Here is a 57,671-nt window from a genome sequence, read left to right as displayed (position 1 = left end):
ATAGATCTCATCAATAAAACCATTGGATGTGCGCGTTTCGTGTTTAACTTCTTCCTTGCGAAGCAAAAACAGAAAGATGCCTACTGGTACATCGTGGAAGAAATGAAACAATCCGGTCAACTTCCTACAAATGCTTGGAAAGGTAAATTCTTTAAAAAATACGACTCGGTAAAAGGGGTTCGTTTGTTAAAGAAACAGTACCCATTTCTAAAAGAAGTTGATAGTATATCTCTCCAAAAATCCGTAGAAAACTTAAATAATGCGTATACTCGCTACTACAAAAAACAAGCCAACGCTCCTCGGTTTAAGTCAAAGAAGAACAAGGTTCAGTCGTACACCACAAAACAGACCAATGGGAACATCATGGTTTTGGATCGTTACATCAAGTTACCAAAACTCGGACTCGTTCGTTTTGCGAAAAGTCGTGAAGTGAACGGTCGAATTATAAATGCGACGATTCGGCGCAGTCCAAGTTGTAAATACTTCATTAGTATTTTAGTAGAAACAAAGGTCGAAAAGCTGCCTGAAACCTATTCATCTGTCGGTATCGATGTCGGTCTTAAAGCTTTTGCGACTCTTTCGGATGGTACTATCTATCAAAATCCGAGGTGGTTTCATTCGCTTGAACAAAAGTTAGTAAAGGCTCAACAAATCCTTTCCAGACGAAGCATCGGTTCATCGAACTGGTACAAACAACGAAAAAAGGTCGCTCTAATTCATGAAAAGATTACGAACGCTCGTACAGACTTCCTACACAAACTTTCAACCAATCTTGTCAAAAACCACGACATCATTGGGATGGAAGATCTTTCGGTTCAAAACATGGCAAAGAATAAAAACCTTGCCAAGGCCATTAGTGAAGCTTCATGGTATCAATTTCGTCAAATGCTTGAATACAAAGCAAGGTGGTATGGCAAACAAGTAGTAGTAGTCGCTAAAAACTTCCCAAGTAGTCAGCTGTGTTCGTGTTGTGGCTACAAGAATAAAGAGGTGAAACATCTGGCGTTGCGTGAATGGGAATGTCCATCATGTAAGAGCTATCACCAAAGAGATGTAAACGCAGGAATGAATCTTCGTAATGAAGCATTACGATTAACTGTCGGGACGACAGGGATCGCCTAATCAACTAGATACCATTAGGTGTCTTTACTTAGGAAGCCCCCACTTCAAATTTTCGTTAGAAAATTAAGTGGCGGGTAGTTCAACTCCCGAACCATCATCACCAATTGCAATAAGGTCTTTGGCCATATCTTCTTCCCTGACTTCAGTGTTTTGTCTAACAATATCATTCCAAGTTTCCTTTAGATTTCTATGGTCCTTGATGGGATAAAGGATCCACTCTCCTATTTCTGCGTTATTTACTAATTTGAAAAGTTCTTTAAATTCTTCTGGAAAAACCGCACCTAGCTTATCTTCAGCTTCTTTTATACCGACTTCATCAACCCCTATTTTCCTTATAGAGATTAGGTCTCTTATATCTTTCATTTAAACGTCACCCGCCCTTACCTTCCAAATAATTCCACAAAAAGCGCGTTAATCCTTCTTGATTAACGCGCTTTATTGAATAATTTCCTTTATATCAATGTTATTTCCTTTGAGTCAAAGGTTGAAAGGTATCTCCGTTAACTAAATAGTGGGCGATTAAATAAATGACAAAATAAAAAGGAAAGGAAGCCCAAAAATGCCATACAGGATATTCAAAAAATCCTAACCATTTAAAAAAGGGTTCTGCAAGAAATGCAGTCATTGCTGCAAACATAAGTCCCTTAATGATTGGATTTTTATCTGGTTTTATCTGTATATAGAACATAATTGTTACAGGCATCAGAGCGAAATCCCATGCTATAAAATCAGGAATGGCTGGAATTGTTTTAACATTGTATCTCCAAAGTCCCATTGTAATACCCAGGTAATTGAGAATGTTGCGATAAACATTACCCAAAATCCTCCAGTTAGTAACCGTTTAGAGCTGTCCTTTTTTCTGAAATAGAACCAAATAACCCAAGGTAAAATACATAAAGCAACAGATACCCACCAACCTGTTGAGAACACCATATGGTCGAGCCATATTTCAGCAACTTTACTGTTGGCCTCATCTACTGCGTGATACTGTTGATTTAGCATTTCATTTATTTTATTTGGAGGTTTAAACATCTAATATTACTCCCAACCATGTAAATTTTTGTAGTTAGTATTTACAACCTCCAACTCCATAATTCCATGAAATGTAAATATATTTATAAGTAAAATGCTTCCCATTCACCTTCCTCTAAATAATATTTGCCCCCTGCTAAAAGTGATTTTGACGAATCAAATAATTCATTATAGTAATAACTAGGAAGGATTGTTAATTTGGAAGGCGTATATTTAATTGGAAGATTATTGTTTATGGCATTAATTTTAGTATTTGTGCTAAATATGCTGCCTGGGGCAATTAGTGTCAACGATAAAGTGAGGAACAATGTATTAGTCATTCAGATGTCAAATTCAAATAAGAACCGTCCCCATGCCTCCTAGCACATACAAATTGAAACTATAATAGTAAAACGAGATTACTCCTTACCTTCCACATAAGGTTAGAGCCGCTTTATTTTTCTAATAATTTTTTATATAGCTTTATTGTACTTACGTGAACACCCTCGTGGAATAAGTTAAAGTTAAGAAATTCTGCAACCGTTACAAGTTTCAATCCACTTTTAGTTACTATTGGATTTTTTGAATTCTCATGTAGGTGGTTTTCTAAAGTTGCCTTAATACGTCCTTGTTGATCCTGAAGAAGAAGTGTTAATTCATTAATCGTTGGTAAGGTGGTATCCTCCCAATCAGCTGTTGAAGTACCAGGAGCGAAAAGCTTAGAAAAATCTTCTGGCATTTTAGTAGGCAATTCATTTTTCTCAAAAGCAAATACCTCAAGAACGAAGTATATATGTCCTAGATTCCAACGAATGGTATTATTAAATCCTTCAGGTGTTATATCTGCCATCTCTTCGGTTACACCTGCCATCACTTTCAGGGTATGATCCCTTACAAATTGTAGTTGTTTAAATAACATCTCTTCCATAATCACATCTCCTTAGATTATAGAAGCGTGGGGACGGTTCTGGCGCTTCCTAAATTACAAAGCTTGTAACCAGATGAAGCAGGAGAACCGTCCCCACGCTTCCTTTGTTGATGATTAACCCATTCCCATATGGTTGTTTTCTTTACAAGATAGCTCCCAGGTTCGAATTTCATAAGATTCTGCTTGGCTAATGATAAATGGATCTGATTCTGCAATTTCTTGAGCCTCTTTATAAGATTTTGCCTTGATAATTATCATTCCACCATTGTAATCCGAAAAAGGACCGCATAGCACTAACTTATTTTTACTTTCTAATTTTTTTAAAAAATCTACATGTTCTTTAATTAGTTTTTCTGTTAATTTATTACCAGAATTTAAGGTTAATAGTATCACATAACGTGTATATAATCCTGTTTGATTGCCCATATATAAATCCTCCTAATGAAGCACGGGGACGGTTCTGGTGCTTCCCCAATGACAAAGCTAGTAACCTGATGAAGCAGGAGAACCGTCCCCGTGCTTCCACCAGTACAACCGTCACCACTAGTTCCACTATTGCACTCTTACTTTATTACTATGTAGTTACGCATTATTTGGTAGGTGTTCCTTGATGGAATATCATTTGCCATTTCCCATCAATATTCTTCCAAATAGAACTGCGTAATACTAGTTTACTATCGTTATGTCTTAATGAGCGATACGTTGCTAATACAACATCTGAAGCTAATAGTTTGATATTAAAATCAGTTACTGTATATCGTATTGAATTAGTTACGGCTTTATCATCTCTAACCGCATCAAGCTGTGCTTTTTTATCAAAAATGTTTCCAGAACTCCCAAACTCAAAAAAGTCATCTGCGAGATACTCGTTTAATTCATCATAACTATAAGTCATTAATTGTTTTTCAAGATACAGTATTTGTTCTTCAAATGATTGATGTTCCATCAAACTCACTCCTCTTTTTGAAGCACGGGGACGCTTCTGGTGCTTACTCAGCTAGAAAACTGATGAAGCAATAGACCCCCACGCTTTCGTTATTTTTTTAATCTTTGAAATAAACCGATGATTAAAATTGAAAATGCGATCAAGTTAAGCGTTTTAGGAATAAGATTTAAGAATGCCACAAACTCACTTGTACTCGAACCAAATGGTGGTTCACTAATATTTTCAATTATTGGCTTGATAGAATAAGGAGCAACAAATGAATAAAGTTTAAGAAATATTAAGATTAAAAAGCTATAAACCCCTGCAAAAAAAGAATATCTCTTGGATTGTAATAAACCAAATATTAATAAACCTACGAAAGTCAAATCCATTAATAGATAAAGAGTTTTAATCATTATTTCCCTCCCTTGAAGTAAGCTCGTTAGCTGAATTGTTAGTCCTTATAATTTTTCGGGATATCATAGACCAAATATTTGAAATTCCATATGCTGCTCGGTGTAACTATCATTTCTTCTTCGTTTCTTTTATAGATAGCAGCAGAGTATCCCTTTTGGCGATGCAATTGCCACCCATAACTATTTATATAGTATTCAATTTCATTACTATCCTTTGAAATAAAGTAATGTGAATCCTCATCCTCTGAGAATTTCACCAAATCGTCTTTCAATGTCTCTATTTTAATTATGGAAGTCATTAATGAAAAAGGGTTTCCATAGGAAAATAACTGTATGTGATTCAAATAGCTAAACAACAATCCAAATGAAATGAGAAGTATAAGGCAAAATAATATCACTTTTTTGATAAATTTTGATTTGCCAACTGATGAATTAACCAAAGTACCACACCCCTTTTTCAAAGATAATTATAGAAGAGAACACCCAGAAACAGGAGCAAACCATACTATATATGACTGCTCCTGTTGTTTAAGTAACATCTGTTAGTACAAGAATAATTAAGTGTCGCCATAGTATTCCGCTAGATAAAAAAATCCAATTTTCCTTACAAGAAAGTTACTAAGTTCACCTTGCGTCGCTTTTTCAATAGGTGGTTTTGTTAAGGTGTATGCTTTGGCATTCATCTCAGCAAACTTTTCCTTATCTACTTTGTTGTGATACACATCATCAACAATCCCAGATGTTAGAGCTGCTTTTGGATAACCCATAATAAATACTTGTGTTCTTAATGCCATACTTGGAGTTGAATGCAAAACAAGAAGAATAGTCGCTAATGCTATAAAAATAATTATTTCTTTCTTCACAAACAATTTTTTAATAGTGTTCATATCAAAAAATCCCCCCTTTCTGCTTCGTTAATTGAGTATATCAATGCTATTTTATATTTTGTTGACGTTCTTATTTTGCTTGTTTTCTATAATATATGCTTAAAATAATTGCAACTAAAAACCCTACAGAGTAAACGATGTCTTTTATAAGACTATCGAAAGAAAACACGATTGATAGGATAGTAAACACAAATAATATTCCCAAGAGAATTAAGTATACTGTGGTTCTTTTTTCGCTTGATTTCAATTTTCCACCTCCATATGCTCGACGAACCCTTGTTGCTTGATTCGACAAAAGCGTTACAGCAGCTGTTCTAGTAATTCCTTCATTAGTTAAAGAACAAGGATACAATTAAATAGGCAACTATGATTACAATAATTAAGATCCCTGTTTTTTCATCCTAAACCTACCAACTAAATCAACAAGACTACCACTTTGAGCACGATTAAAACCACCACCAATTTTGCTTGCAAGATTTCTTTTGATTTCTTCTTGTCTTAGTCTTTCTCGTCTATCCTCTGGTCTTTCTTTATTGTCATTCATAATTTTCTCCCATTGATGAATTCCTTCTTAGGAAGCACGGGGACGGTTCTGGTGCTTCCAATTACTTTAATTCTAATTTCTTAATTTCCTTCACTAATGCTCTGCCTGGTTTGTTATCACTTATTCTTTCTTCTATAGTTGCTAGAATTTTATCACCAGGATTAAATTCTTCTGTGTTAACTCCTATTAAGATGGCAAAGTCATAAATATAGTTATTGAAATCGATATGCTTTATTTCATCTTTCATCCATTCGTAATCTAGCATAGTAAAATCTTCGCCAACTAACAGTTCGTTTTCCTTTTTTTCTAACACATAGCCTTGAACGGTGATAGGTTGTACGTGTTGTTTCTTCTCAGATTGTTCTATAATGTAGTTTGCAAGCTTAGTAAATTTCACGCCATCCATGCTCTGATCACAAGCACTCCATTGAAATTCACGCTCGCCACCATTTATGTGTACCTTCAGGAAATAATTGATTGTATCCTTAGTATCGCATGTTGTAATTAAGTCTTTTTCTGCTAAGTAATTCGCAAAAACTAATCTTTTATACACCTCTTGTTTTACATCCTTTATTATCTGTGTGCTGCTTTCTTTTTTCAATGTGTGCGAATTTATTTCGTTCTCCTGGTTTAATCCATATTTCAATACAAACTCAAAAAGATCCTGTTGACTCATGTTGTAGTTAATTTTCAAGATTTCTTGCATCCCACGAAGACCACCGGTACAATCAACCGCTATATATGAGGTATTGGTAGGATTAACTTCCTCAATCAAATTCTTACAATTTTTGCTAGTAATTGCCCCACTTCCATAAGTGTCACGAGTGGTATCATCCTTCACTTCAAGAAATTCTCCATTATAACTTACATCTGTTACGATAGGAGCACCTTCAATCGTGTAGTGCACAATTCGCAAATCAGAGGGAACTCCATTTTTTACGTTTTCATAGAAACTACTCATTCTTTCCAGTCCTTCAATACTTCCATGACTATTAAGAACATCGACGTTTTCCAAGCCCTTCACGTAAATTTCAGAAGTTCCTTCTGTTGATTGAGGTTCTCCATTACCGCTTTGCCTATTACAAGCAGATAGCAATACAAGTAAGACCAAAATAAAAATAATGTATGGTGCTTTCTTCATAAAATTCAAACCTCCGTTCTAGAAAAAGCATGGGGACGGTTCTGGTGCTTCCGGAGGAAGCAGCAGAACCGTCCCCATGCTTCCTTATTCACTAAATAGAATAAGCTTATCTTTCAGCTGTTTTACATTCTCTTCGTATTCACTTTCATCCCAATCAAAAACGCTTCGTTCTTTAAACTTGCCTGGTGTTTCTCCCCATTTTGAAAATGTATTGTAAATAAGTGCTAAATCACCAATCATAGTAACAAATTCGTCTTCCGTCGGTTCATAATCTTCTACGATCCAATTCATGAGTATGTCGCGGTAAAAAGATAGAACATCATCATCACTCCGTATTCCTATTTGCGATTTGAAAACCCTAAATGCATTTGATGCACTATGTAAATTAGCATAGGCTTTTAAAAGATGTTCTTTACCTAAATTATTCATTGCATTAGTAAGATGCACATTGGAACTTAACATTACTTCGTAAGCCGTCTGAAGAGCGTATAATCGTTGTTCCGATTCTGAGCTTTTTTGATAATACATATAAAATAAAGCCACATTACATACTAGGGACAAACCAAGAATTATTACGATATTTTTATAGTTCATTGCCCTCTACTCTCCATCTCCTTCTTTTCCTCTAACAATTGAATAATCCGTCTATTATCTTCTTTAATCTGTTTAGTTAGATTCGAAATAAAAACTGTTGGTAATATTCCAGCGGAAGATATAACGAAAATTAACATAATCTCACCTCATTTTTTTCGTTTGGGAACTTAATAAGAAATAAATCACTCTTAACCATCATTTTCAGTTTCTGGTACAGGTTCAGTACAAGCACAATCATCACCAAAAGAACAACCTGATAGAAGGATAAAAGATACTGATATGAATGCGATAATAAACTTTTTCAACTATTTTCACCTCCCTATTCTATAACTCTCCCTTTTTTATTTTAGTAGAAAGCATGGGGATGGTTCTGGCGCTTCCGGAGGAAGCAGCAGAACCGTCCCCATGCTTCCTCATTGAAGAAAAAGTATAAATTGCAATAGCTGACCAAATGAAGATAAGTGCAATTAAATGTGCTTGTGATAACGTTTCGTTATAAAGAAAAACACCTGTTACCAGTACTATTGTTGGAGAAATATACTGAAGAATTCCAAGCAAAGATAGTGTTACCTTTTTCGCACTCATAGTAAAAAATAATAGTGGTAGAACGGTTACTGCACCACTACCTATTAAAAGTAAACTTGTTGAAACAGAATCGAAAAATTGGATTTGAGATTGAAACATCCAGTATGCCAAAAATACTAACGCAATGGGGGTAATCACCATCGTTTCAAGAGCTAATCCAATGGTTGAATCGGCTTTAATCATTTTCTTTGCTAAACCATAAAATCCAAAAGTAAGAGCTAGACTAAGCGAAATCCAAGGGATTACACCATAATGAAGTGTTAATGTTACTACCCCCATTCCTGCTAAAACAAATGCAACAACTTGAGAAATACTTAACCTTTCTTTTAATACGATTACACCGATTAACATACTTGTTAAAGGATTTATGTATTGACCAAGACTGGCTTCTACTATTTTCCCTTCAATTACAGCCCACATAAAGATACCCCAGTTTGAACTAATCAAAACAGAAGCAAGAAAAAGTGACCAAAATAACCTTGGCTTCTTAATGATTTCTTTTACGAATTCAACATATAAATTCCATTTCCTTAAAAAGAGTAAAAGCACAATCATAAAAATAAAAGACCAAAAAACTCGCTGTGCTAAAATCTCTCCTGAAGAAATATGTTGAGTAAGTTTCCAATAAATCGGAGTAAGACCCCACATCATAAAAGAAAGAACTGCAAACACAACACAATCTTTTTCATTATTTAATTTCAATCCTAAACCTACTTCCTTGATGAAGCATGGGGACGGTTCTGGCGCTTCCGTAGGAAGCAGCAGAACCGTCCCCATGCTTCTATCTTCGTTTTTCATGCATGTATTTCATCCATTTTTTTAACTTAAAACTGTAAAAAAAGTATCCTGTAACAGAAATGATAGATACAACCACTGAAAGCTGTAAAATGAGTTGATGGGAAGTATATATCCCTGTGCCTATTCCGATAAGACCAAGGAGTGTTAATTGAAATAGTTGTTTTTTGTTATTTTCAAATATAGAAAATTGAAATTGTCTTCGCTGCTCGGTTTCCTTTATATTCTCAAGTACTTGTGGTAGTTTTAGAAATTCTGTAAAGGAATGGACTGTTTTAAATATTGGCTGTGACTGCAACCAAAACCAAATAAACGACCACTTGGTATTCCCTTGTTTACTCAACCAATCCATAAAAACTGGTTTTAAAACGTTAATGAGATCTTCCTCTGATGCCAAGTTCCGAAGCATTCCTTCCATCGTAATGAAAGAACGCCCTAAAAAAACAAATCTCGTTGGCACTTGAATTGGGAGTGCTTGAATGATATCGTTCATTTCCAATTTTAAAGCTAGAAGATCCATTTCTTTCAATTGCGCAGGTTGAAAAGACAATAATTCAGCCAATAGCCTTTCCATCGTCCTTGGGTCTGCCTCAGGGAGCAAGAAACCTAAATGAGTCAAGCACTCCACAGCTTTAGGGTAATTTTTTGATAGTAAACTTTCTATTAATCCTTGAAAATAGGTAGCATCCTTCTTAGAAATTTGCCCTACCATTCCGAAATCTAGTAATATAATTTGTCCTTCCTTTGATACGAGTACGTTTCCTGAATGGGGATCAGCATGGAACAAACCTGGTTCAAGCCACTGTGGAAGAAAAACTTCAATCAGACGCGCTGCCAATTCACGTTGGTTAACTTCTAGTTGACTTACTCCTACTTTATCAGTCAGCTTTATTCCTTCGACCCACTCCATTACCAATATCTTTGGCGTACTCAGTTCGGAATACACGTCTGGTATTTTCACACCATCTACACCCTTAAATCGTTCTTGAAAAAAGAGTAGGCTATTTTTTTCCTGAGAAAAATCAAGCTCCCGGACAATAACTTCCTTGAGTTCTTTAAATAAAACCTTTAAATTTATAAACCCTTTTGGCATGGGAACAAAATGATGGGCAAACCAGATAATAATACTTAATGTACGGAAATCAGTTTCAATGATTGATTGTATATTTGGGCGTTGTACTTTAATGGCCACCATTTGACCATCTTTTAAGATACCTTTATAAACTTCTCCTATAGAGGCAGAAGCTACTGCCTTTTTATCGATGGAAAGTAACGATTGATCTAGAGGTCCTCCCCATTCTGCTTTAAGAATATCCTCAATCTCCTCCCATTCTGAAGGGGGAACTTGATCTGTAAGGTCTTGAATTTGACGGATAAACCCATTAGGAAGCAAGTCCGAGCGAATGCTTAGTAATTGTCCAACTTTAATAAGTAATCCTTCTAGTTCAAATAATGTTTTTCGAAACCTTTCCCCTATTATATCCCACAATTTTTCCCAATCAGCTTCAGGTTTTTTTCTAATCTTATACCAATAGATTTGAATGAAGATGACAAATGCCATTGATAGCACCTTTGACATTCGCTTTAATTTACTCTTTGATTTCATCAAATCACTCATTTCTTTATTAATTCAGGAAGCATGGGGACGGTTCTGGCGCTTCCGGAGGAAGCAGCAGAACCGTCCCCATGCTTCTACGGCCTTCCTATAACAGGAAAAGCAGTTAAAATATCTTCCAATTCTGTTATTAAATTTTGCAAATATGATTGGTCTGCTTCAAATTCAAAATTCAAAACAGCACCATATCCAGCAGGGTAGCAAGTTTCAATTGACCAAGATACTCCACCTAACTTGTTCATCACACATTCAAAATGTAAAAAGCTGTCTAAATTACTTAGTGTAGCTTTTCCTTTCAAATGCTTATTCATTTCTTTCAGCTCATTTAGAAAATCTCTTATTTCATCTGTTCTCAAATCTGCATTGAAATGAACACGGTATCCTGGAATTTCAATATTTACTTTTGAATGAACCCAATTTCCATCCCAAAAATCTGTACAATTCGGATGATTTCTGCTTAATACATCAATATCAATTTTTGTTTCTTCACCTAAAAGATAAAATTTCATAAAATCAACCTCAACTTATTTATACTCTTGCTACCCATTATTTCAGTAGCGTTATTTTCCATGCACTCAAGCCAGGAGGGTCAGAAAGGAATGCTAACGGTTTTAAATCAGCTTTAATTTTATCTCCTATTCCCAACTCTCTATAATCTATTACTTCACCAAATTCATTTACTATGTCTACATACTTCAAGCCTAATGTAGCTCTTTTATAGCTTGGATTTATTAATTTATTACTTTCAATCCAAACTGATGTTTCTGATTCCTTCCTTACAATTGTAAATATCTCTTCCTTGGTTAACTCTATAAATAGAAAAAAGATTCCTAGTACAATTAGTAATACAAAGATAGAACGAAATAAATACTTTTTCATTAGCGCACCTCACTGTTTTTTTAAGGAGCACGGGGACGGTTCTACTGCTTCCTTAGGAAGCAATAGAACCGTCCCCGTGCTTCCTAATTCCCAAACTTAGTGTTAGCTATTATCTTATAGGAATGCTTTATTGAAATTTCATCAATATTCTCTTTATTCTTTTGACTTACAATATATTGGGCTCTACAATTTTTACACGTTATCAAATAAAATGAATAAGTTGAAGGTTTTATTTCATGGTTCTTTGATGAATATCCAGTACATAATCTTCGTTCTTTTATAAAATTTCGAAGTTCAGTATCACTATTATTTGCTACCAATTGGATAAACTTTTTTATATCACTTCGGTAGTCACTTTTGCTTACTTTAAAAAGCAACTCTTCAGTAAAGTATCCACTATTACATTTCTTACATTTGATTTGACCAATTATCTTAAATAAGGGGAGAATAATACTTCCGAATACGAAAACTGGAATTTCCAATTTAACAGTATTTATATAAGGGAGAAAAGGTAAAAGTAGACGTGATAGAACGAAATAATGAATAAGCAAAATAATAAACAAAGCTATTAATCCAAATGATAAACCAGGTAATATATGTTGTTTATGAAATGCTCCTTCTTTGAGAAAAATGGAATAGTAATAGCCGATTGGAGCTACAAAACCTAACAGAAAATATTCAACGTGAAAATAGGTTAGACCCCATTCTGATATTACCGGAATCCCTATTATGAAAGCTAAAATTACACTAGCAACCACAGAAATCAAACCATAAATATAGGACATAGAAATTCCTCCACTTAATTCAATTTAGGAAGCGTGGGGACGGTTCTCCTGCTTCATCAGGTTACTAGCTTAGGAAGCAGCAGAACCGTCCCCGCGCTTCCCCACGCTTCCTCTACTCGGCAACCCAATCTTTGTAAGCCTTATATAATGTCCTTATGACTTCTTTGTTATCTGCAATAACCTCGCAACCTCGATCATCATAAATAAAGAAGATAATATTTTTAGAAACATTTATGAAAAATACATCTGGATAATACGATCCGTTATTCCCACCAAATTTAGGTTTCAAGGGGAAGTCCTCGTGACAACTAGCTTTAAGTAGTAACTGGTAATTTATATCTCGTTTTCTGCACTTTACGGAAAACTGTGAAGTGTAATACTCGTCAGCCTCTTCTTCGTCGTCAAAAGCAAATGGTAGAGTCTCCACCTTCACTTTGTATTTTACATCTTTATTTTTTAGAAAGCGCTCGTAGACCTTAACCCTTCTTCGGTTATTTTTATAACTTTTACGATGATAAACATTTGTAGCGAGAATGATTTCATCCTCTTCAGAAAAAAGATAATTAAAAATTGACGATGCTTGACTATAGACTCGCTCAAACATTTCAAGGTTAAGGCTTCCATCATTATTATACTGATACATACCTTCCCCAAATTCAAAATGGATCCTAATATCCCATTGATGATACAGGCTCGGCTTCAAGACTAGTCCAGGAAAAGTAGTTTTTAGGTATTCTCTAAATACCATCATCGCAACCCCATTTTTAGTGATTTATTGCTAATTTGCAAATTAAAAGAAATATAGAGAATAGTCTCTACACCTTATTTTTACCTTTAGACCTTAATAAACTCCATGATAACAACCAAGTCACACCAACAAAAATTATCTCTATTATAAAAGATTCAAAGCTATTCAAATGTACAGCAAAAAAATCTGATGAGTTCGCTGAATAAAAATATAACCAAAGCCACATATAAAAAAGCACGAATAATGTAACATGAATTAAAGGTCCTACTACTACCTTCTTTGTAAACCATGCTGATAAAGTTCCCAATGATATAGCAATTGGTATTATCAGCACCTCCAAGACGTATGGGTTAAACCAAGTTGATGTACTTATCACTATCTTTCACCTCGTTACTTTCTTTAAATAGAATTATCCTGCTTGCTATGTATTAAGTTAACTAATTTTACCATTAATTACCTTTAGTTGGATAGAAAAAAAGCGTTCCTTTAATTTTAAAGAACGCTCACCACTAATATAGTTATTTAATTGACTCTGCTGTTTCGATTAGAACATCTAAATCATAATGATCCGTTGTACTTCCCCCAAAGAGGTAGCCAAATCCACTTCGCTGAAATACTAGAGTATGAAAATCCTCATGATGTCTTCTATAATACGCTTTACTTCCATTGCTAAGTTCATAAACTTCATCTTTTGTGGGGTTAATAAACTTCTCAAGGTCTTTTTCAGGCATTATATAAATACAAAATCAAGATTGGGACATCTCCCGGTTGCATCATACTTCATATAATGCAAATTAAGCCGTCCTTCGCCCTCAATGGTCCCAAACCGGTGTGATGGTTCAAAAGGTAACTTTGTTGGTAGGCTTACTTTTTTACCATGTTCTTTTTCATATTGATGAATGGCCTTTTCTGCTGAAATATAGTTATTTCCCTTAATAAATTCTTCAAGCTGTATTTCTCCATGAGTTTTTCCGCTAACAGCTTCTAAACCAGCAACAAAGGAAAAACACATAATGAATGTTACAACAATAAATTTTATGACTCTCATCTCTTACCACCCCTCATTTCTAAGGAAGCGTGGGGACGGTTCTGGTGCTTCCCTAGCTAGTAACCTGATAAAGCAGGAGAACCGTCCCCACGCTTCCTAATTCAATCATGCTAGCAAAGTGCTAGCGGTGCATGAAATTATTAAATTAAGAAATGCAGTTATATCAAGGGTTTCGCAAAAATCTAATCAAACGTTTGATTAATTTTTGCATAACATGCAAGCACGGGGACGGTTCTGGTGCTTCCTAAGCTAGTAACCTGATAAAGCAGGAGAACCGTCCCTACGCTTCCTATGGTGCTTCCCCAGGAAGCAGGAGAACCGTCCCCACGCTTCCTAAAACGGCCAAGTAGATGCTGACTGCTGGGGCAAAGAGGACGTGTCCTGCAATGAAAGCAATTCCGAAACCGAGAAATAATGAGCTAAATACCAACAAAAATTCAACAAGTAACAGCTTCTCTAAGTGATGCCTTACATTTTTAAACAACAGCACGAATGCATAAAAAATCGGTAACATGTAAACGATCGAACCAATGATCCCGTATGAATAAAACAAATCAAGAAAATCCATTTCAACCAATTTTGGACGCTCTGGATAAATGCCGGCATATCCCATTCCAAATAGTTTTTGTATTAGTGGTGCCTCAACAAACATCTCGTGCGTATTCTTCAGAAAGATTTGTCTGCTGCTTAATAGGATGTTAATGACTCGATTACTGTATCTCTTTAGAACTCCAGCGTCTTCGTCTATCACTACTTCAGGTGCTTCAGGCATTGGCTCTTCTACTTCTCCAGTTATTTCATCGATAATTCGAATATGCGTTTCCGTGTTTGAAAAAGCCGGGGTGTATGGTGTACTTAACAGAACACCGGCTAAAAGAACACTTATGATCAGTAAACTTGGTTTTAGATTTGGTTGCTTGGTAAGGAGTTGGCTAACGACTAATGCGAAAAGGGCCAGCCCTAATGAAATGATGATGGCAAGGTAACCGACCTTCGTCCCTAACATAACGAGCGAAAAAATAACGAGCAACGCCGGAATCCAATAGACGAGGTGAACGACGTTTTTCGTTGACCGAATTCCATATAATAAAATCACCGGTAAACAAATTGAGAGGATTGCTCCAATTTCATTTCCAGCGTGGAACCAAGCTTTCGTCCCCGCTTTCACAAATTTGTATGTATCAAGTCCAGTCCCAGTCAAAATTGCGACTAGGTACACCACCCCAATTAGCGTCATCGAGACAACGATCGGTGTCAAAAAGATCGTGATGATATTTTTTTGGGTATGATCTCTAAGCACAATCATCGCCATGATGTAGCTAATAAACATGACAGGAAAATAAATGTTTTTGCATAATATTGGCCTTCCGCAAACAACTGGAAGTTCGGCTTAACGACCCAAGCCGTGACAAAGCCAATGCCGATGATTAGTAAGATCGAACTTAAATAAATCAGAGATACTTTTTTAAGCTTTGAATGCTGCCAACAGAAAATATAGATAAGAGCAAACAGCATGACAAGCACCCGTACGATGATCCCAACCGTTACTGTCGACTCGTAGTATAAGATCGAGATCGATGTAAGCACATCAAGAACAGGCTGTAATGCGATAAAAAACATCAGAAACCATGAAAATCGAACGATAAATTTATCTTGAAACTGGATCATTTACTCCTCCTGAAAAAGCTGCTACCACCTCTATCTTTCTTTAAAGTTCACAGCAGGCTTGGAAACTTCCATTAGTTTATTTTCATTGTTAACCAACAGCTCGCGGTATGTATCGGCTACTGCTTCAACAAGCTGGTTGATCGAATATTTCGTAGCCGCCTTCTGATGCAATTTTTCACCGATTGCAGGCAGCTCCTCATGGCGATCATATGCATTCATAATGGCCTGTTCAAGACTTGCAACACTTTTTGGTGGGATCACCCAGCCAAGCGTTTCGTCATCAATCAAGTCCGCTACTCCACCTACATCTGTAGAAATCACCGGAATTTTTGCCCGCGCAGCCTCTAACACGACCAATGGAAAGCTTTCACTATAAGAGGAAAGTAAGAAAACATCAGCTAGCTTCAATAACGAGTCGATTTTTTCTTCAGGATGGAACCCTAAAAACAAAACATGTCGGTCGATGTTCAGGCTTGCGACCTTCTGTTTCAAGTCAGCTTCACTAGGACCATCACCGACAATTAGTAGCTTTAAATTCGGGATGTTGTCCTTGACCTTTTTTATCGCCTCAAAAACAACGTCATGCCCCTTGATCGGATGTAATCGTCCAACCATGATCACCACAAAGTCCTCTTTTTTTAATTGAAAATCCTCAGGGCTAAAAAATGCTTGCTGCTCACCCGTAAAGGAAATTCCATTATAAATCGTCGTCATTGGGCATTTTATATGAAGCTCTTCTAACAACTTGGAAAACCGACTGGAAATCGCAAAGCAATGGTTCACCTTTTTCAGAACCCAAAGGTTTAACATCGTAAATAGCTTTCCTTTTAACCCACCGCCAATAAAATCGTATCTCGGATCACTATGAACCGTTGTTGTCCAAATCAGCTTTTCAGACCTTGTTACAAAATACCCAAATAAGTTCGCACGTGGTCCATGGGTATGAAGGATCGCAATTCCTTCAGTTCTAATCAAACGTTTTATTTTCGATAAACGGAAAAATCATATCTCGTTTTTTGCGCAAAGCAGCGTACATCAATTCCTAACTGTTCTGCCTCTGTAAAATCGCTCCTTTTTCGAAAACGCCGAGGATCACTTCTTTTTTATTGAGACTATTTAGCAACGATATTAAGTGATTTTTCGAGCCCGCCATTTCCTTGCCACCAATCAGGTGTAGCACTTTCATAGGTATTCCCCCCTTTCCCTCTCAATTATTGCCAAAAATAAGGGGGAAATACGCTATGAACTATTTTCTTCGCTTTATTTTATCGTGTAAATTTCTAGTAAGAAATGAGGAAGAACCAGCATTCTTCGCCACCTTGATGGCTGTTTGAGTAATCGGTAAAGCCATTCGACATTTAGCTTTTGCCAAACTATTGGCGCACGTTTCGCTACTCCTGCCCAAACATCAAAACTACCACCAACTCCCATAAAAACGCCCTTGCTAAATTTCGCTAAGTTATTTTTTATCCATTTTTCCTGTGCAGGATATCCTAACGCAACAAAATTAGGTCTGGCGCCTGCTGAACGATTTCATCTACAACCGCTGGGTGGGCATGATCAAAATACCCATGATGATAGCCAACTACGTTAATTTGCGGGTAGGTTGTTTGAATATTTTCTACAGTCTTTGCGATAACTTCCGGTTTGCCCCTAAAAAATATACCTTTAGCTGCTTTTCATTGGCATGTGCTAGCAGTTCGCCCATCAAATCAAAGCCCGCAACCCGCTCTTTTATCGGAGTCCCAAGGATTTTTGAAGCAATGACAACACCAATACCATCGGCCAACACATAGTCAGCCTCCGCAACTGTTTTTTTATAGGACGGGTGATCCTTGGCATACATGACAATCTCCGGATTAGCCGTGACGATAAATGTTTTTCGGTTATCATTTATATGGGTTTTTATCTCTGCAACTACTTCTGACGCCTCTAAGTTGCAAAAAGATATATCCATAATCTCTACTGGCTTTTGCATAATCTATGATTCTCCTAACAGTAATTTTCGGGTGAATTTCATAATTACCTTAACTTAAGCTATATCAATCTAAATGAAGTTGCGAATGGTTCTACGCAACTTCATTTAGAACTTAGCGGCGAAAATAATAAATTATGAAATTCATTAGATGTATAAAATATAATCTTTTTATCAACTATTATATAGTATGTACCAAAATTAGGTTTCTTAAAATAAAAAACTAGGAGGAGTTTATGAAGCTACGATATCTAGTAAAAAAAATTGTAACAACGCCTCCACAGGTTTTAATAAAAAAAGGCATGTCGAGGTTACGATCTAGTTACCAAAAGAAGCAGGAACGACATGGTGATTTAAATAAAAGCACTTATCATCAAACAATCCCTTTAGATAAGCCATTAACTTTTTTTACCCCAGCCTTCGAGCTCGAAGACTTCTCCAATATTGATGAGATCCGTGAAGTAACAAACCTTTACCTCAATCACTATTTTGAGGTGTTAGGCTCGGGGTGGGTCCAACAAAAACATGGGATGAAGTGTCGCGGCGTTGAGGGCCATGTTTATGAGGCTGGTGAGAAGGCTGTGATTAATGCGGCAAATCTAGCGGAGTCAGAGGCGATCCGGGAATTAGTCTCAGAAAATTATATCCCGATCGATTGGCAGCTAGATTTTAAGTCAGGGTTTCGGTGGCGCGAGGACACGTGGTACAAGGACATTTCCTATGGTCACCTACCTGGTGTCGATATCAAAGTTCCTTGGGAGTTGGCTCGGATGCACCATTTAACTCAGCTTGCTTTCGCCTACTATATGGCCAAGCAGCAAATGCAGGGGTTCAAGGATCCAGACGTATACGCGATTGAATTTAGAAATCAAGTTTTGGATTTTATTGCCGCCAATCCTCCTCGTTTTGGAGTCAATTGGTTTTGTTCAATGGATGTGGCGATCCGCGCCTCTAATTGGCTGGTGGCCTACGATTTATTCCATTCATTTGGCGCAACATTTGATCAGGAGTTTGACCGAATTTTTCCCGCTCGATTTATGAGCATGGCGACCACGTCATCAACAATCTAGAATGGTTTGGGGAAAATCGTAGCAATCATTATCTAGCCAATATCGTCGGACTGCTTTATATTGCAGCGTACCTTAATCATGACAACGATTGGCTCGATTTTTCTGTGAAAGAGTTTATTCAAGAGGTCGAGTTTCATTTTATGAGGAAGGCTCTAATTTTGAAGCATCGACAAGCTATCACCGACTTCCGCGGAACTTGTACTGTATGGGGCAGCGATTATTATGGCAAAAAATACGACTCAGCTCCCGAAGTGGGTGTTTGAGCGCCTTGAAAAATTGCGTTATTTACTGTAAATATTACGAAACCCAATAAGAAAATTCCGCAGTTTGGCGATAACGATAATGGGCGTTTTTTAAAATTAGAACCGAATTGGCAGTGCTATGATGTAGCGACTGTAAAAAAGAGGTATCAAAATTTAGACGGATATTCGTCGGAAAGAGATACTTATTGGTTCGAAGATCACCTTGACCACCGAGCGCTAGTTGGAGGATATAGTGGGTTGTTTGATCGAAAGGATTTCAAAGATTTTTCCGAGAGTTTCACGATTGATCGTAAGGTTATTGCGCATATGGTGAAGGATTTTAAGGTGGAGCCTGGTGTGGACCAATCTCGAAGTCGCTGGATTTTCGAGGTTGATTTTGATCAATTAAAAGAGGTGCCTTTCATAAAAACAGAGTTTTTGAGTGGTGGGGGTAATCTCTTAGACAGGTTAGAAGGTTTCAGCTACCCAGAGTTTGGCTTATACATTTACAAATCCACTCAGCTTTATTTAGCGATTCGTTGCGGCTCAAATGGCCAAAACGGAAACGGCGGCCATGCTCATAACGACCAACTAAGCATTGAGCTAACGATTAATGGTAAAGACATCATTAAGGACCCGGGCACTTATCTTTACACACCCTTGCCAGAGAAGCGAAATTTGTTTCGTTCAACTAAGTCACATTTTACCCCACAATGCCCTGGGAAAGAGCAAAACTCATGGGTGGAAGGATTAAATGGCTTATTTCACTTAAAGAATGAGGCCCAAGCAAAGTGCTTACATTTCTCCGAGCAAGGATTTATCGGTGTCCACTATGGATTCGGCTTCCCGTTCATCGCAAAATTACACTCTATCAGGATCGAATAGAGATTTGTGACTATGGCGAGAAGATTGAAGCACCACAAACACCTAGCCTTTACTCAGATGGATATGGCAGTTTGAGTGGGGTCTGACCCCCGCCGCTTTAAAGCGTTACATTAGTGGGGGTCTACCCTGTAAATAGTTAAACTTCGAAAGTTCACTTTCTCTTATCAAGTTCAGGTAGCGCAAAATAGATTTACATTCTTAATGGTGAAAGTGAACTTTCATTGGGGTCAGGCCCCAGCTAAACGGATCAGGATTAGATAAGGAAAGCTGCCCGAACCTGAGGCAACTTCAGACAAGTTTAGCCTGAGGTGAAGGATACCTGTCCGAACCTGGCCCATCTTCAATGGTATGACTTGATTATCTTTACCCTTTCTTTCCCTTTTACCGATGAAGGCACGACTAGTCTCCTAAATCTTATCCTCCAACTAATCCAATCATCTTGAACCAAATGATGGTCACGACCATATATGATCGTGACCATCGTTATTTCAAATCAATTCATCCATTAACCTTGCTAATTGTTCTGCTTGATTTTTTCTTTCATAGATACTAGTATCGGTAGTTTGTGAAGAGGGGTCTGACCCCCGCTGTATTACCGCGTTACCTCGGTGGGGGTCTGACCCCCAGTGCTTTAAAGCTTTACCTTGGCGGGGGTCAGACCCCTCTTTTGCCTTCTCTTTCCACTCCTCATAGAGTTTGAGGACTCCTGCCTTGATTTCTTGGAGGTTCTTGGGTTGGACGACTTCGCCAAGCCTATACTTTTCAATAATCTCAGTTGATTCTCCTGGTAGACTCAATGCCAGAATTGGGTTGCCAATGGCCATGTATTCAAAGAGCTTACCAGGGATGTAATTTCCTGCATCAGGTGTGACGTCGTTGATTAGAAGTAAGACATTCGCACCTTTCATTTCTCCTAACACCTGGCTGTGAGGAAGGTTGCCCATAATCGCGACATTCTCCTCTAACCCTAGGCGCTGCACTGCATCGTTGTTCTCGGTATAGCCTGGATAATCAAAGACACCTGCAAACTTTAATAGAATGTGGTCTTTGTTAATCTTTCCTTCATCAACTAATGCTCTAATCGCCTCTAATAGTAAACGCGGATTGCGCTCCTTATAGAAGATTCCTGCATAAATAAAAGTAAACTTACCTGGGTTTTCAACCGCGCAAATATCTTGATAATCCGCGGCATCATAGCCATTATGAATAACTTCAACCCGTTTCAGCTTAGGATACTTTTGATTAAAGTTCTTCGCAAACGAATTAGTAACGGTCAATAACACATCAGACGATTCCATGACGCCTTTTTCCATGCGCTCCTCAATACGGCGGCGCCACTTGAATTGTGGTCGATGCATATTTTGAGTCCAGGGGTCGCGGAAGTCAGCGATCCATGGCTTCCCTGTCTTTTGTTTTAATTTGCGACCAACGAGATGGTTTGTATAAGGGCCAGCTGTTGAAAAAATTACATCAATATGATGCTCCCTGATCACCTCAAGTCCCTTTTTCACCGCCGCGGGGTACCACATAATCTGGTCATCTGGGATCATGACGGCATTTTTCATTGTCTTTAGAAACGCTTTTGCCGACTTTTTTAGTTTCGACCGCACCCCTTCGGAACTGGCACTTTGAACTCGCCCCCCACCTTGAACGACTACTGGTCGACGAATCTTTATTTCACTCGCCCGGTGGATTTTCACATCCTCCGGAAGTTGATCTAGTAGACTTAAATCTAAAGTTACATGGTGCGACGGGGCAACGGTTAAGATGTGCGGTTCCCAGCCAAACTGTCCTAGGTATTTTGCCATTTTTAGTGCTCTTTGTACGCCCCCGCCACCAATCGGTGGAAAGAGGTATGCTACGATTAATACTCGTTTTGTTGTTCGATCCATATTTTTCACACCAAATCTATATTCTTATTAGGTTACCATATTGATTGACCGTTTTTGGCACACGATTTTTTGCGTCTAAGAAGACAGGCTGTGAAGCCATTTTTTCAGATAATGCTAGCCAGTCGATTTCTAAGAATTCCTCTTGAACGGTGACATAAACAAGGGCATCCGCTTTGGTCACTGCTTCCTCTAACGAAGAAACCCGGTACGGATAGGCCGCTTTGACAGCGGGGTCATAAGCGCTAACGTCAGCACCGCTATCTAAGAGCAGTTGCACGAAGTGATGAGGTGGACTGATGCGGTCATCATTGGAAAAGTCCTTCATTGCGAGTCCTAAGACTGCAATTTTACTAGAAGCAAGACTTTTCCCTACCTCCTCTAGTTTTTCCTGTAACATCTCGACTAAAACCTGCGGGACCTGATCATTCGTTTTCCTCGCAGTTTCTAAAAGAGGGACTGGGACCTGTAACTCTTTTGCTTTTGTTAGCAGATAATAAAGCGCATTTGGTAAACAATAGCCACCAACCCCTGGTCCAGGCGTCAGCAAATTGACTCGCTTATGAGTATTGGCAATGCGGATCAATTCAAATGTATCAATCCCTAATTTTTCCGAAAAACGAGCAAATTCTTGAACCATCGCAATATTGACATCACGCTGGATATTTTCAATGACCTTGGCCGTCTCAACAATCTTAATCTCTGAAACGGTAATCTCTGCTTCGGTTACAAAAGAAAGCAACTGCTTCGCCCGCTGAGCACTTTCATCCGTCACGCCACCAACCGCGAGTGGCATATGAATAAACTCCTCGAAGGCGCGTCCTTCCGCTATTCGTTCAGATGAATAGGCGAGATAAAAATCGACGCCGGCCTTTAGGCCACTTTTTTCTAACAGCGGCAAGACGATGTCTTCGGTCGTACCAGGAATGACCGTACTTCGGACGACTACGGTATCACCTTTTTTTAGGACAGTGGCAAGTGTTTCACAGGCTGCGTTTAAATAGCGAAGGTCAGGGTCTTGATTATGAACAGGCAGACCGACAGTGATGATATAATGGTCGACTTCATTGGCAGCTTGTTCGTAGCTTGTCGTTGCCTGAAACCGTCCCTGCGCCAATTGTTCGGATAAAATTTCTGCAAGCGACTTCCCCTGATATTGTTCATGGAAATGGCATTTTGCAGCGTTAATATCATTTACATGATCCTCTAACACATCAATCCCGATGACAGAAGCACCTTTCATCGCATAGCTCAATGACAGTGGCAGCCCGATAAAACCTAATCCGATCACAGCCAGCCTTGGTGTCTTGCTTATCAACATAATCCCCTCCATTCAATCATGAAAATCTGCACGAAGTTTATGCGCACGTACATACGTTAAGTAATTGTTAAACAAAAACGTAACCAATGTTGCAATAGCCGCGCCGATTGCGCCATACAAAGGTATTAAAATACTATTCAAAGCTAAATTCATCACAACCGCTATGACAATTACATAGTACAAATACTTGAAGCCACCAAATTTCATGACTAGATTTACATGGGGGCTAAAAGCAAATGAGAAAATCGCTGAAACTGCTAAAATACGAAAGGTCGCAACAGCATCAGGATACTTGCCCATATCGATATAAGGAATGATCCAGCCTGAAAGCCACGCCCCTATCAAAACGATCGGCACAAACAACATTAACATTTTTCGATGTTTCATATATATGTCGTCAAGTTCGCTACGATTATTGGTATTTTGAATGATGGGTAATAATACCGCATTGACTGAATTTAATGCTAAAAAAACTAAGGTGTAGTAACGAAACGCAGAGCCGTACGTCGCTAACTGCAATTCTGTGGAAATCCACTTCAGCATAAACACATCTAACTGCGCACAAATCGTTGTAAAAAATGTCAGTCCTAACAAGTATTTATATGATCCCTTAAAAATCGATTTTCCGATTTCCAACGCTTTTTTTATTGCAAAAATTTGTTTCAGATTTAATTTACTCCGGAATACGAGAATAAAGATAAAAAACATCGTTGACGCTTGGATAGAGAGTACCTGCCAGGCACTAATACTATGTCTAAATAAAAAGATTAGCAGAAGCGTCAGTGCAAAAAACGAAGCTGAGCGAACAATTTCTACAACCGAAAACTTTAAAAATTGTAGTTCCTGTTGGTAGGCAGTTTTGATGTATTCAACCAACGTCGTTCCAACAATCATGATTAGAATTAATAGATAAACTCCATTAAAATAGATGTGAAATGGGATGCTGACGATCGTCAAAAACAAGATTATTAATAGTTGTAATCCTAAAAACGAGTCGCTATGCTGTTTCAAATCAAACTCGCTAAAGCCAACGATATAAATTCTTCGAAATGTAGCTGCCAAGGTTTGCGCGACAACTGTAATCATCGCTAACGCGAAGCTATACAGCGCATATTCTGTTTCTGGCATATAACGAATAATGATAATTCCAATGACCCCTAAGAGAATCTTGGAAGTTAAATCAAATGAAAATACCTGAACGATTGATCTCATTTAACCATCCTTTACGAAAAGGCGATAACTGTATACCTATTTTCGCTACTAAGTTCTAATATGTAGCTCGGCTAAGAACCTATCAACCCATTATTAACAAAAAACGGTAATTTTATTAGTCGCTTTAAAAAACGAAAGAGCCATGAGAACAATTCGTTTGTCTCATGGCTCTTAGGTTTTGAGAAGCACGGGGACGGTTCTGGTGCTTCCCCATTTAGAAAGCTCCTGATGAAGCACCAGAACCGTCCCCGTGCTACCTTAAATAGCTGATTTGGTAAATGTTATCCTTTTCTACCCAATAATGATAAGTAACGTCTGGCTCATCTTCGAAAACGACACCAATGTAATAGGGGTTTAGATGTTTGTAGCCATTCTTGCGGTGAGGTACAGTTGTTATTGTCCATACTTCATCTGGAAACTGTTGTTCTAAATAAGACTCTAATAGGACAACTTTTTGGTCAATTTGTACATCAATCCAATAAGGTCGTGCAGTATAAAAAATCGCAAATGCCACCAAAACACCGAAAGCCAATGACCATCCAACCTTACGCCATCTACCTTTTAAAAATAAGGAAATCACTATGATTGCTGCAATAGTTACCCCTACAAATATGATTTCTATCAGCTCTGATGGGTGCATAATTCCTCCTTGAAAAATTGGTTTTATTACAAGAAAAGCAGACCATTACAAAATATATTTCGTGTTCAGCGCTACAATTATTATACATTTCTTTCGCCTAGTACATTTCTGTAAGCCCAGCACAAGATTATTAGGAAATTCACGTAGTTTCTGTACTTTCAAAAAAACGATTGCCAGATTTATTTTAACATAAAATACCAATTTCCAGAGGGGCCTGCACAATAAAAAAGGAGATCAATTCATGAGCGAATTAATCTCCAAATAACTATTTATCCAAAACTCAAAAAATATTTCCAGATGGTATCTAGTAATAATGACACTCCGACTAAAAAGATACCAAGACATGCGAAGCTAAGTGGGGAACCCCATTTTATTTCCTTCATTTTTGCACCTCTTGTTGTGTGGATTATTTATACTATTTTCGCAAAGTTTGTTGCTTTCGTAAAAATCCCAAAAGCCGGATTTTTACACACGAATATTAAGATATCACTACTTATTTAGTAAGCATTGCTCTTTTCTTACTTATTCTACGGGGTGAATTCTTCAACTAAGGGATTTATCTATTTATCTTTGGTTAAATAGCAACAAGTTTTTTTGTGCGACGAGTAACCGCAGGAGCAATGTTTACGAAAAGAGCCATTATTTATTATAGAAATCTACTAAGCCCTCTAAAATTGCTTGTGCTGCCTGATCTTGGAACTGTGGGCTCGCTAAACGTTGGGCTTCGTTTTGGTTTGTTAAAAAGCCGAGCTCGATGAGAACACTTGGTACTCTCGTATACTTGATGATTTCAAAGCCCGCTTCCTTCACGCCACGATCTCTAGTTGATAATGTATTAACGAGCTTCGACTGTAAACTCGAAGCTAGCAACTGACTGTTGTATAGCTCATAATTACGATTCCAAAATGTTTCCGTGCCATGCGCCGTCGCGATTGAAGATGAATTAACATGGATACTTAAAAAGATATCAGCATTTTGGTTATTCACGACCTTCGTGCGATCACTGAGCGCTAAAAAGACGTCTGTCGATCTAGTCAAAACAACTTTTGCCCCAGCTTGTTGAAGCTTCTTTTCTAAAATCAAGGCCGTTGATAAGACGATATCCTTTTCCATTAAACCAAAGGCAACAGCACCCGGGTCTCTCCCACCATGTCCTGGATCAATGACAATGACTTTGTCTTTGAGCTTTGATGTATCAATGGTTGGTTGATTTCCTAGTATTCTTACATGGTTTCCGTGAATAAAGCCCCACTCGTTGCCAACTTTAATTTTTAACCAGTCTTTGTTAACGCCTTGTTCGTAAAAATCAACTTGAGTTCTTGCTGCAAGGTTTCCGATGATCCTTGACGTCACATTCGGTTCACTACGAACATTTAAGGTTGTCGCCGTAACTTCCGCTTTTCCAATGACTTGGTTTGCTGGTGGTGCTGGGGTCGTTGCTTGAGCGATTGCAACAAAGCTACTGTGGACGAAGCCCCACTCGTTATTTACCTGAATTTTTAACCAATCTTTATTAACGCCTGTTTCGTAGATGTCTAGCTGCGTTCCTTCAGCGAGTATCGTCACTCGTCTTGCCGTCGTGTTTGGTTCCGCCCGGACATTTAAGGCATTTACCGTCACTTGACCTTTTGCGACGACTGTCACAGGTGCTGTAGGAGTTGTCGGTGTGGGATTATTGCTTCCTTGAGTAATCGTAACAAAATCTCGATGGACAAAGCCCCATTCGTTGTTGACTCTGATTCTTAGCCAGTCTTTATTGACGCCGGTTTCATAAATGTCTAGCTGCGTTCCTTCTGCAAGAATGGTGATCCGTTTAGCGGTTGTACGCGGCTCGCTACGGACATTTAGCGCGTTTACGGTAACTCGACCTTTGCTTATCACCTGATTTGCTGCAGGAGTCGTAGGCTTTGTTTGCTGCGTAATCGTTACAAAGCTACTATGAACGAAGCCCCAGCGGTCATTTACGCGAATTTTTAGCCAATCTTTATTAACACCCGTTTCAAAAATATCAATCTTTGTTCCGTTTGCTAGAATGCTAATTCTTTGTGAAGATGTATTTGGTTCACTACGAACATTTAAATTCGAAGCATTTACTTGGCCTTCAGCAACCTTTTGTAGTGTATTAGTAGGAGCAAACGTTTCAGTAATCGTTACGAAGTCTTTGTGAACAAAGCCCCATTGGTTATTCACATTTATTTTTAGCCAATCTTTATTGACTCCAATTTCAAAAATTGAAACTTTCGTACCTTTAGGTAGTTGCGCAATTCTCCTCGCATTTGCATTCGCCTCACTGCGAACATTTAATAGCGAGGCAGTTACCTCACCAACTGCAACTCTACTATTATCACTATAAACTATGTAATCTTTACTATTAAACTGAAAATTTGTAACAAAAGCTATGATAATAACCAAACCTATTAGTAAAAATCTTCTCAAATAATCACCCCGCAATTTTTCACTATATATACAAATAAACTACATTTTTCCACTCAAGTCTAGTCTATTTGACAAAATAATTAGGAGAAATTTCTTATTTTTAGTAGATTGTCGTTTTTTTAGACCTATTTTAAGAAAATCGTAAAAAAGCCAAGCATAAGCTTGGCTTTGGTCTATAAAATCTTATTAAAATAGCGTAAAAATCAATTGAACAATAAAGGCTAAAATAGTAATAACAACAACATCGATTGTCAGTTTCTTAAACCCTTCATATTTGTACTTAGGATCAAAAAAATACCTAAACCCATAAAACATCGAAAAAATAACAAGAAAGTTAATAAAAAGACCTAGAGTCATTGGTTCTACGACGCTTTTGACTGGGAAGGATTTTCCGCACTCTTACTCACTTTTCTATCAAAAAAGAAAACTTGTAAGTAGAAAATAGCTGCACAACCAACAATAAATAAACGAAACTCCCAAATTGTGTAGGTCGAATATTTAATGGATGAATTGGCTGCCTCAATAAACGAGGTGATAAACCACCCGCCAAAAATTAACATACCCATGATATGTAATGCTTTTTTCGTATTTTTATTCACAACGCTCACACTCCTACGCTTCATTATGATCTTCGAGTTGATAAACATTACCTTTAAAAGGATTTATCAACAGAAAGTACGTTTTGTTTCATCTACTCAGTCCAGCTATTTCAAACGGTCTAATTTCTCTAGGATTTGCTTTTGTGTTTTAAGGACCTCATGCTGCAGCTCTATTAATTGCTTGGTTAATTCGAGTTGTTGATTCTGTTCTTCTGTAGATACACCATTTATGGCCTTATGGGTGCAGTAGATACCACTCAGTATTAAAACAAGCAGTAATATTAGAAATAATGGGCCTTCCATCTTTAGTAACCTCCTACAGGACTTGCGAAGTAAATTCTTGCTAACACATCACTTTATTCTTCGTTAGATTTGAACTAATAAAAGGATCATTGCCATTAAAGGGATTATAAATAATTGATAAATATGGTCGATTGCGAAAAAATAATTTACTATTTCGGCAAAAATTCTAGATCAATAGCAACCTTACTATCTTTTTATAAATCTTCACACGGTGAAAAATCTGATTTATCTGACACTTAATTTTAACATAAATATCCAGGTAACTACATTACATTTTGAGGCTATAAAACAAATAAACACTAAGCAATCCAGTATCTTTTGGATCAATTAGTGTTTTTAAAGTTATTTTAACTTACTCTTAAAGGATGGAGGCTGTCTACTGCTGTAATTCGATGATCACGATAATTTCCCTTTGTGAGGTAGCTATGCCCTTCATCCGTTTCTAGGACTAACTCAAGCTGTCCTTGATATTCATTGTCTTGATCGTCAGCAACGGAAATATACCAATCCTGATCAGACTCTATGACTAGAGTTGCATGATTAAAATAGATAAACCCCTTATTACTTATGACTGTTTTTAATCCATGTCTTCTCATAATCGATACACCTCATTCAATCAGTGTGAAATCTACTTTCGATAATTTATGATTTCACCATCAATTTTTGATAATAATTCTATACCAGCACTCTTATGGCGGATGATATTGCCATGAACGTTGCCTCTGACGGAGATGCGCGAGTACTGTTGTAGAGTAATATTTCCAATTACGTCAGCATTTAAATCGAGACTTGCTCCTGGTAATACATTTATACATCCGATCACTTTCCCGTTAATACTCGTATCACGTTCGATCGTCAAATCCCCTTCTAAATTTGTGGTAATAATATTGATGGTAATCCCCCCTTATTTATAACTCAAAAATCAAATTTCTACAATCTATCTTTAGTCACACCTGATTGACATCTGCATGATCACTTAACTCACTATAATAGACGTTCTATATTTCAAAAAGGTTTCAAAATTTACCACTAATTTACAGAATAAAATTAAAACATGGTGTCTGACACCGCTCGTGGACATTTTTCATTCATTTTCCACGCGGCATGGACAAAAAACGAAAATAAATAAAAAAGTCTAGTAGCCAATTAGGCTACTAGACTCTCACTTTTGTTATTCCATTCCTCTTCTTCTTCGAATGATGAAGAAGACCCCTCCAGCGAACATTAAGCCCATCCCTACAAATAACCAATTGTAGTTAGTTGTTGCTGTATCAGGTAGTTTTGCGTCTTTTTTACTATCTTTGTCTTTCTTGTCTTTATCTTTCTTTTCTTTATCTTTTTTGTCTTTATCTTTATCTTTATCTTTATCTTTGTCTTTATCTTTGTCTTTATCTTTGTCTTTAGAAGGTGGTTGTGGTGTTTCACCATTACCTGGTTCGCCGTCTCCTGGTTCACCATCTCCTGGCTCACCATCTCCCGGTTCACCATCGCCTGGTTCGCCGTCGCCTGGCTCTTCCTGCTCGACCGCAACTTTAATGACAACAGTTGTTAACGCATCTAAGGTAATTTTCTCAGTTGTTAACGTGAAGCCTGTTTCTGCTTGAACTGCAGTAATACCTGCTTCGTCACTGTCTACTATGACGATGCCTGTTGTTAAGTCTTCACCGATAGTAAAGCTTCTTTCGGTGTTGTCAGCATTAACGAATACATAGTAGGCATCTCCGTTTGTTGCTTCGTTGCGGTAGGCGATTACTTTGTCATTTGTTCTTACTTCTGCTGCATTGATTAAGGTTACATTTTGGTCAACTAGTTCTTTTGAGCCTAATCTGAAGGCGTCTGTTGATCTACGTAACGCGATTAATCCTTGTGTGTACTCACGAGTGACGTTGTTCACAGGATATAGCTCAGCGTTTGTTGCTTTTTCCCAATCAAATCTGTTAATGATATCTGACGAGTCATAAGAGTCATGAATGAAGTATGGATTTTGGAACGGCTTACCCTCTTGGTCTACCATGAACGTAGACTTGTATGGAGCTTCTTCGGCCGGAGCTAACCATTGCTTTGTACGTCCAAACTCTTGACCAGCGTGGATAAAGGCTGTTCCTTGAGCTGTAAGTACCATCGCATTCCCAATTCTAATTCGCTTATGGATCTCTAAATCATTGGCAGCAATTGCTGGGTCTTTCTTAATTGATTGAGCAATCACATCGTACAGTGTTAAGTTGTCATGCGCTTCAATATAAGGAACGACATCACCTGGCTGATCTGCCACGAAATTACGTGGTTGAGCCTTAATGTTTTCAAAAATTTGTTGAACGTTTCTTGCACCGTCTGTAATAAATCTCGGTTGACCTTCGCTACCGAATCCTGATTTTAATTCATTTCTGAATTCATCAGAGAAGCTACCAACAGCTTCTGTGTATTGCATCCAGTCTTGGTCAGCTGGTTGTACAGGATCGCCTTCATCACCAGCAAATGTTCTCCAGCCTTCACCGATCATCACAATGTTCGGATTGATGGCTTTCGCTTTATCAAACGCTTCTTGAATACTTTCTGCATCATGGTCACCCATCATATCAAAACGGAAACCATCGACTTTGTACTCATTGACCCAGTGAAGAATTGAGTCAACAAGAACTCTTCTTGCCATTTTATGAGTTGTACCTAAACGTCCGCCACCAAAGCTTGTTCTTGGCGTACCATCAGCATCCATAAAATGATAGTAGTTTGGTACAAGGTCTTCGAAAATGGAAACTCTTGCAGTATGGTTGTAAACAACATCTAGAATAACACCCATATCACGTCTATGAATCTCACCAATTAAATTCTTAAATTCTTTTACTCGTAGTTCAGGATCATTCGGATTTTCTGAATACATTCCTGAAAGAGAGAAGTAACTGTGAGGGTCATAACCCCAGTTATAGTTCGTTTGTGTTGAGGCATACTCGAGCATTCTTACTTGATTTTTCAATTCGTCGCCAAAAAAGTAGCTCATCACTGGTAGGAGTTGGATATGAGTAACACCTAATGATTGGATGTAATCTAATTTTTCAACAAAGGCAGCGAAAGTTCCAAATTGAGCCTTCAGATCTGCTGCAATGTTTGGATCAGATGTAAAGTCACGAACGTGAACTTCGTAAATGATCGCATCCTCACGCTTTTCATAGCCAGGAATCTCGGCAAAATCTAATTCAGGACCAATGCTAGAAAGATCAACAATTGCTGCTTTCCCAACTGGGTACCCTGCTTCATGACTCCAAGCTGCCATTGATTTTGCATAAGGATCAAGCGCTAATTTCGTCACTTCACCATGAGTAATACTGAAGTGATAGTAGAAACCTCTTAAGCTATCTAATCCTGTATTTGCTTTATCAAGTGTGACAGTCCAAACACCTTTTTCACCAAGTGTCATTGGCACTGCTTCTTTCACAACTTTGTATTGATCGTCTTTGTCATATAGAACAACAGAAACTTGATCCGCTTTTGGAGACCATAGCTTTAATGTTGCTGTTCCATCGGCGTGTAGCTTAACGCCTAGCTCACCATCATAGCCATACATTTCGTCAATTAATCTCCAGCCAGCTTTTGCCGACACTGTTCTCTCACCATAAGTGATTTCAAACGGAGCTTGATCTAAGTCGAATTGACCGTGAATGTTCACGCGCTTGGCATCTTCAATTGTGACACTGTCGAACGTGATTGTTTGGCCATCCTTGTCTTTGATCGAAATTTCATTTTTTAACTCATCAACAGTTAAGCCTTCTGTTTTCGAAAAAACAAGACCGATTTTTTTGTCTGAAAGCAATTCACCAGAAACAAGCACAACTGGAATTGCTCCAAATGGATTCGTGTAAATTTTGTCATCACCATGCTTAACAAAAATTTCTTTATATTGATCTAGCATTTCAAAACTATAATCACTTGTTTGACTACCGTTTTGCTTATTTACAAACAGGAAGCCTATTTTTTTAGCTGCTTCTTGTAAACTAATATCGTAGTAAGCACCATATTTGCCAACACCCGCTTTATCAGTAGCGCCATTTGGCCAACCATCTGATGGTGCGACAACATCTGCCCAGTTCCAAACTGCCCAACCATCATAGTCTTTTTCTGATCTTTCATAGTGAATACGTACGGTATTTTCAGGAAGATCAACCGGTTCCCAGAAGAATACTTCGTCAGAGCCTTGTTTAATCCATACTTCATTAATTTCTGGTGAGAATAGCTCGACTTTTTATCGTCGCCGTCTTTATCACCATTTGTTGTGTTTAAGACAAGGAAACCAACTTTTTGTGCATTCGGAATTAGTGGAATATCAAGGTACGCACCGTAGCTTGTCGTTTGGTCAGCAACGAATTTTGTCCCACCCGTTGGCCAGTTGCTTGACGGTGTAGCAACGTCATCCCATAACCATAAGCCTAAATCCGTAAAGTTGTTATCTATTCTTTGGTAGTGAACTCGTAGTGTATTTTCAGGAATTCCTGCTTCTTCATCAGGGTTCTTGTAGAATACTTCATCCGAGCCTTGTTTGATCCAAATATCTGTTACACCTGGAGTAAGTTGGACCGTTTTATCATTTCCATCTTTTTGTTCATTCGTTACATCTAAAACTAAGAACCCTACTTCTTGGGCATTTGGCTTTAACGTAATGTCAAGGTATGCACCAAAACTTGTTTCTTGTCCTGCCACGAACATTGTCGCACCTGTTGGCCAATTTTCTGAAGGCGCTGTAACGTCACCCCATAGCCATAAACCTAGGTTCGCATAATCATGATTTGTTCTTTGGTAATGAACTCGTAACGTGCTCTGAGTTCCTAAAATTGTTCCGCCTTCAGCTGTAAGAAGAACGGTTCCACCTTCAGCCATTGCCGGGATTGAAAATGAAACTTCCCCATTTTCAGCAGTGTACGTTTTCCCTGAATAATGATCTGTTACGACAAGGTCTGAAGAACTCACAGCTAGTGTTACTTGCTTCGCTTGTTCCGCAACGTTTAAGCCTACATAAACAGACTCACCTTCGTAATTACGAGAGAAAATTTGATATTTTTCTTGATCAGATCCTGCAAGTTTTACACGATCACCTTTTGCAAATACTTTCGCGTTTTCACCTCTAAACGCCAATAGCTTTTGGTAGTGAGAAAGAACGTCATTACCTGCTACTTTGTCCCAAGGCATATTTGGTCGGTTTGTATAGTAAGGATAGTTTGCCTCACCAGATAACCCTAGTTCCTCACCATAATAGATGACAGGCTGACCTTTAGCGGTGATTTGTAGTGCCGCAGCAATTTTTAACTTCCCTTTGTCGCCATTCACCGAATGTAAAAATCCATTCTCATCATGACTTCCTAAAAATTGTCCTAACGTTGCACTGTTTGTTAACTTATTATTTCTTGCAACTAACGTGTTATGAACTTGATCAAGTTGACCATTTGCAAAGTTACGAGCATAGTTTTTAAAATTGAAATCTAGTAGCGAGTCCATCATGCCTGTGTTTAAGTAGCCATGATCATCGTTTTGCGACGCCCCCCATGATTCGCCAATCATCTTGAATTCAGGCATCGCTTTTGTTAATTCATTTTTAAATGCCATCCATGTTGTATCTTCAACGTGCTTGACTGTATCGACACGGAAGTAATCAATCGTGTTTCCTTTAGCCGTACGAGATTTATTGATCCAATCTACTTGCCATTCCACAATTTGATTACGAACTGCCGAATCTTCTGTAATGAAATCAGGTAACCCAGCTAGTTCACCGCGAACAGTTGCTTCACCAACATTTTTACCTTGACGAAGCATATCCTTGTAAAATTCACGCTCCGCGTCAGTTGGGTATCCATTCGGACGTTTATCGACAGCTAATTCACCATCAACGACTTTCAACCCATAACCTGTATGGTTTAACACAACGTCAACCATAATTTTCATTCCACGAGCATGAGCTTCGTCAATTAATTCGTGGAAATCTGCCATCGAGCCAAAGTGCGGGTTTAACTTTTCAAAGTTACTCGCCCAATAGCCATGGTAGCCATAGTACGGTGTCCCAGGATTTTGGTGTCTAACATCGAACTTAATATTTTCGACAATCGGATTGATCCAAATTGTATTAATTCCTAAGTCATTAAGATAATCTAATTTTTTCGTAATTCCTTTGAAATCTCCACCTTGGTAAGCACCAGGTAAGCTTGTATCATAATTCATTTTATAAGGATCGTTATTCGTTGAGTCTCCATCGAAGAAACGGTCTGTTAATAAGAAATAAATTAAGGCTTCATCCCAATCGAAGTCCGCTTCACCAATAAATGTTCGCGCTTTCACTTCAAGGGTCACTTCACCTTTATGAGTACCACCAAATGCATCAACTGCAACAATCGGTAATACCTTTTGACCAGCTGTTGTTTTGTGATCTACAGAAATTGTCACTTCATTTAATAGTGGGTCCACTTTTAGCTTCGCAGGACCACCAACACTTGTAGCGTCAACATATAGTTCACGAATTTCAATTTCATCTTTGTTATCAAGTTCTACTGTAACAACTGCATTTTGATTATACGTAACAGCTTTTGGATATACAGAGCCTGTGACGTTCACATCAGCAACGACATACGCTAACGTCGACTTCCCATTAACCGTATTGTAAGGATCTGTAACCTCTGTTGTCACACCGTCGACCGTTACGAAATAAGTATAATCATAAACTCCAGGAGCTATATTTTCATATGTGTAAACAAAACGTTCATTAAGCGGCTCATAAACCATCTCGAAGCGAGCATCAGCTACACTAAGCTCAACTTTTTCGATTTTGGCCATTTCGTTGTTGTAAAATAGGGTTTTATCTCGGAAGTAAAAATGGGCATTGCCATTATCGACAACAGGTGCCGTACCATCCGGAACTATATGAAATGGAGCTTGACCACTTTTTACAAAAACTTTCGTGATAGGGTCATTTTTATTTAATTTAATATTGCGGTCCATATCAGGATCTTTCTCTTCCCAATCACCACGACGAACGATAAAGCCGACGGTATCAGCCTTCGGACCTACTGCAATTTTAGCAATCGCTTTACCATCTTTAAATTCTGTAAAGTCGATCTGATCGTTTTTTGCATCTGTACCCCAAACCCACAGATTCCAACCTGTGTAGTCTCCGTTTGGTCTCTCATATTCAAAGTGAATATGACGTTCAACGGAACTAGTAGTTTCTGCCGTTACTACAGCCGGAATATAGCTGGTAAAAACGGAAAAAACCATAATAAGAGATAACCAAAATGAAAGTAACCTTTGATATTTCTTACTAATCATACGCTTCTTTACCCCTTTCAGTTTGTTTGAGTATTTTGTTCCGGTTATTGCGAAACCGTTTGCACAAATCTGGTAAAAAAGATAGATAGCAAAAAGGACTCTATTTTTCTATCTATGCAAACGCTAACATTTAACCGTTAAATCTAAGATACTTTGTTTTTGGCTTTAGTGCAACAGGAAATTTCGTGGTTAGGGCAGTTATTTTTAATATTTCGGTAATTTAAAGGCAGGATGATCGGCGAACTAGCAGTTTGGTAGGTTTGTGCCGAGTTTGTGCAACCTCGTGCGCAAACGATGTCATTTGGGTGTCAGACACCCTTCATGGACATTTTTCATGAATATTCCATCTCACGTGGACATATAGGTGAAGCGGGGGTGTATTATAAGGAACAGTAATGGAACGGAGCAAGAAAATTTCCATAGGATGTTTTAGCGGAGTCTGCCTAGAACTGTAGAAAGTGCTAAGGGACTTACCTTAGCACCTAAGCTAAATATGTAGATTGTGGTCTTATAGTTCTGCACTACGGGACTTTATTTTTCTAATTGTAATTACAGTCACTAATGCCAGTGATTAGTGACCTAATTTTCCTAAATTTTGTAATTTACGGTCGCATAGATCTGCGCTATGTAACCCACTTTCCCTAAGTATTGTAAACCCTAGTCACATAGCTCAAATCAAGCCAGTATTTAAAGCAATCATTCCTCATGTTTTTTTTCAATTCGATATTGGTACAGCCAAATGGTGACGTAAAGCCAGGTTCCACTTACTAGGAAGGCTCCAAGTATATCGGTTGTATAATGGACTCCTAAATAAATTCGGCTAATCGCGATAAAGATAATCATGAAGCAACTAAACACAATCAACATGACTCGTCTTGTTGAGGTTTTAACATGCCTCCATAATATAAAGGTAATGATCCCGTACAAAGAAACAGCTGCCATTGTATGACCACTTGGGTAACTAAATCCACCTTCATCAATTAACCGTGACAGAGGCCGCTCTCGTTTGATTAAAAATTTAAGAGCTTGATTTATGGCTGTAGAACCGACCAACACAACGATAAATAAAACAACTTCATGCCACTTTTATATATTTTATAGATAATCATCAGTAGGATAAGCGATATGATAATCACTGGCATGGTGTTACCAATATAACTAAATACTTTCATTACTGTTGTTAGAAAGTCGGTCTCAAATGGCTTAACTATGTCAATTACATACTGATCTAACCGATCTACCCCGTTATTAACAACTGAATAGGTAAGGAAAATAAAGCATTGGATAAGTATTAATACTGTCACAATAAACCGAAATAACGATTTTTTCTCCATGATGTACACCTGTCTGATCGTTTTTGATTTGTTTAGTATCTACAACCTCTTTGGGATTTACTCAAGTGCGTGCCTGAAATGGTTGACGTAAACTAACTTTTGTTTCAATTGACTAACAAGAGGGGGAACTCCCATGGAATTCCCCCTTACTGCACTCTACATTTATTTAACTCCAATTGATAATACTGGCCTGTAGGAGGAATTTGCCTCTTCTTTGGAATATAAGTTCACATTTCCACCTTGACCTAATAAATCTATGACTAGAAAACTCACTTCATTTCCCGCTGCATTTTTTACAAATTCACTTACATCGACACTATGTTCAGTGACCACAGATTGATTTACTGTAAACGTTCCTAAGAAAAATGCTGACTCATTTTCACCAGTTACCTCAACGCGATCACTTAACAAATTAGGTGCTGTATTCCAAGTGATGGTTTCTTCGCTCCAATTATTTTCGAGTATTCCAAATACAGCAAGTTCAACAGAAGTCGTATTACTACCGAGTCTTCCTGTTAATTGAAAAGTTGCTTTTTCGAGCTCTTCTCCTAACTCATCTATATTAAATTTATAAAAGCCAACTCTTCCAGTCGTTTTCGTGGAATTACTTTTAATATTAAAGTACTTATGGAAGTTTACATCACGTTCTCCTTCAAGGCTTGGATCAGAAACACCATAATTTCTGTTTGGAAACTCAATGTCTACCTTCGCATCATCGGTTGGGGTAAACGGAATGTAGGTCAATGTATCGTCTTCTTCTGGCTGAGTGTTTTCCGACTCATAGGTATTAATAGATAGTACAGGCCAACGAGAGGCGTCTGCTTCTTCTTTCGAATATAGATTTACATTTCCGTTTTGTCCTAGTTTGTCGATAACTAAGAAACTGACTTCATCGTTCGCATTTTCACAAATTCTGTTACATCCACACTATATTCGGCATTATCTGCTTGATCGACAGTAAAGCTTCCAATATAAAATGCAGTCTCATCAACCCCTGTCACTTCGACAACATTATCAGCTAAGTTAGGAGCATTATTCCAAGTAATCGTTTCCTCATCCCAATTGTTTTCCAGTATAGCAAAAACAGCTAATTCTACTGAGGTTGTATTGCTACCTGTTTTTCCTGTTAATTGGAACGCTGCACTACTAATCTCATTAATGTCCGATAGGTCATATTTAAAGTAAGCAACTCGACCAGTAGTTTTCGAGGAATTACTTTTTATATTAAAATACTTATAAAAATTTACATTAGATAGTAAATCCTGGTTATAAACACCGTAATTACTATCAGGGGACTGAATATCTACTTTCGCATCATCGGTAGGATTCAGAGCTACGTTAATTACTTCCTTTTCATCTTCCTCATTAATTAAATAGACAAACTCTTCTCCAGAAATATTTTGGAGCAGGTTATTTTCAACAGTAATTCGCTTACCAGCCTCTATTCGAATCCCATTCGTACTATTAACAATTTTATTATTAATAACCGTAATATCTTCTGGAATTCCGGCACCTTTGTTGTTATTATTTCTATCTCCCAGATCTTCTGCAATATAAATTGCCCAGAAACCTGAAGCACGGTTATTTACAATCGTGTTATCTTTTACTACGGTGCGCGGGGCATTTAGCAAATAAATCCCTTTTGAATTTGCCGGTCCGCGAGTATTCACAATCGTATTTTTCTCGATGACGGTTCCTGGAGATCCCATAATGACAGTAATACCATCACGAGTATTCGTTAATGTATTGTGGTGAATGTAATTCCCTTCCCCTGAAGCAGAATGGGAGTTTGGAGCTGTTCCCCCTGTATTTCCTACCCCAATACCACCTCGAATCACTCCGTCGACTCGATTATTCCGCACCTCATTTAAATATTCGCCTTGTCCATGTAAATCAATTGCATCATGAATATTATCTTTATACTTGTTTCCGTCAACTAGATTGTTATGGGCAAAATTTTGAATTAGTGTTCCATGTCTCATATATGGACCTTCAAAACTATTGTTTCTTACCACATTAAAATACGTATCATTGGCATGGCCTAATCGGTCAATCCCTTGAATTCCTTGGATCGTTACACCATAACCGGCTCCTCCACCACCAACATCGGTAGCGTTTCGGAATGTAGAGTTTTCAACGACTACTCGATTACTCTTTTCAATGCGAATGCCCATTCGTTGAAATTTCTCAATGGTTACCTGATCAATCGTAATATGATGAGAGGCTTGACCTGCGAAATCTGCTATAAAAATTCCATACCCTGGACCTCCACGTTCTGGATTATTTACACTAGGATTTTCTGAATAAGCACCATCGAACGTAGAGGTAATCGTTAAATTAGAGACAACTACATCATGTCTCCCATAGGAAGTAATAACCTTACTATTAGGCACCTCTTTGACATCAAAGTGAGATACGAGTTTTACACCTTTTTCACTTTGGCCTCTTAGGTTTACTCCATTTTTTAAGTAAAAATGGGATGTATGATCGTTCGGCATCGTTCCTCTTAAATTATAGATACCGTTCGGAAAATAGACCTCATCTCCTGGTTGAGCTGCTTCAATCGCCGCAATAATGGCAGGCGTATCATCATGGTCACTATCTTGTGTATCTGCTCCGAAATCTAACACATTTAACGTTACTCCTGTGACAGCATTCGGAGTGTGTGGAACATATTCAGTTTCATCTGGATAATATAAACCTGCTTTTGTAAAAGGTTTTGCATCAGGCTTGGGACCTGGATCGAGAACTGTTAATTGTTCAACTACTGGTTCACCGGGTGCATAAATATGAACAGCAGTCAGGCTATTCCAAGCATTGCTGGAGTTTCCGTAGCCAATAATCCTAACATATCTTGCTGTTTGGTCGTCAAAATCTACTAATTCTAAATTAATGCTTTCCCCGCTGCTTTCAAATTGACTAACGACCTTGGACCATTCTGAGCCATCAACAGACAATTCAACACCGATCGTAGACTTACGTACATTACCACTATGAAAAGCAACCCCTAAATAGCCTAGTTCTTCCACTCTACCTAAATCATACTGGATCCACTCTCCTTCTCCTTGAGCAGACCACCTTGTTCCTAAATCATCATCAAGCGTATTTTCTGGGACATTACCATCATGGACACTAGCCAAAACAGAATCTACATGGTACCGATGAGGGGCATCCTCTGCACTAGCAACTGAATGACCGATAGAAGGAACTAGACTGCTAAACACCAATAACCAACTAAAAAATAACAAAGTCGCTTTTTTCACTATGACACCACTCTCCATTTCATTTTTTTGAAATTGTCGCCATTCACTCCTTCGTCCTCATTCCTTTCGATATAAAGATTTCTGCATTTATAAAGCGCTTTCACAAATGAATAGGCATTTTCTTTGCCCATTAAAATTTTATCACCACTAAAAATACTCTCACAATTGGCGTTCTTTACTTAAACCTTGGTTTTTTTTAGAATATTAAGAAAATAAACCCCTAAAACTTTAGGAGTTAAAGTTTTAGGGGTTTAATAAAGGTTAAATCTATTGAAAAATAAATATTTTTCATTCATAATAAAAATAGAACAAACGTTCCTATTTATTCTTTAAAGGAGGACTTTAGCTTTGAATAATATTGAAGCCGCTTACTTAGCCGGGATTATTGATGGTGAGGGGACAATTACACTAACCAAAATGAATAACACCCATAATCGCAGGCAAGTAATTTCTATTGCCTCTACAGACCTTGAGCTATTAACCTATGTACAAGAATTAACCGGTGGTTGTATAAGTAATAAAAAAATTATAAGCCAAGTAAGCATAAAAATTCTTATTCATTAGTAATCAAAAGTAAAGAAACAGTCTTTACTATACTAAGAGCTATAGCACCCTATTTAAGGGTACCTTCTAAGAAAAAACGAGGTGAATTTATTTTAAAAGATTACGAAAATGTAACGCCACGTAACGGAAAATATAATAAAGAAACGTTAATGCTAAAACAAAAATTTGAAAACGATTTTTTCTGCTTATAAAAACAACCGCGTAGCCTGACACGGCTTGTGACTTAAAGCATATAATTGCCAAACGTTAAACCATATCGTTGCCAGCCCTTGGTACATTTAAATCATTTAGAGGGATCTCATTTCATCAATACCTATCACACTAAAAAGTATTGGAAATTTGTATCTGCATAGTAAACTTTAGGCAATGATATGCTGCCGAACTAAACTTTAGGCAATGATATGACTTGTAGCTGATTAACTATACATACCGAAGCCTTATCATGCAAAAATACTAGCCCCTCGAAATCTTCATCTAATTGTTGTTAAGTGTTATCTTATTGATATTCCAGTGGACAATAACAAGCTTATTCCTTCTTTAACTTGCTTCCACACGTCTATTCTTTCCTTTAGCTTAAATATTCCCTGTTCCGTTACTAGCGGTGCCAACTTAGTAATGTAACTTTTTGGTAAATTAAATTCTCTTTAGAATACAGAATATTATAATCAAACTGACTATGTTCATTACTTAAATAACTCATCTTACTCTTTTTTTGTTTTAACATAAAAAAGTCCGCCGGATACCCTTAAGACACAAATTTAGTGTTCTCCTACGGTCCGATGGACTTCTCATTTTTAATTTAATTTTAAATAATAATTATATGCTTTTATTATAACATACGCACTTTAATTATTGCCACTTCATATTGACTTTTATGTAGTTAATAGTTTTTACTGCACCCAAAATGACTGTATAGAACGAAAGATATCCCACATTCACTACCTTGACTTTGTATGTGGTATTTCCCCTAACAAATAATTATTTTACTTTTTACTTTTCTACCTTATCAAAGAATGTTTGTTGAAATAATTTACAACTAAAGATAATACAAATGACTAAAATTATCTATTTGGTTACTAATCTTCTGTCTAATCAAAATGTGAATTCCACTTATTTATTTGCTATTATTCTTAGAGATATTTAATCTAGTAAAAACTTTATCTCTTGCGGCATACAACTCCTTATAATAAATTGGAAAGGAAACCCTCCTCTTGATTTTACCTTCTGTTGGATAATCTCCTTCTGCAATGATCTCCTTTACTACTTTGAGCATTTCTTGATAAATCTTTTCATGTGTCTCTTTTTTTTTCATATTATTGTAATCCGCTCTTTTCTGTGATATTTTTTTACAAATATCGTTTGCATATCGGTATGCTCTATAACGAGTACAGTCTAGCCTGAAAAGTATTTCATTCATACTAGGTGGCGGTTCTTCATTACTTCTTAAAATACTAAATAATTCTTCCCTTAGCTTTTCTGGATTAAAACCTTTTTCTACTTTTCTTCTATTACGAAACAGACGAATAGCAGAATTATTTACATTTTTTTTATTTACTTTTTAAATTCTATTAGCTCTTCTATAGGCATATTAAAAAAATAAGAAAAATGTAATAGCTTCTCAAATGAAATAAAATGTGTGCCTGATTGCCATTTATGAACCATTGAACCTTCTATTTGAAAACGCTGTGCAAATTCACTTATATTCCCATTGCTGTATTCATCAATAGAATTTTTTATTATTCTAGCTGTAACCCATTTAGTTGGCACATTATTATTTTTCTGAAAATATTCAATTAAAGATTTCACATTATTTAATTTACTTAATTCCCAATCATTAATTTTTATTGTTCCCATAACATTTTCACCTAACCACTTTTGGCACTTTGAACAAAAACCTGGTCTAGTATTGCTAGCAATTATGCTATTAGTATTTTTACATTTCGGGCATATAGAATTTAGTTTTACAAAGTGTTTAGGACAAAAATTGATATACTTTATATACCAAATAAGTCTTTCATATATCACATCAGAATTGTTTTTCGCTTCTTCTAGACAGTTACTACACCAACTCCTTTTGTCCTTGGTTAATCCTTTGGAAACTAAACCTTTCCAATTTAATAAAGTTGTATTTATTAAATTCTCTTGAATAGTTAAATACTCTAAAGCTTGGACAAAATCTAAAGTGATATCCGAAAAACCATTTAAGTATTTTGTGAAAGATGTTGCTCTCTTTCTTATTAGTTTTCCTAAATATTCTTTATCCAACCCTTTGAAATTTCTAGTTCCATAAGTTTACCAACATCTACGCAATGATAATTAGCTAACCTTGTAATATAGCTGCTTAAACTTTCAACCTCAAACGTATTATTTCCTTCTAGATTAAGATTAAATAGGCGACTACGTTTGGATAGTTGTACATCTAAATTTAAATTATTATTCATGACTAACAACCTTTATACTAATATATTTTATACCTTCAATTCTAAAATTATAAAGTTACATTATTTAGCTTCTTCAAAATCATTATCTAAACCTACCCTATCCCTTTTTGGCTTTCTCTCTCCAACTCTTCTTTTTGACTTTTCTTTATCAATATTTTGTTTACTCTCTTCAACTTTATTAAGATTTAGCAGTGAGTAGAGCTCACTTTCACGTGCAAGTGAATCAATTTTCTTTTCTTCCTCAATTACTTCGGCAGCCATTTTAATACACTGATCAGGAGTTAAAGCAAACCTATTAAAGTCATCAATATCCAAAGTCCTAATTGACTCATCCGTTCTTAGTTTGTTTTTGTATGTTCTATATATCCAATCCTTTAAAATACCTATACAACCAATGGTTCTCGAATAAAAATATTCCCAATGTTCTACAAGATTAGGCTCTTCTACTAAGGGGATTTGTTTCTGAAAAACCCAAAGAACATTTATAAAAGCGTCCTTTTCTTCCTCAATTTCGGCCCGATATCTACGAAGATGCACATCCATACCCCTTCTACTTAATTGACCGCTTAAGTTTCTGAACTGTAATAATCCATAAGTTCCAAATAATATAATTGGCACCCTACTTGTGGATGCTAATGATTTGATTGCATCCATTTGATTTATTAAACTTCTCCCACTACCGACTTTGTCATATGTTGAGCTTCGTCGATCAAAACAACCTTTGTTTTTCTATACTTAAGAACATTTTCAAGTGATTGCCTTAAAGCACGCATACTGCCAGACTTTTTGATCCCCGCCTCATCAAAACTTACTTTATGATCTACTAAGGGTTCATTTGCACTATGGAGGGCCCTTGTATAAAAATCTATCCAATCAAATATACCGGTTTCTGGTGAAATCGCCTCTGTACCCACGACAGGAATAAAGCCTCTATCTTCACGGATTAACTCAGTATTATCCTCATATATATGTTTTATAATTTTGGAAAATAAAGTCGATTTCCCCACACCACTTGGTCCATAAACAAGTAAAATATTATTATCACTTGTAACATCAATTCTTTCTAATAACTCTTTGTAAGCTGTTATTAACGTTGGATGAGCTACAACGTAATTTTCAAAATATCGGATCCTTTCATCAACTGGACCTTTTAATAAACTTATAGGAAATAATTTTTCACTCAACGTTAAAACTCCTCATATAATACGAAGTTGTTTACGGCTTTTTTAATATGTTTATTCTCTTTATCTTTTACTAATTCAATACCCTTTTTATCCAATATTTTATTTTTTTGATTTACATTAGATGACGTTTGCTTACCAGAAGATTTCCCACCTTCAATAACTTCAAACGTACACTTTAAAGCCCGATCTTTAGCTCTTTGATTATGAAGGATTTCATCCCCTTCGAGACTTTCTAAAAATCTAGCTACTTCTGCGCCAGATAACGAAGAGTTTGTGCCATTCAACTTCTTCCTTCTTCTTATTTCAGTTGAAGCCATTTTGACTTCCTTTTCTGTTCGATTTTCTAGTATAATAAAAAATTCTGAACGTAATTTTACCCAATATTTATTCACATATGCATAAGCAATTCCCATATTAAACGGATCATACCTAACTGTGATTTGTTTACCCTCTATTTCGGGATTTAATAGTGCATCTGACCAGTAATAAAAATTATTTATTTTTACCCCCATACCTGTTTGTACTTTCGCTGTTCCTTTTTTGGTACTAGGTAAAGTCATCATTTTAAATGTTTCATCATAACTAATAAATGTGCATTCCCTCATTCCAGTCTTAGCAATTCTATTCAAATAAGCATCTCTAGGACATTCATCCAATGAAGAATGCAATTTTGTATCGTAAATATCAAAAGACCAAGTGCTCAGCGCTTCATATAACTTCTCTAAAGTCCAAACAGCATTATTTTTAGGATTTACTTTCTTTGTAACTTCTCGAACATTCTTCATTATTTTTGTATTCCCTAGTAAGTTATGGATAAAAACGGTATTAGTAGTCCCAAAAAGCCTCTCAACTACAGATCCGAATCGAGGTTTAGCCCCTGGTCGGTTCTTTTTTTCAACGTTATAGCGTGCAAGTAGAGTTTCAAAATAGACACTTTGAAATTCCTTTCCTCCATCTACAACTAATTGACTAGGCAGTCTAGATTGAATCCTTACACATTCTCTAATTACCATCAAACAAGATCGATAGCTTGGAGGGTCGAATGTTAAATAAAATGCCAATATTTTGCGAGAGTAGGCATCAATTAAAAATGTAATCCATGGTCTACCAAGATTTTTATTTGTAGTAGAACATATCAATTCTATGTCTAATTCTGTATGATCTATATGACATATTTCAAAAGGACGATCCCCATGACGAGGCGTTGTTAAAGATAATTCGAAATAAAACTGTTCTGTGTCATATGATCCTTTAGTCCCTTTCCGTTTTCTTGTTTGCTCATGTATTGGACGTTTTTTTACTTCCTTAGAAAATGTCATGTAACTTGGTGGTGAAAATCCTTTTTCAATACATTCGTTAGAAAGTAAATTATGTACAGTTCTCATATTTTTTTGTCTAATATTTTCGTATCCCTCCCCTATATGAAGATCTATGAGGTCTAATACTTGTGGCGGTAGTTTTCTCAGTCGATTTCCTTGCTTATGTCTCGCCGGAAGTAAACCAGCATACCCATTCCCATATAGTTTTTCAGCTTCTACATATTTGAATTTCCAATATCTCAAGGTCCTACTTGGTACATTGAGACTTTCAGGTTTTTCACCTTTTAAATAACTTTGTAGCTTAAAATATTTTTCATTTGCTTCTTTTAATTCCTCCACACTTGCTTTGATTAATATTTCATGCATTAATTGATGATTTTCCGTCATTTCTTCTTTTTTAATACCAATAATTAATCCTTTTTTTATTAGATCTTTAAATGTAGGATACTTCAAATTGATAATATCTTCAGTTTCACTAAGTAAAGTTACTGTTTCTTCACCTACATTAATAATCGCCCAATTTCTACCATTCCAATTTAACTGATTTCCAATATTAAGCTTTAATAATAACGGTTCGGATTTGTCATTATCGACATTAGATTGTTTTATATTTATAACTGCATTAGCTATTTCTTTGTTAATAAAAAGAGGGAATTTATCAAAGTCAGTAATCAGGTAGGTTTCCAGGTCAACATAAATATCACCTAATGCTATAAGTGTATATACATCATCAGCTGTGAAAACAGAATGTTTTGTAAGTAAGTTGTCTAGAGTTAACTCTGGTTTCTCTGCAACCAACCCCAAAACTAGTTCTTTTATATCGGACAAAACGTATGGGTTATCTTGGTAGAGGTAATCTTCTAGGAAGCGAAGATTTCTTTGAAGCGTCCAATTAATCTCATTAGAGGTTCTCACTCGAAAAGCTAACCCGAACTGATTAGCGTGTTGTTCAGCAGGCGGACACCTCCACTTACCATTTTCATCTAGATTGTATCGCTCAGGATATTTTTCACTTAATTTTTCCATATCCTTTTCCATCTTCCACTCTTCCCAACCTATAAAGTCAGTAGAAATAACAAAAAAATCAGCAGTGTAACGGTGCCCTCTTTTTTTACCATTTACCATATAATTAATCGGAAAAGATTGTGGCTGATCATAATATTCTAGAACCTTTTCATCAAACTCTTTTTCATATATAGCACACAATTCAAGCTTATGACTTTCAAACTGAATTGTTACTCCCATCTTCTTACTAGGATAGAAACCTGTAACGTTTTTACCATTACTCCTTACTCTTCTGGCCGGTTCAGAATTTCTTATACTGATAATCATGTTCTGAGTTTCTACTGGCAAGTTATTATTTCTAAAGAAAGATTCGATGTCTGCAATCATCATTTTCCACTCCACTTCATTACGGTTTTTTAAATTAACCATTATTTTTTGTAATAATTCCCTTTTTAAACATTCATCTTTCTCAACTTGGATAGCTTCTTGCTCAATATTAAATAGGCACACCATTTTAATACTTACAAAAAACCTTTACTTTTACATCAAATTTCCTATCCTACGCTTCGGTCTACGAACATGTTTTCAATTTTTTATTTTTTAGAAAAACTCTTTTGCTTTAATAAAACTCATTATCCTAAATCATTACTTAACAACCTTTCAAGATATTTTGATATTTCGGTATTTTTAAGTGTTCGTTAAATTAAAATTATACGAACACTTAAAAAGCCTGTATTCCTCCAGAGGAGAATACAGGCTTTTTTAAAATTTATAGCTTTACTAATAAACTCATATAGATTACTCTTAAAGATCATAGTTTAAGACCCCGATTTACCATTACTTTTAGTTGAAAATTTTCATAATAATTATACCATATTTAAAAACTTTTAATTGTCCGCTATATATTAATTTAGATGTTGTGTGATATTTTTGCTTTTAATTCTTCCCATTTAATTTTTAATATCTTCTCATTTAACACTCTTTCTCCAATTATCTCTTCCATTTTCCGTCTACTCGGATATATACCTTCACCAACTAGTGAATTAAACGCTTTTTTTACTTGTTCTAATTTCTCCTTATTTCGTTTTTCTTTCTCTTTTGCAAATGCTCGATATAATTATTTTTAATTACCTCACATACCTCTCTATACTTTACATATAATAATTTTCTATCACAACCAATAAGCTCAGCCACTTTTTTTACAGAGATTGGAGTACAATTCTCTATGATGCCTTCCAAAATTCCCTTTATCTTTACATGGTCGTATCTCACTTTTTCTGATCCTTCAGGCATACTAATATCTATATTCGTTGTATTGATATGTGCTTCACTTCTTTGTAAAAACTCAACAATAGTCACTCCTAGCTTCATGCAGATTAAAACTAACGATTTAATTTGCGGTAAACTCTCACCTTTATACCATCCAGTAAAGGTTGATTTAGGTACTCCTATATACTTAGCAGCTTTTGACTTATCATCGTTAAAGTATTTTTTTATGTAGTAAGAAAGCGATGATGAAATAGAATTGCATCTATTTTTCTCAACATCAAACCAAAAAAACTGCGTTGATAAGATTTCTGAAATTAATATAACTGGACGTTTAGCAGCAATGCTTAACTCTTCTTCAATAGCCTTCACTTGATCTCCACCTAACCATGTTTCACAATTTGAACAAAAACCTGCTCTTGAATTTCTTGTAATTACAGGGATAGTATTATCACAACAAGGACAATGAAACGATAATTTCTGATCATGATAGACGCAAACACTTACTGCTTGAAAATTCCACAATAATCGCTCATACACTACTTCATTATTAGTGGTGTCCTGGTGATAGCATCTTGGACACCATGCTTTAGTTTTACGAAGCAACCCTCTGGTAGGAACTAAATGAGATATATTTAATAACGTTATTGCTCTTAAATCGTCTCGAGTGGTTAGCCGCTCTAAAACGTTTACAAAGTCCTGAGCTAGATTGCAAGTCCCATTTATTGCAGCAGCAGATTTATAGAATCCATCACCGCCTCTTTCAGCAATACTCGATAAATAATTCTTATGTACAATTGGTGTAATAACCTTTGAAATTAAATCTCCAGTTTTAAAACAGTGAAGGTTTGATATACGTGATATATATCCAGTTAATGACTCAACATTTGCTGTTCCAATACCAATAGGCTCAACATTATACAATTGACTTCTTTCGGAAAACGAAATATTTACACTCATAAATCACACCTATATTAATTAATAATATAGGTATTTTTTTCTGAAACGCAATTTTTATTCAAAAACAGTTAAAAAGATTGATGAAATCTTTATATAAACTGTCCGCAGTCTCGAAAATTGTCATATTAACAGCCAGTGACATTGACGTGGCTTGAAATTTCCCCTTTCTTAATAACAATAACTTCTTGAACCTGCAACTATTTTAACACAATTTCCCAATACAAAAGGATTAAATTAAAGGACTGCAATCATATGCAATCCTGCTTGTTTACTTCAACAAAGCGATACTAATTCTGCTTAGAGTAGTTCCTCTCCTTGTTCCACATTCGCATCCGTTTGTTTAAGAAGAGACTGTTTTTGCTTTTACTTACTCCCATAAAAAATCTAACTCTTTTCTTTTTTACTCTATTAATTTGAATGACTAATATATATTAAAAACCAGAGAAGTAACTAAAAATGCATAAAAGCCATTTTCTACAAAACCCCATATTCCAATTGCAAGAATCGGAATCAACACTACCACAATTGCTAAAATTATCCCATTAAACAATAATTTATACCTCCTTTTATCATTATCTCTTTTTCAATTAACCTGCTCTTTAGCGACACAACAGCAGTCACAGCCTGTTCCACTAATGCTTATCGTTAGTGCAACAAGCAGTAGTATTTCATATACTTTCGCTTGTTTAAATTAAAATTAACTCTTTATATAGTGCTCATACCACTCTCTTCCTGATGCCCATTCCTCAAAAGTGTTTTTGTCTCCTAATATTTCTATACAAATTAATGCCATAATGTATTCTTTCAACCCATTTTCACTTGATTTGCTAAAATCATTTATGAAATAGTTTAATGTTAAATCGCCTTGTTTTACTAAAAACTCAAATTCTTCTTGATGAGCTTCTATGTAATCATGAGGATTAGATGATAGAGAAGGTTCACTTAAAATTATTGATAAAGAATTTTCAATCTGTTGAGTTACCTTATCTTCGGTCGTTATTACTACATTTTGACTACACCCTGCAATTAATATTAGTAATATTGTTACTGCAGCAAACAGCGTTTTTCTCAATATAATCTCTCCTTCATATGTAAAAAACAAATTATAAATTCATTAAAATCTCAATTTACTACTAAACTATCCACCATAATTAACTGTTACGGAAGAATTTGCTTATTGTGCTATTGCATCAGTTAGCACAACAAGCAATAACTTCCATTTATCAATCACTTTGCGTAATTAAATTTTAAAATTATTATTTCTTGTTCTTTTTTCAGTGAATGTCCAAGCTAAGTAGATGAAGAAAGTTACTGCAACTATTATTAATAAAACATCAGAAAAGAATAAAATATCTATATCTGTTACCATTTTAGGTTCTCCACCGTAATGATGTTCATTTTTAAATATACGATTTTCCCAATCGAGGGTAAGAAAAGATATAAGCCCTCCAAAGATAATTCCACAAAGAAATGAGTAAAGAGTTTTTTTCACAACATCCTCTCCTTTTGAGTTAATAGAAATAAATCTCAAGAACATTTCATCATAATCCTTATTGTAGAAACTAAACTAAGCTCTCGTTTACACAATAAGAACCGATTACCTTTTTTGTAGTAAGCGAACGAATAACCAAATACCACCGATAATTATTCCAAAAATAAATAAAATTAATAATAAGCCTGGTACACCTACACCTGTAATCATAATAATCATCCTCGCTTTAAATTTAGATTTGATTAATAAAATGTTAACATATTTTGTTAATTGATAGTCTTAATTTATAAAATATTATTAAAATTTTATTTACATTTTGTACAACTAAACTGCTGAAAAAAAGGCAGGAACAACAAGTTATATGACCGTTCCTGTTGTTCATACGAATAGGTAAGGGTTTGAAGTTATCGCTCCCTTTTCCCCTCGCTCACACCGTACATGAGACTTTCACCTCATACGGCGTTCCAACTAATCCAATCCATTCAATTCTATGTCTTTATTGAAGCGATTTAAATTTTCCAAAGTCTAGATTGATGTATTTCTGCATTGTTTTCTTAATTCGTTAACCTTTTCTAACTGCTTTCGGTTGAGCCGAAGCGCAGTTAATAAAGCTTTTATTTTATCAGTGTCTTTGAGATGTACAAGTCGATGCACACTTTCATGTAGCACGATTAAATTTGAATATCCATCATCTTTCGAGAGATGATAAGGATTTTTATGATGACAATGCCAATCGTTTAAGCCTAGTTCAACACCTGAGACTGCACATTTTCCGTATTGGGCAATGAACTTACTTATTCGATTATCGTTATATTCAATTGTTCGATTTGGGATAAACTTTTCATTACATGACTGAGTATCTTTTTATTAATAGCTTTAAGACTTTCGTGTAGTTTTTCTCTACCTTCGGCAGTGTAGTTGCACGTTCCTTGAGAAAAGCATAGATTTGTTTTATGTCTTTGAGCGTGAATTGGGACGAAAACCATATTCTGAATTTTGTATAGTTTAGCCTTACATCCTTTATAACGCTTTTGTAAAGTACTAGTCATATTTGAAAACTTCGCTTCTGTTCTAATGTCTTTTAATCGATTGTAAAGCGTCTTCTGAAGAAAAGAGCTCAACTCACTTAAATTTTTCATAATCCTTGTTGCTACTGAGTAGTAATTTTGGATTCCCATGACAACTGTATTGAAATGCCAAACCGTTTCAGCACAAGGTTTCTTTTGTATAGCTTTAATACAATCTTTAATTTTAATAAGTGCAGTTGCTTTTGCTTTCTTTGTCATATTCGACTTCGCTACATAGCCCATTCTTGTTTTTCCTTTCCTAATCGCTCGGAATGTAAAACCAAGAAACTCTGACGAGTTTTTCTTTAAGTTAATAACCTTTGACTTATCTTCGCTTGTTTCAAGGTGTAATCTTGTTTTGAGGAAATCCTTTATAGCACAATTCATCCTTATTGCTTGTGAACGTGTGCGACACAAAACCTTGAGGCAAGTAGACCACTGGAACTTCCCCAGTAGTCTCTCTCAGAACCGGACGTGAACCTCTCAGCTCATCCGGCTCCCATTATTCAGTCGTGGGCTTTATACCTATTTCCCAGTGTCTAAAGAGACTGGGATTTTGTTTCGCAATTCTACCTATGAAATGTTCTGCTCTTTTCTTGTGCCGAGCTAGTCTTTTGTATTTCTTTCTCGCCCACATAATTAAGGCTTTATTAATATGTCTGAGAGCAGAGTACATTTCAGATTTGTAGAACTTACCATAGTAATTAATCCAACCTTGAATTGCAGAGTTAAACATCTTCGATATGTCAATAAGCTCTTTTTCGGCCTTCAATTGTAGTTTCCAATCTCTTACTTTTTGCTGAATGGACTTTTTCGATTTATTACTGATGGCAGGTGTGAAATTCACAAAGTGTTTCCCCCACCTATTCTGTGACATTCTTGGTCTGAATGTGTACCCCAGAAAATCAAACGCTATATTCTCTTGTTCTTCTTTTCTGTCCGCATCTTTACAATAGACAATTTTCGTTTTAGAAGGGTGTAGTTCTAGTTTACATTCGTTCATTCTTTTGTTTAAAGATTTTAGCAGTTTCTTTGCTTCTTCCTCTGTGTTGCAGTGGATTACTGCATCATCTGCATATCTAGCAAAAGGGTTGTTTGGGTGATTAATAGCCATCCATTTGTCAAACGCATAATGTAGAAATAGATTTGCTAGTACCGGACTTATGACACCACCTTGCGGTGTGCCGGAGGTGCGTTCTATTAATTCTTCTTTTGTTTGAAACGGTGCAGTTAACCACCTTTTGATGTACAACTTTACCCATTCTACGTCTGTATGTTTATCAACTGCTCTCATCAGTAACTCATGATCAATGTTATCGAATAGACCTTTAATATCAAATTCTAGTACCCAATTATACTTCCAGCATCTTTTCCGAGTTATTTCTACCGCTTGAATGGCACTTTTCTTTGGTCTGTAACCATAAGAGTCTTCATGAAAGAATGGTTCTACCGAAGGTTCGAAATATAGTTTTACAGTCATTTGTGCAACTCTATCCGCAACCGTTGGTATTCCTAGTGTCCTTGTACCTCCAGCTTTCTTCTTTATATCCACAGCTTTAACTGCTGGAGGAAAGTAACTTCCTGATGACATTCTATTCCATATCTTATACAGGTTGTCTTTTAGATTTACCTCAAACTCTGCTATTGATTGCTCATCAATTCCTGCTGAGCCTTTGTTTGCTCTAACTCTTAAGAAGGCTTCATATACTATGTTCTTAGATATTTCATACGACTTTGTTCTACTCATAAGTTCCTCCCAGTTAAATGGTTGACTTGTTAATAAAACAGAATAACATAACTCCTTTGCTCCATCTCCGTTACGAGATTTCATTACTACTACGAGTTATTCCGCCCCTATACATGGCATTGGTACTCTGATTCTTGTGGGGCTTCCACTTGAAATCTCTCCCTTAGCATCCATGTCGTAGGTTCCCACGTTCCACACAAAAGCCTGTATTAAGTTCACGCCGCCTTTATACCGGTCACCGAACGGACAGTAAACAGGTTGCCTCCGAACTTATCCTGAGTTAACGACTCCCCCTCAGTTTTGATGACAAATCTACGCTTTCGATACTTCTTCAGCGGTTCAATGGTTTTCGTCTCCTTAATACACACCTGATAGAGTCAGGCTCTACCTTTTCCCTAACGCTCAATACCATAGCTTTTGACTACAGCACCTTAGGGTGGTTTGAAATCTCCACCTGTATGGCGATTTCGAGGGGCCCACCCTCATCTTTTGTGCAGCATGTTACACTAGGCAACTCTTCGAGTTCCCTTTGTGTTCCTTCGTGGCACACAGTCGTCTGCGTACCTTACGATATAGCACTCTTTTAAATTCAATTGTTTAAGTACTTTCACTTTATCGCCGTTTCTTTTGTAGGGATGATTGGTTACGAATGTCTCCCATTGATTACTAATCCACCAATCTAGTTCGTTGAGAACTATGTTGGATAATAACGGGGAGAGAATACCGCCTTGTGGTGTTCCTTTAGTCGGTATCCCTTCGCCCTCTATCTCAGCTTTCAAAAGCTTTGAAATGACGGCAAGCAGCGCTTTATCTCTAATTCCTAAAGACCATATTTGTTTTAGTAGCTTACTATGACTAACATTATCAAAGAAGCCTTTAATATCAACATCTATACAGTGAAAGAGACCCACCATGTTAATGAGGGACTCAAATCTTGCTTTTGCATGATGTGTACTTCTATTTGGTCTAAAACCGTAGCTATGCTTATGGAATTTCGCTTCGCAAATTGGCTCTAAAACTTGTAAAATACTTTGTTGTAGAATTCTGTCCCATATCGTAGGAATGCCTAAAGGTCGTTTTTTCCCGTTTGATTTTGGTATAAAGACACGTCTGACTTTTTCTGGGCTATATGATTGAAGCATTTTCTGAACTTTATCTATTACTTTTTCAACAGACAATATTTTACGTCTTCAATTGTTAACTTATCCGTTCCTGCTGTTTTACTTCCAGTATTTCTCTTTATGTTTCGAAAAGCAAGGCGAATATTTTCATTAGAACTAATCAGTTTCATTAATTCATAGAAGTTTTGACCATCAACACTCTGAGTGTATAAATTATCGAAGCTATGTTGCATATCATAATACTCGTTGTGTCTCAGTTTCTTCCGTTTTAACAAGTCGGTGACTCCCTTGAGAGTTGAACCTCTTTTAGTCTTACAAGAACCTTATTAATCGACAAAGAACTGTCTAACATGGTTGAATGTTCCTTTATTAGTCTAGTGGCTATCCCTCCGCGTTGATTAGACGTTTCTTCGGTACTGTGCCACCACTTTCACTGATATTAAAACAAGTTATACAATAACTAATCTCATTATCGCTTTCCTTATTACCGCTTCTCTGAGAGTAAGCTCTCCACGTTATCAGCTTACAACGTTGAATTATATCTATTATAGAATGAACTTAGATGCTTCCTGTAAGCCTGTTAGCCGTTCATATGCCTATAACATATCATGGATTTTCATATTAGCGAGTCTTACTCATCCACTGCTAACTTCACAATTTGGTGATGTACACATTTCTATGTAGTAAGCGTTTAGACCCGTACATTCAGAAGTTTGTCAGCTTAGCCATTTCTTGTAGGCTTTTTTTGCATTCTCACCATATTCATTCAACTCAAGCATCATGATTTACACCACCCCCTCGGGTAGGCTTTCGTCAGCTTTATCTGTTACGGTAAATTCTCACGCCTTTTTGCCGAGCTTATAACACTATCAATCTTACTAATTTTAGTGCTATTCGACTAAGAGAGAGCCCTTCAAGACGTTACTCAATCATTTGACTCTTCGATATAACCCTTCAACTCCCTGAAGGGAATTGTCTACCTTTTACCAGAGTAATGTGACCATTCTCAATTTGAGGTAGAAACATTTCGCACCACTAAAGCATTCGTTAGTTATAACTACTTATTTTAATAACTCGTCTTCTAATTCTTTTTCGATTTGTTCATTAGGTATCAATTTTTCAGTTTCTTCCTCAATACCAAGATGCTTCATTATCATTTTTTGTTGGTATTTAATCGTTGAAAGACTACCAATTACATAAATAAGTATTGCAATAGGTATTAGTACCGATAGAATATAATAAACAATCACTAAGTGTCCTCCTTCCTTATCCACTCTTCTACTTAATAAAGATAGTAAATTAACCCGCAAAAGAGCGTAACTCCTTATTTAATTTTTCTTACTCAATTGTTGAATAAAAATAAGCTGGAACAACCATTACTATGACTCTTCCTGTTGTTGCACTAAAGCACTCTTTAGCTCAAGAGAACCGTCTTAAATAACAGTTTGATTTTCTTCACTTTTGTTTTTGATTGCGGTACTTATCGTCGATAATTATCCAACCCCAAAATATACCAATTGCTAAAAGAGGCATAAACCTTGAAATTTGCCAAAATCCTTGGTTGTCTAGTATAACAGTTATAATTCCAAGTGGAACAAAGACTATAAGGAATTTTTTAGTTCCCTTTTTGAGTTTATTAATTTTATTCATTCCCGCCTCCTTAACAATTTTTGTCCTGTTTTTCACTTCAACAAGAAGAAGCCATTCTCCTTCCTAAAGAATAGCCCCCGTTGGTTCAACAAGCATGTTAAACTATCAAATAGGACAGAGATTCCGCTAGTATGAACAGAACTGTCAAGTTATCCAAAGAAACGCCAGTGTAATACAGACAGCTATTAACAATGGGCAAAAACTGAAAATAGAATATTCTATACTTATAATGGGGTAAGGTATCAAGTGCAATTAGACTTACAATACAACATTGTAAGATCAGTGTATCCAAACACAACATACATTGCTCCTAGATAAAATCAAGGCGGAGACAACTGATATCTTAACCTAACTTGGGAGGAATAACCATGGTTATAGTCGAATCTTTTTTAAGGGAAAATGGCCCAGAAGGAGGGGCTTATTGTAAAATTAATAATGGAGATGGGGAAGAGATCAGGAAGATTATAAGTAAATATAAGGAACTTCTATACGGTTATATCAGTATCACTTATAATGGCAATGAGATTCTTGGTGAAGACTTCTTAACTAGACTTGACGACCTTTGGGGGCCTATAGTAGATATCGTTGTTGAGTTCATGAAAAATAATTTTGCATCAGGTCCCTTTGCAGACAAAAATACTGAATATAGTTTAAAGCCAGCAGACGATCAAATGGTAGAGTTTGAATTGAGTGGGCATAGTTATTTTTTGCCTAAGAAGGAATTTCTATTTGAAATTTTAAACGGGGCAAAAGAGTTTTACACGCACTACATTGAAGCTACAGAAACTGATCCTCATATTACAACTTTAGAACAAATAGAAACATATATGGAAAAGCTGTAAGTAAAGCATATTAATTATTGTAGGGGAGGGAACTCTCATATTCTTACATAAATATCCAAATACCTCCCGTCCACCTCTTTTTAACATACGAAAAGAAAAAAACGTTCCTTTATAATAACGGGTTTAATTGTGAGGTGCAAACAGACAAATATCATTTTTAATCTCGTATGTAATAACAGAAAAAACACTTGGTAATTCACACAATAAATCGCACAAAAAAGACCGACTTTTGATAAGTCGGTCTTTTTATTACCAATTATTGTCTTATTCAACTAAAGCCTCCGTTAGTTCCATAATTTTTTAATAGGTTAATCTATTTACAATTTAGAAGGGGTTGGTAAATAATAAACTAATGCTATTAATTTTTACTTTACCTTTAGTAAAGTGACTTAATTTTTCCACAGGAATTCCTTCCCATAACGTTTGTTGTGTTGTTTTATTTAATTCAATTTACTTGTTAAAAGAAATAGATGGAATACATAACATGTGATTTTCATTAGCGGTGCAAATTAGTATATTTCAACCAATTCTTTACTTTTAATAACGGTCCATTCTCCTCTAACACTTTTCCCACCAAGAGCACCATATCTCACAAATTTCCCCATAAGATTCCTGCCACTAACACCAAATTGCGTTTTAACATTCTCAGGCTGCAGGTCAGTTAATGGTGATGATAATGATAATAGATACATACCATCTTCTAGCTGGTTCCCTTTATAAGAGAATCCTTCAGTTAGTATCGCCCCATCAATTACATCTGTTTTACACTGTGCTCTGTACTTATTGTCTCTTGTGTAAAGTGTGAACATTAGTTTAGTTTTATTAGGAAGATTCGTGTTTATCCTAAAAAAGAT

The 57,671-nt window shown here is 36.5% G+C and carries 53 protein-coding genes and 6 pseudogenes (2 of these 59 only partly in view); 5 read left to right on the top strand and 54 right to left on the bottom strand.

The window, feature by feature from the left end; all coding sequences use genetic code 11:
- Window positions 1-1,122, top strand: partial view of an IS200/IS605 family element RNA-guided endonuclease TnpB gene (gene tnpB, locus H1D32_RS23420; protein ID WP_261180641.1) — the 3' portion only. The gene continues 51 nt to the left of window position 1, outside the view; 1,122 of the gene's 1,173 nt are visible here — the last part of the coding sequence; the start codon falls outside the window, past its left edge; it ends in the stop codon at window positions 1,120-1,122.
- A gap of 75 nt (window positions 1,123-1,197) precedes the next feature.
- Here the strand turns inward: tnpB and H1D32_RS23415 are convergent.
- The 25 genes and pseudogenes from H1D32_RS23415 to H1D32_RS23295 all read right to left on the bottom strand — a co-directional run.
- Window positions 1,198-1,485: pseudogene (locus H1D32_RS23415) on the bottom strand (SMI1/KNR4 family protein); the annotation flags it as partial.
- 100 nt (window positions 1,486-1,585) lie between these two features.
- Window positions 1,586-1,897, bottom strand: a complete 312-nt coding sequence (locus H1D32_RS23410; RefSeq protein ID WP_314733489.1) for a CBO0543 family protein — start codon at window positions 1,895-1,897, stop codon at window positions 1,586-1,588.
- Window positions 1,843-2,154, bottom strand: coding sequence for a hypothetical protein (locus tag H1D32_RS23405; RefSeq protein WP_261180592.1), 312 nt, complete (start codon window positions 2,152-2,154; stop codon window positions 1,843-1,845). Before H1D32_RS23405 ends, H1D32_RS23410 begins: the two co-directional genes overlap by 55 nt.
- Window positions 2,155-2,587: 433 nt before the next feature.
- Window positions 2,588-3,061 (bottom strand): DinB family protein, encoded by a 474-nt coding sequence (locus H1D32_RS23400; protein ID WP_261180591.1) that lies wholly within the window; start codon window positions 3,059-3,061, stop codon window positions 2,588-2,590.
- Between the two features lie 114 nt (window positions 3,062-3,175).
- Complete coding sequence (locus H1D32_RS23395; protein WP_261180590.1) at window positions 3,176-3,487, bottom strand: YciI family protein; 312 nt, start codon at window positions 3,485-3,487, stop codon at window positions 3,176-3,178.
- Between the two features lie 163 nt (window positions 3,488-3,650).
- The gene (locus H1D32_RS23390; RefSeq protein WP_261180589.1) at window positions 3,651-4,007 is read right to left on the bottom strand and encodes a nuclear transport factor 2 family protein; all 357 of its coding nucleotides are present in this window, start codon (window positions 4,005-4,007) and stop codon (window positions 3,651-3,653) included.
- Between the two features lie 89 nt (window positions 4,008-4,096).
- Window positions 4,097-4,402 (bottom strand): hypothetical protein, encoded by a 306-nt coding sequence (locus H1D32_RS23385; protein ID WP_261180588.1) that lies wholly within the window; start codon window positions 4,400-4,402, stop codon window positions 4,097-4,099.
- 38 nt (window positions 4,403-4,440) lie between these two features.
- Window positions 4,441-4,842 carry a hypothetical protein gene (locus tag H1D32_RS23380; protein ID WP_261180587.1) on the bottom strand — a complete coding sequence of 134 codons (402 nt, stop codon included), beginning with the start codon at window positions 4,840-4,842 and terminating at the stop codon, window positions 4,441-4,443.
- Window positions 4,843-4,959: 117 nt separating this feature from the next.
- On the bottom strand, window positions 4,960-5,289 hold the full coding sequence (locus H1D32_RS23375; protein ID WP_261180586.1) for a hypothetical protein: 330 nt from the start codon (window positions 5,287-5,289) through the stop codon (window positions 4,960-4,962).
- Window positions 5,290-5,668: 379 nt separating this feature from the next.
- Window positions 5,669-5,833 carry a DUF6366 family protein gene (locus H1D32_RS23370; protein ID WP_314733488.1) on the bottom strand — a complete coding sequence of 55 codons (165 nt, stop codon included), beginning with the start codon at window positions 5,831-5,833 and terminating at the stop codon, window positions 5,669-5,671.
- Between the two features lie 61 nt (window positions 5,834-5,894).
- Entirely contained in the window at window positions 5,895-6,974 is a 1,080-nt protein-coding gene (locus H1D32_RS23365; protein ID WP_261180585.1) for a DUF4362 domain-containing protein, read from the bottom strand.
- Between the two features lie 84 nt (window positions 6,975-7,058).
- Window positions 7,059-7,502, bottom strand: a complete 444-nt coding sequence (locus H1D32_RS23360) for a hypothetical protein (protein ID WP_261180584.1) — start codon at window positions 7,500-7,502, stop codon at window positions 7,059-7,061.
- 62 nt (window positions 7,503-7,564) lie between these two features.
- Window positions 7,565-7,705 (bottom strand): hypothetical protein, encoded by a 141-nt coding sequence (locus H1D32_RS23355; protein ID WP_261180583.1) that lies wholly within the window; start codon window positions 7,703-7,705, stop codon window positions 7,565-7,567.
- A gap of 187 nt (window positions 7,706-7,892) precedes the next feature.
- On the bottom strand, window positions 7,893-8,855 hold the full coding sequence (gene rarD, locus H1D32_RS23350) for an EamA family transporter RarD (RefSeq protein WP_261180640.1): 963 nt from the start codon (window positions 8,853-8,855) through the stop codon (window positions 7,893-7,895).
- Between the two features lie 79 nt (window positions 8,856-8,934).
- Window positions 8,935-10,554, bottom strand: coding sequence for an ABC1 kinase family protein (locus H1D32_RS23345; RefSeq protein ID WP_261180582.1), 1,620 nt, complete (start codon window positions 10,552-10,554; stop codon window positions 8,935-8,937).
- 86 nt (window positions 10,555-10,640) lie between these two features.
- Window positions 10,641-11,072, bottom strand: a complete 432-nt coding sequence (locus H1D32_RS23340) for a WapI family immunity protein (RefSeq protein ID WP_261180581.1) — start codon at window positions 11,070-11,072, stop codon at window positions 10,641-10,643.
- A 37-nt stretch (window positions 11,073-11,109) separates the two neighbouring features.
- Window positions 11,110-11,442 carry a hypothetical protein gene (locus H1D32_RS23335; protein ID WP_261180580.1) on the bottom strand — a complete coding sequence of 111 codons (333 nt, stop codon included), beginning with the start codon at window positions 11,440-11,442 and terminating at the stop codon, window positions 11,110-11,112.
- An 83-nt stretch (window positions 11,443-11,525) separates the two neighbouring features.
- Window positions 11,526-12,227: a hypothetical protein gene (locus H1D32_RS23330; RefSeq protein WP_261180579.1), complete on the bottom strand. Its 702-nt coding sequence runs from the start codon at window positions 12,225-12,227 to the stop codon at window positions 11,526-11,528.
- Between the two features lie 112 nt (window positions 12,228-12,339).
- Window positions 12,340-12,975: a DUF3885 domain-containing protein gene (locus H1D32_RS23325; protein ID WP_261180639.1), complete on the bottom strand. Its 636-nt coding sequence runs from the start codon at window positions 12,973-12,975 to the stop codon at window positions 12,340-12,342.
- Between the two features lie 518 nt (window positions 12,976-13,493).
- Entirely contained in the window at window positions 13,494-13,706 is a 213-nt protein-coding gene (locus H1D32_RS23320; RefSeq protein ID WP_261180578.1) for a hypothetical protein, read from the bottom strand.
- The gene (locus H1D32_RS23315; protein WP_261180577.1) at window positions 13,706-14,023 is read right to left on the bottom strand and encodes a hypothetical protein; all 318 of its coding nucleotides are present in this window, start codon (window positions 14,021-14,023) and stop codon (window positions 13,706-13,708) included. The genes H1D32_RS23320 and H1D32_RS23315 overlap by 1 nt, the downstream gene beginning before the upstream one ends.
- 289 nt (window positions 14,024-14,312) lie before the next feature.
- Window positions 14,313-15,643: pseudogene (locus tag H1D32_RS23310) on the bottom strand (O-antigen ligase family protein).
- A gap of 78 nt (window positions 15,644-15,721) precedes the next feature.
- Entirely contained in the window at window positions 15,722-16,666 is a 945-nt protein-coding gene (locus H1D32_RS23305; protein WP_261180576.1) for a glycosyltransferase family 4 protein, read from the bottom strand.
- A 67-nt stretch (window positions 16,667-16,733) separates the two neighbouring features.
- Window positions 16,734-16,877: a hypothetical protein gene (locus tag H1D32_RS23300; protein WP_261180575.1), complete on the bottom strand. Its 144-nt coding sequence runs from the start codon at window positions 16,875-16,877 to the stop codon at window positions 16,734-16,736.
- A 74-nt stretch (window positions 16,878-16,951) separates the two neighbouring features.
- A pseudogene (locus H1D32_RS23295) lies at window positions 16,952-17,537 on the bottom strand (WecB/TagA/CpsF family glycosyltransferase).
- A 365-nt stretch (window positions 17,538-17,902) separates the two neighbouring features.
- Here H1D32_RS23295 and H1D32_RS23290 point away from each other — a divergent pair.
- Together H1D32_RS23290 and H1D32_RS23285 are read left to right on the top strand one after the other, a co-directional pair.
- Complete coding sequence (locus H1D32_RS23290; RefSeq protein WP_261180574.1) at window positions 17,903-18,736, top strand: hypothetical protein; 834 nt, start codon at window positions 17,903-17,905, stop codon at window positions 18,734-18,736.
- A 500-nt stretch (window positions 18,737-19,236) separates the two neighbouring features.
- The gene (locus tag H1D32_RS23285) at window positions 19,237-19,863 is read left to right on the top strand and encodes a heparinase II/III-family protein (protein WP_261180573.1); all 627 of its coding nucleotides are present in this window, start codon (window positions 19,237-19,239) and stop codon (window positions 19,861-19,863) included.
- 488 nt (window positions 19,864-20,351) lie between these two features.
- On the opposite strand, the gene H1D32_RS23280 is transcribed toward H1D32_RS23285, so the two are convergent.
- The 15 genes and pseudogenes from H1D32_RS23280 to H1D32_RS23205 form a co-directional block, all read right to left on the bottom strand.
- The gene (locus H1D32_RS23280) at window positions 20,352-21,755 is read right to left on the bottom strand and encodes a glycosyltransferase family 4 protein (RefSeq protein WP_261180572.1); all 1,404 of its coding nucleotides are present in this window, start codon (window positions 21,753-21,755) and stop codon (window positions 20,352-20,354) included.
- A gap of 16 nt (window positions 21,756-21,771) precedes the next feature.
- Window positions 21,772-23,073 carry a nucleotide sugar dehydrogenase gene (locus tag H1D32_RS23275; RefSeq protein WP_261180571.1) on the bottom strand — a complete coding sequence of 434 codons (1,302 nt, stop codon included), beginning with the start codon at window positions 23,071-23,073 and terminating at the stop codon, window positions 21,772-21,774.
- Between the two features lie 12 nt (window positions 23,074-23,085).
- Window positions 23,086-24,285, bottom strand: a complete 1,200-nt coding sequence (locus H1D32_RS23270; protein WP_261180570.1) for an MATE family efflux transporter — start codon at window positions 24,283-24,285, stop codon at window positions 23,086-23,088.
- A gap of 253 nt (window positions 24,286-24,538) precedes the next feature.
- A complete protein-coding gene (locus H1D32_RS23265) occupies window positions 24,539-24,925 on the bottom strand; it encodes a hypothetical protein (protein ID WP_261180569.1) in 387 nt (128 codons plus the stop codon).
- 639 nt (window positions 24,926-25,564) lie between these two features.
- Window positions 25,565-27,361 (bottom strand): N-acetylmuramoyl-L-alanine amidase family protein, encoded by a 1,797-nt coding sequence (locus tag H1D32_RS23260; protein ID WP_261180568.1) that lies wholly within the window; start codon window positions 27,359-27,361, stop codon window positions 25,565-25,567.
- A gap of 362 nt (window positions 27,362-27,723) precedes the next feature.
- Entirely contained in the window at window positions 27,724-27,960 is a 237-nt protein-coding gene (locus tag H1D32_RS23255) for a hypothetical protein (RefSeq protein ID WP_261180567.1), read from the bottom strand.
- A gap of 105 nt (window positions 27,961-28,065) precedes the next feature.
- The gene (locus H1D32_RS23250) at window positions 28,066-28,263 is read right to left on the bottom strand and encodes a hypothetical protein (RefSeq protein ID WP_261180566.1); all 198 of its coding nucleotides are present in this window, start codon (window positions 28,261-28,263) and stop codon (window positions 28,066-28,068) included.
- A gap of 347 nt (window positions 28,264-28,610) precedes the next feature.
- Entirely contained in the window at window positions 28,611-28,859 is a 249-nt protein-coding gene (locus H1D32_RS23245; protein ID WP_261180565.1) for a hypothetical protein, read from the bottom strand.
- A gap of 32 nt (window positions 28,860-28,891) precedes the next feature.
- Window positions 28,892-29,146, bottom strand: a complete 255-nt coding sequence (locus H1D32_RS23240) for a polymer-forming cytoskeletal protein (protein WP_261180638.1) — start codon at window positions 29,144-29,146, stop codon at window positions 28,892-28,894.
- Window positions 29,147-29,434: 288 nt separating this feature from the next.
- The gene (locus H1D32_RS23230) at window positions 29,435-32,458 is read right to left on the bottom strand and encodes a pullulanase (RefSeq protein WP_396126317.1); all 3,024 of its coding nucleotides are present in this window, start codon (window positions 32,456-32,458) and stop codon (window positions 29,435-29,437) included.
- A gap of 83 nt (window positions 32,459-32,541) precedes the next feature.
- Window positions 32,542-35,511 (bottom strand): annotated as a pseudogene (locus tag H1D32_RS23225) (pullulanase-associated domain-containing protein); the annotation flags it as partial.
- 747 nt (window positions 35,512-36,258) lie between these two features.
- Window positions 36,259-36,618 carry a phosphatase PAP2 family protein gene (locus H1D32_RS23220; protein WP_261180564.1) on the bottom strand — a complete coding sequence of 120 codons (360 nt, stop codon included), beginning with the start codon at window positions 36,616-36,618 and terminating at the stop codon, window positions 36,259-36,261.
- Window positions 36,594-36,896: a hypothetical protein gene (locus tag H1D32_RS23215; protein ID WP_261180563.1), complete on the bottom strand. Its 303-nt coding sequence runs from the start codon at window positions 36,894-36,896 to the stop codon at window positions 36,594-36,596. The genes H1D32_RS23220 and H1D32_RS23215 overlap by 25 nt, the downstream gene beginning before the upstream one ends.
- Before the next feature lie 162 nt (window positions 36,897-37,058).
- A complete protein-coding gene (locus H1D32_RS23210; protein WP_261180562.1) occupies window positions 37,059-37,640 on the bottom strand; it encodes a DNRLRE domain-containing protein in 582 nt (193 codons plus the stop codon).
- Window positions 37,641-37,771: 131 nt separating this feature from the next.
- Window positions 37,772-40,159, bottom strand: a complete 2,388-nt coding sequence (locus H1D32_RS23205; RefSeq protein ID WP_261180561.1) for a DNRLRE domain-containing protein — start codon at window positions 40,157-40,159, stop codon at window positions 37,772-37,774.
- Window positions 40,160-40,507: 348 nt separating this feature from the next.
- Here H1D32_RS23205 and H1D32_RS23200 point away from each other — a divergent pair, with 348 nt between their 5' ends.
- The gene (locus tag H1D32_RS23200) at window positions 40,508-40,723 is read left to right on the top strand and encodes an LAGLIDADG family homing endonuclease (protein WP_261180560.1); all 216 of its coding nucleotides are present in this window, start codon (window positions 40,508-40,510) and stop codon (window positions 40,721-40,723) included.
- A 1,114-nt stretch (window positions 40,724-41,837) separates the two neighbouring features.
- On the opposite strand, the gene H1D32_RS23195 is transcribed toward H1D32_RS23200, so the two are convergent.
- The 13 genes and pseudogenes from H1D32_RS23195 to H1D32_RS23135 all read right to left on the bottom strand — a co-directional run bounded on the left by H1D32_RS23195 (window position 41,838) and on the right by H1D32_RS23135 (window position 55,975).
- Window positions 41,838-42,035, bottom strand: coding sequence for a hypothetical protein (locus tag H1D32_RS23195; protein WP_261180559.1), 198 nt, complete (start codon window positions 42,033-42,035; stop codon window positions 41,838-41,840).
- Between the two features lie 239 nt (window positions 42,036-42,274).
- A complete protein-coding gene (locus H1D32_RS23190) occupies window positions 42,275-42,988 on the bottom strand; it encodes a TniQ family protein (protein ID WP_261180558.1) in 714 nt (237 codons plus the stop codon).
- A gap of 236 nt (window positions 42,989-43,224) precedes the next feature.
- Entirely contained in the window at window positions 43,225-43,818 is a 594-nt protein-coding gene (locus H1D32_RS23185) for a hypothetical protein (RefSeq protein WP_261180557.1), read from the bottom strand.
- A gap of 8 nt (window positions 43,819-43,826) precedes the next feature.
- A complete protein-coding gene (locus H1D32_RS23180) occupies window positions 43,827-44,348 on the bottom strand; it encodes a TniB family NTP-binding protein (RefSeq protein ID WP_261180556.1) in 522 nt (173 codons plus the stop codon).
- Between the two features lie 2 nt (window positions 44,349-44,350).
- The gene (locus tag H1D32_RS23175; protein WP_261180555.1) at window positions 44,351-47,062 is read right to left on the bottom strand and encodes a TnsA endonuclease N-terminal domain-containing protein; all 2,712 of its coding nucleotides are present in this window, start codon (window positions 47,060-47,062) and stop codon (window positions 44,351-44,353) included.
- Window positions 47,063-47,737: 675 nt separating this feature from the next.
- Window positions 47,738-48,898 carry a TniQ family protein gene (locus H1D32_RS23170; protein ID WP_261180554.1) on the bottom strand — a complete coding sequence of 387 codons (1,161 nt, stop codon included), beginning with the start codon at window positions 48,896-48,898 and terminating at the stop codon, window positions 47,738-47,740.
- A 697-nt stretch (window positions 48,899-49,595) separates the two neighbouring features.
- A complete protein-coding gene (locus H1D32_RS23165; RefSeq protein ID WP_261180553.1) occupies window positions 49,596-49,970 on the bottom strand; it encodes a hypothetical protein in 375 nt (124 codons plus the stop codon).
- 168 nt (window positions 49,971-50,138) lie between these two features.
- The gene (locus H1D32_RS23160) at window positions 50,139-50,390 is read right to left on the bottom strand and encodes a hypothetical protein (protein WP_261180552.1); all 252 of its coding nucleotides are present in this window, start codon (window positions 50,388-50,390) and stop codon (window positions 50,139-50,141) included.
- A gap of 525 nt (window positions 50,391-50,915) precedes the next feature.
- Window positions 50,916-51,880: pseudogene (locus H1D32_RS23155) on the bottom strand (group II intron reverse transcriptase/maturase); the annotation flags it as partial.
- Window positions 51,881-51,959: 79 nt separating this feature from the next.
- Window positions 51,960-53,204 (bottom strand): group II intron reverse transcriptase/maturase, encoded by a 1,245-nt coding sequence (gene ltrA / locus H1D32_RS23150; protein WP_261180550.1) that lies wholly within the window; start codon window positions 53,202-53,204, stop codon window positions 51,960-51,962.
- A gap of 551 nt (window positions 53,205-53,755) precedes the next feature.
- Window positions 53,756-54,600: pseudogene (locus tag H1D32_RS23145) on the bottom strand (reverse transcriptase domain-containing protein); the annotation flags it as partial.
- 786 nt (window positions 54,601-55,386) lie between these two features.
- The gene (locus tag H1D32_RS23140) at window positions 55,387-55,575 is read right to left on the bottom strand and encodes a hypothetical protein (protein ID WP_261180549.1); all 189 of its coding nucleotides are present in this window, start codon (window positions 55,573-55,575) and stop codon (window positions 55,387-55,389) included.
- Between the two features lie 205 nt (window positions 55,576-55,780).
- Window positions 55,781-55,975: a hypothetical protein gene (locus H1D32_RS23135; RefSeq protein WP_261180548.1), complete on the bottom strand. Its 195-nt coding sequence runs from the start codon at window positions 55,973-55,975 to the stop codon at window positions 55,781-55,783.
- A gap of 368 nt (window positions 55,976-56,343) precedes the next feature.
- Here H1D32_RS23135 and H1D32_RS23130 point away from each other — a divergent pair, with 368 nt between their 5' ends.
- Complete coding sequence (locus H1D32_RS23130) at window positions 56,344-56,817, top strand: hypothetical protein (RefSeq protein ID WP_261180547.1); 474 nt, start codon at window positions 56,344-56,346, stop codon at window positions 56,815-56,817.
- Between the two features lie 509 nt (window positions 56,818-57,326).
- On the opposite strand, the gene H1D32_RS23125 is transcribed toward H1D32_RS23130, so the two are convergent.
- On the bottom strand, window positions 57,327-57,671 hold the 3' portion of the coding sequence (locus tag H1D32_RS23125) for a caspase family protein (RefSeq protein ID WP_261180546.1). It continues 1,098 nt past the right edge of the window; the window shows 345 of its 1,443 coding nt (coding positions 1,099-1,443); the start codon falls outside the window, past its right edge; it ends in the stop codon at window positions 57,327-57,329.

The organism is Anaerobacillus sp. CMMVII, from assembly GCF_025377685.1.
Lineage (GTDB): Bacteria > Bacillota > Bacilli > Bacillales > Anaerobacillaceae > Anaerobacillus.
This window is presented reverse-complemented; position numbering and strand designations above follow the sequence as displayed.

Coding starts and splice junctions, on each gene's coding strand:
- H1D32_RS23410 (WP_314733489.1), bottom strand. CDS start 1,897: ATGGGACTTTGGAGATACAATGTTAAAACAATTCCAGCCATTCCTGAT.
- H1D32_RS23405 (WP_261180592.1), bottom strand. CDS start 2,154: ATGTTTAAACCTCCAAATAAAATAAATGAAATGCTAAATCAACAGTAT.
- H1D32_RS23400 (WP_261180591.1), bottom strand. CDS start 3,061: ATGGAAGAGATGTTATTTAAACAACTACAATTTGTAAGGGATCATACC.
- H1D32_RS23395 (WP_261180590.1), bottom strand. CDS start 3,487: ATGGGCAATCAAACAGGATTATATACACGTTATGTGATACTATTAACC.
- H1D32_RS23390 (WP_261180589.1), bottom strand. CDS start 4,007: ATGGAACATCAATCATTTGAAGAACAAATACTGTATCTTGAAAAACAA.
- H1D32_RS23385 (WP_261180588.1), bottom strand. CDS start 4,402: ATGATTAAAACTCTTTATCTATTAATGGATTTGACTTTCGTAGGTTTA.
- H1D32_RS23375 (WP_261180586.1), bottom strand. CDS start 5,289: ATGAACACTATTAAAAAATTGTTTGTGAAGAAAGAAATAATTATTTTT.
- H1D32_RS23370 (WP_314733488.1), bottom strand. CDS start 5,833: ATGAATGACAATAAAGAAAGACCAGAGGATAGACGAGAAAGACTAAGA.
- H1D32_RS23365 (WP_261180585.1), bottom strand. CDS start 6,974: ATGAAGAAAGCACCATACATTATTTTTATTTTGGTCTTACTTGTATTG.
- H1D32_RS23360 (WP_261180584.1), bottom strand. CDS start 7,502: ATGTATTATCAAAAAAGCTCAGAATCGGAACAACGATTATACGCTCTT.
- H1D32_RS23355 (WP_261180583.1), bottom strand. CDS start 7,705: ATGTTAATTTTCGTTATATCTTCCGCTGGAATATTACCAACAGTTTTT.
- H1D32_RS23345 (WP_261180582.1), bottom strand. CDS start 10,554: ATGAAATCAAAGAGTAAATTAAAGCGAATGTCAAAGGTGCTATCAATG.
- H1D32_RS23340 (WP_261180581.1), bottom strand. CDS start 11,072: ATGAAATTTTATCTTTTAGGTGAAGAAACAAAAATTGATATTGATGTA.
- H1D32_RS23335 (WP_261180580.1), bottom strand. CDS start 11,442: ATGAAAAAGTATTTATTTCGTTCTATCTTTGTATTACTAATTGTACTA.
- H1D32_RS23330 (WP_261180579.1), bottom strand. CDS start 12,227: ATGTCCTATATTTATGGTTTGATTTCTGTGGTTGCTAGTGTAATTTTA.
- H1D32_RS23325 (WP_261180639.1), bottom strand. CDS start 12,975: ATGGTATTTAGAGAATACCTAAAAACTACTTTTCCTGGACTAGTCTTG.
- H1D32_RS23320 (WP_261180578.1), bottom strand. CDS start 13,706: ATGCCTGAAAAAGACCTTGAGAAGTTTATTAACCCCACAAAAGATGAA.
- H1D32_RS23315 (WP_261180577.1), bottom strand. CDS start 14,023: ATGAGAGTCATAAAATTTATTGTTGTAACATTCATTATGTGTTTTTCC.
- H1D32_RS23300 (WP_261180575.1), bottom strand. CDS start 16,877: ATGAAAGTGCTACACCTGATTGGTGGCAAGGAAATGGCGGGCTCGAAA.
- H1D32_RS23290 (WP_261180574.1), top strand. CDS start 17,903: ATGAAGCTACGATATCTAGTAAAAAAAATTGTAACAACGCCTCCACAG.
- H1D32_RS23280 (WP_261180572.1), bottom strand. CDS start 21,755: ATGGATCGAACAACAAAACGAGTATTAATCGTAGCATACCTCTTTCCA.
- H1D32_RS23275 (WP_261180571.1), bottom strand. CDS start 23,073: ATGTTGATAAGCAAGACACCAAGGCTGGCTGTGATCGGATTAGGTTTT.
- H1D32_RS23270 (WP_261180570.1), bottom strand. CDS start 24,285: ATGAGATCAATCGTTCAGGTATTTTCATTTGATTTAACTTCCAAGATT.
- H1D32_RS23265 (WP_261180569.1), bottom strand. CDS start 24,925: ATGCACCCATCAGAGCTGATAGAAATCATATTTGTAGGGGTAACTATT.
- H1D32_RS23250 (WP_261180566.1), bottom strand. CDS start 28,263: ATGGAAGGCCCATTATTTCTAATATTACTGCTTGTTTTAATACTGAGT.
- H1D32_RS23245 (WP_261180565.1), bottom strand. CDS start 28,859: ATGAGAAGACATGGATTAAAAACAGTCATAAGTAATAAGGGGTTTATC.
- H1D32_RS23215 (WP_261180563.1), bottom strand. CDS start 36,896: ATGGAGAAAAAATCGTTATTTCGGTTTATTGTGACAGTATTAATACTT.
- H1D32_RS23195 (WP_261180559.1), bottom strand. CDS start 42,035: ATGAAAAAAAAAGAGACACATGAAAAGATTTATCAAGAAATGCTCAAA.
- H1D32_RS23185 (WP_261180557.1), bottom strand. CDS start 43,818: ATGGATGCAATCAAATCATTAGCATCCACAAGTAGGGTGCCAATTATA.
- H1D32_RS23175 (WP_261180555.1), bottom strand. CDS start 47,062: ATGATGATTGCAGACATCGAATCTTTCTTTAGAAATAATAACTTGCCA.
- H1D32_RS23170 (WP_261180554.1), bottom strand. CDS start 48,898: ATGAGTGTAAATATTTCGTTTTCCGAAAGAAGTCAATTGTATAATGTT.
- ltrA (WP_261180550.1), bottom strand. CDS start 53,204: ATGAGTAGAACAAAGTCGTATGAAATATCTAAGAACATAGTATATGAA.
- H1D32_RS23135 (WP_261180548.1), bottom strand. CDS start 55,975: ATGAATAAAATTAATAAACTCAAAAAGGGAACTAAAAAATTCCTTATA.
- H1D32_RS23130 (WP_261180547.1), top strand. CDS start 56,344: ATGGTTATAGTCGAATCTTTTTTAAGGGAAAATGGCCCAGAAGGAGGG.